Origin of the sequence: Shewanella sp. ZOR0012, assembly GCF_000798835.1 — a bacterium.
Lineage (GTDB): Bacteria > Pseudomonadota > Gammaproteobacteria > Enterobacterales > Shewanellaceae > Shewanella > Shewanella xiamenensis.
Genome location: NZ_JTLE01000094.1, coordinates 2,862,485 through 2,920,155, shown reverse-complemented (window position 1 = coordinate 2,920,155; position 57,671 = coordinate 2,862,485). Strand labels below are relative to the sequence as shown.

Below are 57,671 nucleotides of genomic sequence, written 5' to 3'. Positions count from 1 at the left end.
GAACTTTAGGTTTTAATGCTCCCATTACTTTGCCCATATCCGCCATGGAGGATGCGCCTATTTCAGCAATAGCAGCATCGATGAACGCGGCAATTTCCGCCTCAGAGAGGGGAGTAGGCAGGAAAGCTTCAATAACTTGAATCTCTTCTGCTTCTGCTGCGGCCAACTCGCTACGACCCGCTGCTTCATATTGAGCAATCGAATCGCGACGTTGTTTCACCATTTTGGTTAAGACAGCTATAACCTGCTCATCATTCAGAGTTTCGCGGGTATCCACTTCAATCTGTTTGATGGCTGCAAGTGCCATACGAATAGTGCTCAATCTCGCCTTCTCTTTGGCGATCATGGCCTGTTTCATATGGTCTTTTAGCTGATCAATTAGGCTCATAAGAGATTAGTATAAACGTACGCGACGTGCGTTTTCGCGAGAAAGCTTTTTAGCTAAACGTTTAACTGCAGCTGCTTTTGCGCGCTTACGAGCAGTAGTTGGCTTCTCGTAGAATTCACGAGCACGCACGTCGGCTAAAATACCAGCTTTTTCACAAGAGCGCTTGAAACGACGCAGAGCTACGTCGAATGGTTCGTTTTCACGTACTTTAATAATTGGCATACGCCATCACCCCTTAGGTGTAGGTTGTCTGGTTCAATGACTTGAACCAAGTGTATTTAAAATGGTGCGGAATTTTATACCGAGACCACTAGGCTTGTAAAGCCCTAATCATTTCAGCTTGGTTTGGGGGGTGAATAACGTGATTGTCGGCTGGAGTAATTGTCATCATACAGGTAGAATTAGCGCCCTTTAAACGTTTTGATTTGAGGCACCATGCGGGTTCTAGGTATTGAGACATCCTGTGACGAGACAGGTATTGCCGTTTATGACGATAAGCTGGGGTTACTTTCCCATGCGTTATATAGTCAGGTTAAGTTGCATGCGGATTATGGTGGCGTGGTGCCTGAACTGGCCTCCCGCGACCATGTGCGCAAAATTGTCCCGCTGATCCGCCAAGCGTTGAAAAACGCCAATACCGACATTGCCGACATCGACGGTATCGCTTATACCAAAGGCCCTGGATTAATTGGGGCTTTATTAGTGGGCGCCTGTGTTGGTCGCTCGCTAGCCTTTGCATGGAACAAGCCCGCCATCGGTGTTCATCATATGGAAGGGCATTTACTGGCACCTATGCTTGAGGAAGATGCTCCGGAGTTTCCTTTTGTTGCACTGTTGGTGTCAGGCGGTCATTCCATGTTGGTCAAAGTCGATGGTATCGGCCTTTATGAAGTCTTAGGTGAGTCGGTGGATGACGCCGCCGGTGAAGCCTTCGATAAAACGGCCAAGTTGATGGGGCTGGATTATCCTGGGGGGCCACGGCTTGCCAAACTTGCCGCCAAAGGCGAGCCTGCTGGTTATCAGTTCCCGCGTCCAATGACAGATAGGCCTGGGCTTGATTTTAGTTTCTCCGGCCTTAAAACCTTTACCGCCAATACCATTGCCGCTGAACCTGATGATGAGCAAACCCGCGCCAACATCGCCCGAGCTTTTGAAGAAGCGGTTGTAGATACCTTAGCGATTAAATGTCGCCGCGCCTTAAAACAGACCGGTTATAACCGTTTAGTGATTGCCGGTGGCGTGAGTGCCAACACCCGCTTACGCGAAACCTTGGCTGAGATGATGACCTCTATTGGTGGTCGCGTTTATTATCCTCGTGGTGAATTTTGTACTGATAATGGCGCCATGATCGCCTTTGCTGGATTACAGCGTTTGAAGGCAGGGCAGCAGGAAGACTTAGCAGTAAAAGGTCAACCGCGATGGCCGCTCGATACCTTGCCGCCTGTTACTTGATATTCTGCGAGTTAATCTAAATAAAAACAGTGCATTAAGCACTGTTTTTATTTATGTATGATAATGCTCAAATGGCTTAGGGCGGAGGAGGACGCTTTTTACGTGATACCTTAGATTCTTCCCCTTTGAGAAGTCGCTGAATGTTCTCTTTATGGCGAATGATTATCAGGGTCGAGAGCATCGCAACTGGAATGGTGAACCTATCGTCAAGCCACCAAGTATAAAGTGGGGCGAGCAATGCGGTAATAATGGCAGCAAGGGAAGAGTAGCGGCTAATCAAGACTAAGACGACCCAAGATGCCATCAAACAAATGGCCAAGTCATCACCAATTGGCGCCATGGCTCCAAAGGCTGTTGCAACGCCTTTGCCACCTTTAAAACCAAAAAAGATCGGATAGATATGGCCAAGACAGGCGGCGATTGCGATAAGGCCGAGGGAAATAGCGTCAATTCCCATTAAATAGGCAAGATACGTTGGCAGAGCACCCTTCAGCATGTCGAAAAATAACACCATGGCAGCCGAACTTGCGCCGCCAATGCGCAGCACATTGGTTGCTCCGGGGTTGCCCGAACCCTGCGTTCTTGGGTCGGGAAGGCCTCTTATCCTACACACTAGCACAGCACTTGAGACAGAACCGGCTAAATAGGCGGCCACAATCATCAAAAGTGTCAGTGTTAATTGACTCACATTGGTTTCCTTACACGTCTTAAGGTATTATCGCGCCACAATTTAACGGCCACTTGGCAAGCATTCAGTCATAAGCGATGGCGATTACGCAACTTATCAGGTTGCGATAGTTTCTGAACGAACAAATCCTTTTGGGCGTTATCCTACTTCGGATTGGCCCGAGTAGAAAGTAAATTAGTCGTTCAATTGAACGGTGGATTATACAGACTCTATGGCGTTTAGCTTATCAGACCTCATTGGCATGAGTGAGTAGGAATTAATATGGATAAAGTGCTTATTCGACAATTACGTATTGATACTGTGATTGGCGTCTATGAATGGGAAAAGAAAATTCACCAAAGCTTATTTTTAGATCTGGATATAGCTTGGGATAATAAGGCCGCAGCGGTAACAGACGATTATCAATACGCGCTCTGCTATGAGACGGTATCGAATCGCCTGACTCAGCTCATTACCGAAAAGCCCATTGAGTTGATTGAGACGGTTGCCGAGCGGGTTGCCCAGTGTTTGCTGACCGAGTTTAAGGTGAGTTGGGTAAAAGTGGTGGTGATGAAGCCAGGTGCTGTCCCTTCAGCCGCTTCTGTTGGGGTTGAGATTGAGCGCTCACGTTAATTGAATCTTTAGATTCGGGTTTTCGGTTTGGACGGTTCGGACATTCGTATGGCACGTATATACATTAGTTTAGGTAGTAATATAGAACCCACTCGCTACCTTAAGGCGGGCTTGCTGTCCTTACGGGAATACTTTGGCCCGCTGCAACTCTCCTCAATGTACGAGAGTGAAGCGGTTGGATTTAATGGTACCAACTTTTTAAACATGGTGGTCTGTGCACAAACGAGTCTGAATATTGCTGAGGTAGTTGCGCAGTTTAAGCAAATCGAGCAAAATCACGGCCGGTTGGTGGGGGCCAAAAAGTTTAGTCCAAGAACCTTAGATATTGACCTATTGCTTTACGATGATGTCGTTTGTCAGACCCCAGTGGTACTGCCCCGCGCCGAAATTGTCAGTAATGCTTTTGTGCTTTGGCCTTTAGCGGAAATCGCCCCCAATTTGATTCACCCATTGCAGCTAAAAACCTATGCCGCAATGTGGGATGAATATGATAAAACGTCACAAAAGCTGTGGCCGGTGGCCTTTGAATGGCCTTTTGGACTGACTTTTTAATTGATTGATAGGATTGTCATGGATACGTTTCAGGTAATTATTTTAGCGTTAATTCAAGGATTAACAGAGTTCCTCCCCATTTCAAGTTCGGCGCACCTTATCCTACCTGCACAGCTTTTAGGCTGGGAAGATCAAGGGTTATCCTTCGATGTTGCCGTGAATACAGGTTCATTGTTTGCCGTAGTGATTTATTTTAGGCATGAACTTTGGGCTATGTTTAAGGCGTGGATTGCCAGCATGGTTAAAGGTCAGCATTCTGACGATAGCAAACTGGCATGGTGGATTATTCTTGCTACTTTACCTGCTGTATTTTTTGGTTTTATGGCCAAAGACTTTATCGAAACCCATTTACGCAATGCCGGCGTTATTGCAGTGACAACAGTGGTCTTTGGTTTGCTGCTTTGGTGGGCGGATAAGATGTCACGCCGTGATTTGACGGTTTATCAAACGGGGTGGCGCAAGGCATTATTAATTGGTTTTGCTCAGGCGCTGGCGTTAATCCCGGGGACATCTCGCTCAGGTGCGACGATGACCGCCGCGCTGATGTTAGGTCTTAGCCGCGATGCTGCTGCGCGTTTCTCGTTTTTGATGTCTGTACCTGTCAGCTTAGGCGCGGCTATTTTAGTGGGTAAAGATTTGGCTGAAAGCCCGCTTCCCATTGACTATCAAGCGCTTACACTAGGCACTGTGATTTCTTTCGCTGCGGCTTATCTGTGTATACATTATTTCTTGAAAATCATTAGCCGCATGGGTATGACGCCTTTCGTTATTTATCGTCTTGCCCTTGGTGCTGTGTTGTGTGGATTTATCTTCTTATAATGCACTCGCTCTTTTGCCAAAAAATCGGGTCAAGTACCCGATTTTTGTGTTTTTAGGCATGAATTTTCGTATTTGGAGTTGTTTATGAGCCTTCAATATCAATGTCCTACCTGTAGTTTGCCACTGATGCAACATCAGGCGTCCCAAGGTTTTTATTGTGCGAATAAGCACCATTTTGATAAGAATGAAGCTGGATATTGGGTGTTCACCAAGCCTGCTCGTCAAAAGCCGACGGGGGATAGTCGTCAACAGGTCAGAGCTAAACGGTTCTTACTCGAGTCGGGGATTTTTACGCCTTTAATCGACAAAATGGGTGAGATGATTGCTGCGCATTTACAGGCTGATGATTGTTTGTTGGACTACGAGTGTGCTGAGGGCTTTTATTTACGTGCGTTATCTTCGTTGCTGTCAAGGCTGACAAATGGGATGAACGTCCACTACAGTGGCGTTTCGGATGCAGAAAATACTATTTTTGCTGCAGCTAAAGCGCAAACGCCAGCATCGCTCTATCTCAGTACATCCAAAGCGTTACCCTTTGCAGATAATTGCTTCGATTTTATTACTGTTGTCGATAAACCGTTGAAGGGAAAAGAATGTGTCCGCGTGCTTAAAGAGCAAGGGCTTATGTTGCAGGTGATCCCAGGTGCTCGGCATTTATGGCAACTCAAGACGCTCATTTATCCAGAACTCATTGAAAAATCAGTCCAAATAAATTTACCTACTGGGTTAATCGTAAAAGAGCAGCAGCGAGTGCAATTTAGTTTATCGATAACAGGTGAACAAGTTTTGGTATTGCTTGATATGACACCTTATGCGTGGCGTGCATCGGATAAAGTCAAACACCTTATTCGGACTCAAGTATTCAATAATCTAGAAATTGACTTTATTTTAGTCTTAGCGCAAAAGTCTTTAATCAGATCTTAACTCGCTAAAATAAATAATCGTATTGGATGTTTTTTAACCTATTCATAAGCTTAGGTATTCTATTACTTGATGCTTCTGTAGAGTGAATAATGCAAGTGCATGATAATAATCGAGCTTTTATGTTGCTTTCATGTTAATCTAGGACTGCATGCCTTGAAGTTTTTATTTATTCAGCCGTCGTTCATTACAGATATAACCTCTTAACTGCTTTTGTCTCGCAAATTGCTTGAGTTTGCGCTGTTGTACTTTCATTAAAATACCCGTTAAGAGATTTAATAAAAATAATGTTTTTAGTGAGAACAGGGGAGAGGATTATGAAAAGTGAAAAATCGATTTTACGATGGATATACCAGTTTAAGAATGATTAATACTGGAAAGTCGTTTTCTTTCGATAAGAGTTTATCTTGATGTCAAGCTGAGAGTTTGGTTTGTGAAGCTAATAAGCATTAGCTAAATTTCGGCTGAGTAACACAACTTGGCTTATTGCGGAATTAGCTTGTGAAAGCTAACAATCAACCATAAAAAAAGGCTTGGATCGATGTGCTATTCGCTTTCATCTCTCTCAAGCCTTTGATCTTAACCTGATGAATTACAGGTTAATTACCTATCATTACTTCTTGTAACGAGAAGCAACGTTGTCTAGACGGTCGTTAGCACGTTTAGCTTCTGCTTGTGCGTCCATAGCTGCTGCTTTAGCATCTTTAACGTCTGCAGACAGTTTGCTTTGCTCTGATTTCAGAGAGCCAACATCAGCTGACAATTGATCAACTTTGTTGCCCAGAGTTGCAACGCTTTCTTCCAGAGCAGTAGTGTTTGCACAACCACCTAGTAGGGCAGTCATTGCTAAACCAGCAATCATCAGTACTTTTTTGTTCATTGTAAAAAATCCCTTAAAATAGGTTGGATTTGAATGTTTCGTCACTTGGTAATCGAAACTGCCTAATTATGACATAGCTATTTTAATTTGCTACGAATATTAATGCGTTTAACCACTATAGACATATAAATTTTTTTTTAAAAGCGTTTTTTCCCGGTTATATCGTCATTGCTCATCGAAAAATGGTGTCCCATTTACTAGAAAGTGTTTATGTGTTTACAAAAAAATTACAATTTTATGGCGTCAGTTTGGCTTGTTGGTGTGGCCAGTTGAGTTTTACTTGCTCGACGTTATCAATCCGCCTCAAATTGAGCGCTTGTTTTATCTGTCCTCCCTGAAATCCTGCTGCGATGATGGCTTTTATATCCACATTATTAGCGGCTAAAAAACACGCATTAAGGTAGTCACTTTGCGGGTAGGCTTGATGCTCGAAGCCTGTGCGTCCTCGCATATCGGCGATACAAGCCAATAAGAGTTGATTTAGTCGTTCTGGTTTACGCCAAAAATCGGCTTTATCGAAGACTTTAACAATTGTCTCGGCTCTTAATTCAAATGCTTGGTGCACGTTTTGGTGCTGATCACTAACCAATAGAGCGAGGTCGCGATACTCGTTAGGGACTCGTAACCGTTCACACAGTTTTTTAATGACGGGTAATCCTTTTTGTCCATGGCCATGGTGTTTAGGCCAGTGTTCTTTGGGGCTTAATGCCTTACCCAGATCGTGCACTAAGGCTGCAAAGCGTACCGCTTTGTCTTGAGTCAGTAATGTTGCCTGTGTTAACACCATCAGAGTGTGCAGACCTGTATCTATCTCAGGGTGCCACTTTTCCGGTTGTGGGATGCCAAAAAGTGCATCAATTTCGGGGAATAGGATTTTCAATGCACCACATTGACGCAGCACTTGGAAAAAAATCTCTGTATTGGGGCCGCCGAGACTTTTATCGACTTCTTGCCAAACGCGCTCAGGCGTAAGCGCCGTTAACTCCTCGGTTTGGCTCATATGCTGCATCAAGGACATGGTTTCTTTGGCAATCTTGAAACCTAAACTATGAAAACGTGCGGCAAAGCGTGCCACTCGTAACACCCTTAAAGGATCTTCTGCAAAGGCTGTTGACACATGCCGCAGTTGCCGTGCCTGTATGTCCGCGACACCATTATAGGGATCATACAAATTGCCTTCTTCATCTTGGGCAATCGCGTTAATGGTGAGATCGCGTCTTAGCAAATCTTGCTCTAGGGTAACATCGGGACTGGCATAACAGCTAAAACCACCATAACCCAAACCCACTTTACGCTCCGTACGCGCTAACGCATATTCTTGCTGGGTTTTAGGGTGTAAAAAGACCGGGAAGTCTTTACCTACTTGGCGATAGCCCAATTGCTGCATTTGCTCAGGAGTAGCGCCGACAACCATATAATCTTTATCTTTTATTGGAAGGTTTAGCAGGCTGTCTCGTACAGCGCCGCCAACTAAGTAAATTTTCACAGGATTATTCTAGCGAGTGTGCCATAGGCATAGCTTATCATGATGATGCCATTGCAAGGCGAACTAGAGTGTAGATATTTATTAGAATGTCACATCCATGTTGCTGATGCTTTGACAATATCCTTTGGACGTTTTAACGTGGGGCGTTATTTTTAGCTTAGGATGATTGGTGGTATGTACAAGGCCTTTTATGGACTCAGTGATAACCCTTTTTCGATTGCACCCAATCCACATTATTTATTCTTGAGTGACAGACACAGAGAAGCCTTAGCCCATTTAACCTATGGGTTGGGTGAGACGGGTGGCTTTGTGTTACTAACGGGAGAGGTCGGCACAGGGAAGACAACAGTATCTCGTTGTTTGCTTGGGCAATTACCCGATCATACCGATACGGCGTTTATCTTAAATCCTTCGCTGACGGAGTTGGAATTACTCGCTACACTCTGTGATGAATTGAAGATTAGCTATGGTGAAAACCCAACCCTTAAACAGCTCACTGACCATCTGAGTCGTTTCTTACTGGCCAATCATGAGAAAGGCCGCAATACCGTTCTCATCATCGATGAGGCGCAGCATCTGCGTGCCGAAGTATTAGAGCAATTAAGGTTGCTCACCAATCTCGAGACCGATACGAAAAAGCTGCTGCAAGTCATTTTGATTGGCCAACCTGAACTGCAGCTGCTACTCAAACGACAAGAACTGCGGCAATTAGCCCAGCGGATCACTGCTCGTTATCATTTATTGCCGCTAAATGAAGATGAAATTGCCCTTTACGTATTGCATCGTTTGCAGGTTGCTGGTCGTTTTGAACCTTTATTTACGCGAAAAGCCATTAAGGTACTGCATAAATACAGTGGTGGTATTCCTCGTCTCATCAACTTATTGTGCGAGCGAGCCCTTATGGCTGGGTATGCTCAATCTAAGGTGCCCATTGATCACCATATGGTGAGACAAGCGGCTGCTGAAGTATTAGGGGAGGAAGAACCACAGCAGCATAAGTATCTGTGGCCAAGTGCTATCGCCGCCGCATTGGTATTAGCTTTTGGAGTATCCTATTGGTTGTTTACGGATAAACTCGCGGTTGCCAATGTGACGACCGAGCCTGTGACCCACGCCAAACAAACAGTTGTAGCTGACAATTCTGTTCAGCAAAGCCAAACGCCAGTAAATAATACTGTACCAGCACTCACTCAAGTGCAAAATACTGTTGTGGCGGCTGATCCAAGTCTGCGGGTATTACAGGAGGCTATCAAACAAAGTCGAAGTATTGATACCGCCTTTGCAGGTCTTTTTAATGTGTGGGGCAAAGTCCCATTTAAAGGCCTCACTGCCTGTCAGTCAGCACGGGAGCAGGGGCTGTCATGTTATCAACAGCAGGGAAATTGGATGTCGATTACGCGGCTAAATTATCCTGCCGTTGTATATTTAGTGGATGATAATCAACAAGATTTTTATGGTGCTGTCATTGCAGTTGATGGTGATCAGCTATTGATGCAATTGGGCGAGCAGCAGCTTTGGGTTGATAGAGCTTGGTTCAATCAACACTTTAGTGGCACCTTTGAAATTCTCTGGCAGGCCCCCAATTTACCTATGCTGGAAATTAGCCAAAAATCGAGCCCTGGGCAATTACAGTGGCTGGAGAATGCGCTTGCCCATGTGGCTAAACGACCTTCACGCCGAGTCAGCCAATTTGATCTTAAGTTGGAGAATGATCTTAAAGCCTTTCAAAGCCAACATGGGTTGAAGGCTGACGGTATTGCAGGCAATCAAACGTTAGTGAGACTGAATTTGTACTTAAGTGATCAAGGGCCGCGCCTAACCGATAATGGAGCCCAGAGTTAATGTCCATTTTACTCGACGCGGTAACCCGTAATAAACAACAGCAAGCTTCACCTTTACCCGATGCGGTACTAACGCCGAGGGCAAGTTATCCTGCGCCACGCAAGGCTTCTTTCCCTGCTGCAAAATTGTCGCTGCTTGCCGTTGCGATTACTCTTGGTATCGGTGTGGCATGGGGCGTTGCGCATTGGCAACAGGTCAATTCAATGATGCCCTTGAAGGCTAATGATGATAATAGAAGTGATCTTCAAACGGGCACAGTGATAACTCAGCATGCTTCAAATACAGGTTCTGATAGCTTTGTCTCAACGAGTCAGGCTAACCGGACCGCATCCTTAAATGACCCAGTAAGTGCAGCCACTACAGTTGCCACGCAGGAAGATACTGTTATTCAGGGGAACGCCGCAGGATTTCGATTAGCTGGGAAGGTCGCTTTGCCCAGGGAGCAGGTATTAAATGATGTGCCTTTAAGCGCCCAAGCTTATCCGAGCGTAGATTCGTCACAGGTTGTCGCTACAAATACTTCCTCAAATGCTGATCCTAGTTATGATGACTATCTTGCGACGTCAGCGGCCTTAGATGAAACAACTCGCGCCCAGCCATCATCTGCCGAAAATGGGGAGCTGGCGCAAGAGTTTGCCGATCCTGAACCAATAATGTTGGGGGCGAATGCTAATCGTCAAGGGTTAGCAACACTTGAGGCGCTGCGTCAACAAGTTAATGCTGCGGCGACGGATGTTGGCTTGGATACGGCGCAGAGTCGTCAAGATGATGAATTGGTCGCGACCTTCCAAGATGCACTGAAAGAGGTGGAATATGTCAAAGCGGCTAAAACGCCTGTGACAGAGCCTAAGCTTGATCCTATCCCTAAAACGGAAAATGGCGATATTCCTAAATACGGGCAACTGCCAGCGGGATTACAACTACAAGTACCGGAATTTAATATTGTTGCCCATGTTTATTCCACGGATGCGAGTCAACGTTGGTTAAACGTTGACGGTGCCGAGTTACAGGAAGGCGATATGATTGGTGGTAAGTTGAAGATCATTGCCATTCGTCCGCGGGATGTCGTTTTAGACATTCAAGGAACACAGTTTAGGGTTCCGGCGATGTAAGGCATTCTCTTAAGACAAAAGGCGCCTGTTGGCGCCTTTTGTTTATCGTTTTAAATTAAGCAAAGAAGTTATATGCGAGGAATAAAGTTAAGCCATAGCCAACACAGTAGCATAGGAATAGTGCAGGTACATATTTCAAGTAGCTTACAAAAGTGAGCTCTTTTACTTTGCTCATGGCGACGATACCCGCAGCCGAACCAATCACTAACAATGAACCACCTACGCCCACACTGTAGGTTAAGCCTAACCATTCTGGAGTGTTGAGTACAGGTTCTGCTTTTAATAGGGCAGCAGTGAGTGGCACGTTATCGATAAGAGCTGAACCCATGCCTGTGACAAAGTTTGAGATATTTGGATTAAATAGGGCATAGGCCTCGGTCAGCATATCTAAGGTGCCGATTTCTTTAAGCATGCCAACTAGCAATAAAATCCCTAAGAAGAATAACAAAGTGTCATATTCAACTTGGCGGATATATTCAAGGATCTTGATTTCTTCTTTATCGCTGCGCGTTGTATGACCAATCAGGAACATGATGGACAGACCGGTTAAGAAGGTCAGTACTGGAGGGATGCCAAACAAAATGTTGAGTAACATGGTCATTAAAATCGTGCAGAAGAACACGAGGGCAATCAGTAGATCAACCGTTTGATAACTATGTTTAATTGGGGTTGTTGAGACGATACCTTCAGCTTTTAGCGAAAAGAGCGTTGCCAGTAAAACGACACTCACGGCTGATGGGATGAATAGCATTAACAGTTCGGAGATATGTACGTGACCCGCGAGGAAGATCATCAGCGTGGTGACGTCACCAGTGATCAATGCTACACCACCTGAGTTCACTGCGAAAATAATCAACACCGCCATTCTGCGACGCATCTGTTTATCGAGTTTGAAGGTGGTTAATAAGCCCAAAGAAACCAATGTAGCGGTGACGTTATCACAAAAGGCGGACAGAATTAGCGAGAATAATGCGACTTGTATCATCAATAACCGAACAGAAACCTTTTGTGGAAAGAGCTTCTGCACCATGATTTGAATCATACCTTTGGCGTTAAGATAGGCCACAAAGGTCATGGTCGACATTAAAAATAGCCACAAGGTGGCAATTTCAAGCAAGTTTTCATTGAGTTGATGAGCAACTAACTTCTCATGGCTAGGATCTCCAGCAGCCATGAATAGTGCTACCCATGAAATACAGCCAAAGAATAAGGTGGTTTTTGCTTTATTAAGGTGGGTTACTTCTTCAAAAATAATACTGAGCAATGCAAGCAGTGCCAGTATGATCAGAAAGGTATATAGCATAACTGCAATTCCAACTGCTGTTTTAATGTCGTGGCAGGCCAAAGGCGAGCTATTGAGTGGCATTATCAAGGCTTAATTAAGTTTGCCGTGTTAACGCGTGCGGATCAGAACATAATGGCGCGAATAACGCAACTGTTAGCTGTAACTCAGTTTTGCGTTGCTTTGTGATGTGTATCTCAGTTGTTTGGGTGTGTTTTTAGTTTTAAATACTGTCTTGTGGTTTTTTGTTGGTTTTTTATGTTGTTTATTTTGGGTTGGTTATTGAGTGTAAAGTAAGATCTACGATTAAAGTCTAAGCCGTTATTTTATCGATCCTGCAATTAATTTTTCTTTAGAGAGAAAATTCTGATTGAAAATTCAATGGTTCAAATTAGATGCTGGATTTGAGTTTATTACCGACAATTGTACGGAATGTGCTGAGTGAGTCACAGATATGGCCACGTCGAAATATTGACCGAACAGAAAGTGAGCGGTATCTTGTGCCTCTTTTATCGTTAGGACACTGGATGTTGTATTTTGAGGATGATGCAAAATGAACTTTGTACTCCGGAGTCTCTTACTCTTAGGCTCTTTGGTTTGGCTGATCTACAGTGGTAAACAATTACTTGCTTTGGGTATATTCCACAATCCTAGCTTAGTGATTGATCACATCACGTTAACTCTACAAGCCTTAGTCGCAGCGATTATCTTTAAGTCGGCCTTAGGTTCAAAAAAGTCCGATAGCTATTGATTGGGCTAAGATTTGCACAATATTACTTTCAAAAGCTAAGTAAGAAAAAGGGACGCTAATGCGTCCCTTGATATTTTAAGCGCTCGCTTACATTGCCGCTTTCATGCGAGCTAATACGCGATCAGCCGCTTCAAGCGTGAGGCGCAATTCTTCTTCGCCATGGGCCATCGACAGGAAGCCAGCTTCATAAGCACTCGGTGCTAAGTAAACGCCTTCATCTAACATGCCATGGTAGAAAGTGCGGAAGTGCTCAATATTGCACTTAGTCACCTGGTCGAAGCGAGTGATCTGCTCTTGCTCAGTAAAGAAGAAGCCGAACATACCGCCAACATAGTTGATCGCCATTGGGATGCCGTGCTTATCAGCCGCCGCTTTAAAGCCTTCGGCGATGCGCTTGGTTTTAGCGCTCAGCGCTTCGTACAGACCTTCTTCACACAGAGCTTCCATTTGTGCTAGACCCGCTGACATCGCAATAGGGTTACCTGAAAGCGTGCCTGCTTGGTATACAGGGCCAGTTGGTGCGATAAACTGCATCACATCTTTACGGCCACCAAATGCACCTACAGGCATACCGCCACCGATGACTTTACCGAGTGTGGTTAAGTCTGGTTTAACGCCATAGTGACCTTGAGCGCCACTTCTTGATACACGGAAACCTGTCATCACTTCGTCGATAATCAGCAGCGCACCAAACTCATCACACAGGCTACGCAGACCTTCGAGGAAGCCTGGGATAGGTGGAATGCAGTTCATGTTGCCAGCAACGGGCTCGATGATGATGCAAGAAATCTCAGTTGGATATTGCTCGAACAGCGAACGAACAGAATCCAGATCGTTATACACAGCAGTTAAGGTGTGCTTTGCGAAATCTTCAGGAATACCAGGAGAGCTGGGTTGGCCTAAGGTTAATGCACCGGAACCTGCTTTCACTAATAGGCAATCGGCGTGGCCGTGGTAACAGCCTTCAAATTTTAAGATCTTGTCACGATTAGTAAAACCGCGCGCTAAGCGAATTGCACTCATGGTCGCTTCAGTACCTGAGCTCACCATACGGACTTGCTCGATAGAAGGTACCATGGCGATCACTTTCTCAGCCATTTGCACTTCAAGCTCAGTTGGCGCGCCAAAAGACAGACCATTATGTACCGCAGCCAATACGGCTTCACGGATCTTCGGATGGTTGTGGCCGAGGATCATCGGACCCCAAGAGCCTACATAGTCGATATAAGCTTTACCATCGGCATCGTAAATATAAGCGCCATCAGCTTTTTCAATAAACAGGGGTGAGCCACCTACACCGTTAAATGCACGAACCGGAGAGTTAACACCGCCGGGGATGGTTTTTTTAGCCTGTTCAAATAGCGCTTCGGAACGGGTCATGTTAAGTCCTTAAAGTATGTAGCCGATTAGCGATCGGCTTTACGTGAATACCAATTAACGGGACACTCATATTTTTCGAGTTGTGTGTCAACCCCGAGTGTCAATGCAAACAGTGCCATACGAATTAACAGTCCATTGTCCGCCTGTCTGAAGATAGCGAGATTAGGATGGCTGTTTAAATCATTATCTAACTCATTAGCTTGCGCACGCGAATCCCGTGGCAGCGGGTGCATGATCACTGTGTTAGATTTGCAATGTTGGGTGTAAATACTGCGATTCAAACGGAATTTACCGCGGTATTTGTTTGCTTCTTCCTGGGATGGGAAGCGCTCTTCTTGAATGCGGGTCAGATAAAGAATATCTGCTTTATCTAAATGGCCTTCAAGCTGGTCTGTTATTTTGATGCTATGGCCAGCATTTTCAATGTCTGAGATCACATAATCAGGCATAGCTAATTCAGCTGGTGAAATCAGTGTGAAGCTGATGTTCTTATACATGCACAGCAAGCGCGACAATGAATGCACGGTGCGGCCAAACTTTAAATCACCGACCATAGCGATATGCATGCCATCGATACCTCGGCCAGCATGACCTAACTCTTTTTGAATGGTAAACAAATCGAGCAATGCTTGGGTTGGGTGCTCGTTCGAACCATCACCGCCATTGATTACGGGGACGCGGCTACCTTCGGCAAACTCTTTGACAGAGTATGAGTCAGGGTGGCGCATCGCAATCACATCGGAATAGGTTGAGAGTACGCGGGCGGTATCGTACAGGGATTCACCCTTAGATAAGGACGAAGAGGCCATACCAGTGGTTTCACGCACATGGCCGCCGAGTAAGTTAAAGGCACAGCCAAAACTGACGCGGGTACGGGTACTTGGCTCGAAAAACAGGTTACCTAAAATGGCGCCTTCGAGCACTTTTGTGCGCTTCTCACGAAGTGCATAGGGCATCATGCGGTGGGCGACATTAAAAATAGTTTGGATTGAATCAAGATCTAACTGGTTTACGGAGAGGATGTGGGATCCTTCGAACTGGTTCATCAGCCTGTTTTCCAATTGCTAGGGGGCGTTCAAGTGCAGATATTGCGCTCGTAGCCCTAATGTTATGTAGGGTGGCTGAGGCGCGATTGTAACAGATGCACCAAGGCAGCGAAATAGCACCCTTGCCTCTGTAATGTATTTTTACCGTGAAACAACAGGATTTTGTGAATCCAATCCACTCTTGGTTGACTGTTTAGTCTGTGATTTGGCTTAGACTTGGCCTGAGCGAATTTCTTGCTGTAGGTTCGACCAACTAATCACCCCTACCACGTTATCTGGTGTGTCTTGATAGATAAAGACTTCACCGCTGCGCTTGGGTGACAGCATTGAATAGACCTCATCTAAGGTTTTGGTATCACTTAGTCCCTGCATGGGATGGCGTGAGAGGGTGATGTTGTCATCAAAGGATTGCATCTCAAGGCTGAGCATTTCGATGACCCCATCGGCATTACGTACTAACACAGGGCGACCTTCGGCGCGTTTTAACACCTCGAGCAGTAGCTCATCGTTGTTGTTGACGATAACGAAGCGCTTATCCATCAGGGCGCGCACGCCTTTTTTCTGTAGCGCCAAATTCACTGGGGCCACTTTATAGCCTAAGCCCATAATTTCTAACTGCTTGAAGAAGATAGAGTTAGTTTTAAAACCTTGATAGGCAATCAAAAATGCGGGAGCTGTGACAAACATCGCGGGCAGAATAATACTGGCATCGTTGGTCATTTCGAGCAGGGCGACTAATGCCGCCAGCGGCGCACTGAGGCATACCCCCATCATGGCTGTCATGCCAATCACTGTATAGAGGCCAACGTAAGGCGCAATCGAAGGGAATAACATCGCACTGACTAAGGCTAAGATGGCACCGATTAAGGCGCCGATGCCGTAGAGCGGGCCAATCAATCCGCCCGGGATCCCAAGCCCTATAGCCGCAATCGTCGCAATAATCTTTGCGGCAAGCAGGGCGATTAACAGCAATAAACTGGGATGCTCGCTAATGGCTTCACTGATCGCTAAATCTCCAGTGCCCAGCGCCTGCGGCAAGATTAAGCCAATCAGGGTGGTGATACCGCCCGCCAGCAAGAGCCGATAAATCAGTGGCCAGTTTTGCCCCGTAGCAGTGACTTTAAGGAGCGCGTAATTGAAGAAGGCGGCGGCGCAGCCTAGTGCAATACCGCCAAGGGCTAAAATCGGATAGTGATCCAATGGAATATGGATCACCTGAATGCGGTCAAACTCATGCACATTGCCAAACACCAGCTGGCTGGAAACCGCGCCGCAAATGGCGGATAGCATAATCGGGAAGAAGTAATGCACTTTGTACTCGCGCACGATCACTTCGAGTACAAAAATCACTGCCGCTAGTGGGGCGTTAAAGGTGGCGGCAATCCCTGCTGCAATGCCGCTGGCGCACATAATTCGCACACTATTGTCGGGAAGATTAAATTTTTCGGCTAGAACACTGGCACTTACGGCGCCAAGGTGAATGGCGGGGCCTTCACGGCCCACCGAAAAATTAGTCCCTAAGGCAAACAAGGCCTGAAAAAATTGCCCTGCGGCAGATTGCAAGGGGATTTTGCCATAGTGCAATTTAACCCTATGTAATACATAGGCAATCCCCATGCGCTTGTAACGTTTGGAGCCGAGTTTGGCGACAATCCAGATCAACAAGGCGCCAAAAAGTGGCAACAATGCTCGCCAGTCGGTGATGTTACCCGTAAAATCCTGCGTCTCGATTTGGGTGTAATGGTTTGCCCACAGGAGTAAGAGTCGAAACAACAGGATCACGCAGGAGGCGAAGATGGCGAATAACAAGGCCAGTAAGCACAGCTGCGCACTGATCTTGGCTTGGGATAAATGATCACGTAGCTCGTTAGTTAAGTACTTTTTAGCTGTGCTGATAGCGTCTTGAATCGCGGCTTTATTTATCGTTAATTGCACTGCATTGGCCTGAGTTGTATTGTATCGAACTCGTTCTTGAGTTGATTGTATTTTATATAAGGGGCTGTTACCTAATGCCAAATTATCATCGTTGGCTAGACCGGCTGCAAGTCATGGATTTAAAGTATCGTCCATCGACCAAGTATTTATTGCTATTAGTTTTTGTAGCATTTTTATTGGGCGCTTGGGTGAGCTTTATTGTATTAAACAGTGATGAAGCTGTCGTGAAGCACATTGGTGGGGGTAAATTACAACGTGTTACCGCTGAACTTGAGTTGCAAACCCAGGAACTCGCTACCCGCAATTTAGAGCTATCTGTCGAACGCGAAGCCAATGCGCAAATGCAAGATATGTTTGCACAGCAGATGAAAAAACAAAAAGAGCTAGAGCACGAATTAGCCTTTTATCGCAGCATTATGTCACCAGATGACAACGCTGAAGGTGTGGCTATCCATGGCCTTGAAATGACGCCAGGGGCCTTGGTTGATGAATATAATTTCAAACTGATTTTGACTCAGCTGCAAAAACGTAAGCAGGCTATTCAAGGCCGCACCGAAATCACGCTTATTGGTGTGCAAGATGGTAAATCTGTTGAGTTAAGTGTGAACAAACTCACGGGTTCTAAGCTTGAATTTGATTTTCGCTATTTTCAGGTCATAGATACCAAAGTTACTGTGCCAGCTGGCTTTAATGTGGTGCAAGTCAAAGTGAAAGTGGTGGTGCCTTCGAGCCGCTGGACTAAAAATTCGCAGACAGAACATGTCTATAGTGTCCCTGAATTATTACAGGGTGAAAAAGAACCGCGGGTAATACTTGAACAAAATAGTCAGGTAACGGATAATTTGCCCCAGAAAACTGATGTAAGAGGTAGTAATGACTGATCAAGCTGACGCAACAATGCCAATTAAATTTACCGATGCGGCAGCCGCTAAGGTAAAAGGCTTGTTGGAAGAAGAGCAAAATCCTGCACTTAAGCTACGCGTGTATGTTACTGGCGGTGGTTGTTCTGGATTTCAGTACGGCTTTACCTTTGATGAAAAGGTCAATGAAGGCGACTTCACTGTTGAGAAACAAGGCGTCCAATTGGTCGTCGATCCCATGAGCTTACAATACCTCGTTGGCGGTGAAGTGGATTACACTTCAGGTCTCGAAGGTTCGCGTTTCTTTGTGAAGAACCCTAATGCCACAACCACCTGTGGCTGTGGTGCAAGTTTCTCTGTATAAGCTTGTGTTACAAATGTAGTTAGCTGATATAGAAAATAAAAAAGCCGTCGAGAAGACGGCTTTTTTATTGGTAATGATCTATTGAGCTGCGTTGGTATAGGCCGTTAGTTCATAATATTGAGGTTTAACTTGGGCTTAAACCAAGCTTTAACGTCCTTATCGAATGCGATCCAAACCTGCAATAAAGATAAGACAATCAACACAGTAAAAATCACATAGTCAGGTAGTTTTCCCTGCCACTGGCCAAGGTGCACTGTGGTTGGTCCTGCGACGAGGTTGTCAGGATCGTACAACAGTACTGGTAGCATACTCACTAATGCTAACTGCACTAAGGTATAACCTCTTAGCATAATTAGCCCAGCCTTTTGGCGACCTATAATCCCGAGCACCATCAATAGGGTTAACAGGCAGAAAAGTACCCCTTGTTTGGCGATTAAACCGCTTACCGATGCTGCGACATAAAGTAGCAGCAAAGCAATTAAGCGTTTAGGTAAACGGGCTTTTGCCAAGGGTGGCGTAGCCTGCGTTGCCAAAGAGGATTCTTGCTCGCTCAGCGACATTGTGGTTTGCCCTTGTGGATTAGTGGCTTTGTTTAGTGACTAAACGTTGATCTAACTCATAGGGTGGGATCACCACACCTAAGTCGTCCTGTACAGGGAATACGGCAACGAACAGATCGTCATCTTCCATGCCTGGTACCCATCGTTCATGCCATTCATCATAGGGAATCGCTAAGGTTTGGCAGTCGCTCCAATCATCGACTGCCCAAGATTCAGCCGCTTCTTCGGTTGGCCACATTGGGATACAGTCTTCATCTTCAGTGGTTAGCATCACGCAACCATCTTGATCTTGAAGTGTCCATAACACTTTATGTTGCTTGATTTGTTCAACAAGGTAGTCGTAACGCGCTTCTGGAGTCATGCCAGCGGCTTCTGCAAAGGTTTTAACAGTCTTGCTCATGAAAATATCTCTTATGCGTGAATAGGGCGAAGCCTGTCGTGCCACAAAAGTAAAAACGTGGGCACAGCAAAACTCACCAGTTGCCAAGATGGTAACATTAGAGCGGAGTTTGAAAAAGCACAACAGCGCAGCTAAAGCGCTGTTGGCATAGAGGGATTACTTGGCAGCGTTGAAATAACGGTAGATAACGCCCGCTAAAATGGCGCCAATGATCGGAGCTGCCCAAAATAGCCATAATTGTGAGACGGCCCAATCACCAACAAATAGCGCTGGGCCTGTGCTGCGGGCAGGATTTACTGAGGTGTTAGATACAGGAATACTGATAAGGTGGATTAGGGTTAAGCATAAACCAATAGCGATCGGGGCAAAGCCTTTAGGCGCTCGTTCATCGGTTGAGCCTAAAATGACGAGTAGAAAAAATAAGGTCATTACAATTTCGCAGATCATTACCGATATCATGCTATAGCCGCCTGGAGAATGTTCACCAAAGCCATTAGAAGCAAAACCTGCCGCGAGACTAAAACCTTCTTGCCCTGAGGCGATTAAATACAATACGCCTGCACCGACAATACCACCCGCTACTTGGGCAATGATATAAGGCAACAGTTCCGATGCTGGAAAACGTCCGCCAGCCCAGAGTCCAAATGATACCGCCGGGTTGAGGTGGCAACCTGAGATATGACCAATCGCGAAGGCCATAGTGAGAACGGTTAAGCCAAAGGCGAGTGACACTCCGAGTAAGCCTATCCCCACCTCAGGAAAAGCTGCTGCCAGTACTGCGCTGCCACAGCCACCGAGCACCAGCCACAAAGTGCCCAAAAATTCTGCCGCCATTTTTTGTGACATATTCATTGATTGATTTCCTATTCAGTCGATTTATGTCGGTATGGCTTTTTGACGCCATTGCATAAACCATTGTTTATCTTGCTGGTTAAGTGTAGCTAGATAAATAACCATTCCCTTAATTGAAGTGTTATGTCTGCAGATTGTTCGGATCTCTGTAGACCATCACAACCTGGCTTTGCGTGTTTACGGCTTAGTTAACAACCACTTTAGCAAGTTTGTATGACACAACTGTGATCAAGCATAGATGGGTTTTAAGTATTTAGATTAATATCAAAGACAAAGATAACTTTAATGTGAGGAGATATTGGTTGTTGGCAGTGTTTTTGAATTGGCTTTATTAAAAGTGATTTAGTCGATAGAAGAGAATCATCAGGACACAAATACTCGAGAGCATTTGTGTCCATTAATGTTACTTAGCGCTAAAACGTCCACCCAAAACGGCTTCGCGGGAGGCGCCAGTGACGGCGGGTAGATTGGCTGGTAGGCCTAAGTGATGGCGCATCGCAAGCCATGCAAAGGCGATGCCTTCGGCCCATTTAGGATCGACTCCGAGTGCTGAGGTGGTATCGATATGATAATTCGGCAGTAACTCCGCTAAACGCTGCATTAGCTCGCCATTGAAAGCGCCACCACCACAGACAAATAATTCCCCTGCTTGGGCGAGTTTAAGGATGTCGCGGGCAATACTGTGACAGGTTAAATCGAGCAGTGTCGATTGAATATCTTCTTCATCTAATTGATTAAACGCCGATAATTGCTGCTCTAACCAGGCCTGATTAAATAGTTCTCGCCCAGTACTCTTTGGATAAGCAAGGGAGAAATAAGGGTGCGACAACAATTGCGCGAGTAGCTGTTGATCGGTTTTACCCGATGCTGCCCAAGTACCATTTTTGTCATAGGGTTCATTCTTTACTTGCTGAATCCAGGCATCAATTAAGGTGTTGCCCGGCCCAGTATCAAAACCTAAGACTTCATCGCTATTACCCGGCAGATAGGTGATATTGGCAATACCACCAATATTGAGGATGATGCGTTTTTTTCCGACTTGGGCAAAGGTTTGCTGGTGAAAAGCGGGCACTAATGGCGCGCCTTGGCCGCCTAAGGCGATGTCTTTGCGGCGAAAATCGGCAATCACATCTATGCCCGTTTCGGTTGCTATGGTGTTGGGATCGCCAATCTGCAGGGTAAAACCTACCTCAAGATTTGGCATATGGCGCACAGTTTGGCCATGGCTACCAATGGCTATGATGTCTTCTTTGGCTATCAGGGCTTTGGCGAGCAAGTTATTGACTGCAAGAGCAAATAATTTGCCAACACTGCGGTCTAGGCGGCCAAGTCGGTTGATTTCATCATTGCCTGGCAGACACAGGCGTTGTAATCCTTTGAGCAAATGGCTCGGGATCGCCTCGGTATGCGTTGCAATCAGCTGCGGCTGTTCGCCCGCAAAGTCTACTAGCACAGCATCGACACCATCCATACTGGTGCCTGACATCAGTCCAATATAATAAGCCTTGTTCATTTGATGGGATCCATCCGTCGTTATTGCATCGCCAATTGGGTTTGCTTGTTCTGTGAAATGCTTGCCATCAACTGTTTGCTGATAGTATCGAATTGAGATTTTTCTTTACGGGCGATTGATTCGGCCTTGGGCAAATCCACTGTTCTTGGATTGCGGTGCACCCCATTGACGATAAATTCATAGTGTAGGTGAGCACCCGTGACGCGTCCTGTTTTGCCTAATGTGCCAATAATTTGCCCCTGCTTAACGCTAGCCCCTTTGCTGACATTACGCTTGGTCAAATGTAAATACTTGGTCGTGTAGGTATCGTTGTGCTTAATGAACACATAGTTACCATTAAATTGATTGTAGCCGGATTCGATAACTCGTCCATTGCCTGCCGCTTTAATGGGGGTGCCAATTGCGGCAACATAGTCAACACCACGATGAGCTTTAACTTGTCCTGTCACTGGATGCAGGCGTCTAGGATTAAAGTTTGAACTGACATATTTAAAGTCAACCGGTGAGCGTAAGAATGCCTTACGCATACTTGTACCATTTTCGGAATAGTAGTTACCGTCGGTGTAGCGCACTGCAGTGTAGCGCTCATCTTGGTTAATAAACTCCGCAGCTAAGATATTGCCATTACGTAAAAACTCGCCTTCGGCATACTCTTGCTCATAGATAATGGCGAAGCTATCGCCCTCGCGTAAATCTAAGGCAAAGTCGATATCCCAGCCAAACACGGTCGAGAGTTGCATAATTTGGTTAGCATTTAAGCCCGCATCTACGGCAGCGTTCCAGAAGTTACTCTTAATTTTCGCGCTGGTGAATTGAGTGCGAATTTCAATGTCTTTTTCGGTGATTTTTTCAAAATACCTGTCGTGATCTTTAGTGATCACTAAGGTTGATATCGCATCAACACGGTAGCGCACTTCGGTTAAATCACCATTGACGTCCTTAGAGATCACAATTTCTTCGCCGGGAATGATTTTTAATAGATTCTGCTTGGCGAGCGGTAACTGAGTGATTTCATATACATCTTTGCTGGTGAGTCCTGCTCGCTCAAAAACGGCGGCTAAAGTATCGCCATTCTTAACATTAAAATGCTCAACATCCCTATGGTGGGCGCTCTCTAGGGTTTCGGGGGCTGAATGATTACCCGCAGCTAACGCGTCTACTGAAGACAAGGCTGTGGCTTGATTTGCCTCATCCTGTGTTTGTCCTTCAATGCCTTCTGGACGCTCTGGTGAGCGAAAGGCTAAGGGCACATCGTAACGGGTGTTGACTTGATGATCTGCAATACCTTGAGTTTGTCTTGAAGCTTGGGCTTCTTCAGATGGAAAGAGCAAGGTTATCATTGTGATAACAGAAAGAATGCTGAGGAGAATTTGATGCTTTTTAGGCAACAATTTAAATAACGTTATAACCTTTCCCATTGACGCCGATACCGATAACCTAAGGCTTGAATAATCCCGTTAGTGTACACACTTTCAATTGTGGTGGCTAACAAGTAACATAAGTCTCCTCATTTTATGACTATGGCCTTAGGAGTCCCCGCCGAGATGGCTGATTTAGACCAAGTATTAGCAGAAATTAGACGTGGTACCGACGAGATCCTACTCGAATCGGATCTGCTGGAAAAACTCAAAGAAGGACGTCCACTTCGTATCAAGTTAGGCGCAGATCCTACTGCACCGGATATCCATCTTGGACACACAGTAATTTTAAATAAGTTAAGATTATTCCAAGAGTTAGGTCATGAGGTCATTTTCTTAATTGGTGACTTTACCGGTATGGTGGGTGATCCAAGTGGTAAAAACAGCACTCGTCCACCACTGACTCGTGAGCAAGTGTTAGCCAATGCCGAGACCTATAAAGAGCAGGTCTATAAAATCCTTGATCCTACAAAAACGCGTATCGAGTTCAACTCGAGCTGGTTAGAGCCATTAGGCGCGGCTGGGATGATTCGTTTAGCCTCACAGCAAACTGTTGCTCGTATGATGGAACGTGATGACTTTAAGAAGCGTTATGCATCGGGTCAATCAATCGCTATCCACGAATTTATGTATCCGCTACTGCAAGGATATGACTCTGTAGCGCTCAAGGCCGACGTTGAATTAGGGGGGACTGACCAGAAGTTCAACCTATTAATGGGTCGTGAGTTACAGAAAGCCGAAGGCCAAAAACCACAAGCTGTGATTATGATGCCACTGCTTGAAGGTTTAGATGGCGTGAAGAAAATGTCTAAATCGGCGCACAACTACATTGGTGTGAGTGAGCCCGCCAATGAAATGTTCGGCAAGATCATGTCGATTTCAGACGAATTAATGTGGCGCTACTTTGAGTTGCTGTCATTCCGTCCCTTGGCCGAGATTGAACAGTTCAAACAAGATATCGCCAACGGTGCTAACCCTCGTGATACCAAGATTGCGCTCGCGAAGGAAATCATCGCGCGCTTCCACGACGAAGCCGCTGCTGAAAGTGCCCATCAAGCCTTTATTGACCGTTTCCAAAAGGGCGCTATCCCAGATGATATCCCAGAGGTTGAACTAGCGGCGGGTGAAGGCTTAGCGATTGCTAACTTACTTAAAGATGCCGACTTAGTCGGTTCGACTTCCGATGCGATGCGTATGATCAAGCAAGGCGCGGTGAAGATGGATGGTGAGAAGGTTGACGATAGCCGTATGACCTTAAGCGCTGGCACGGTTGCCGTATTCCAAGTCGGTAAGCGTAAGTTTGCGAAAGTGACTCTGGTTTAACTAATCTGAGTTTAGCTTGAATCGAATATCACGACTCGAGTACAGTGAATAAGTGCTTATTACGGTTAATAAGTACTTACCAAGTAGTAAAAAGAGCGCCTAAGGGCGCTCTTTTTATATCTGCATTTTATCTGGTGCTGGCTACATGTGAGATGCAGGCTTAAGGTGCCGTACTGGCCTCATGTTCACCAATATTACATCTGTCGGTGCCAAAATGCTGGCCATCACGACACTTCCAAGCTAGTTGAGCTGAATCGACCTGCCAGCGTTGGGCATCTTTTTTGAGTGATAAAATCAACAGCATTTGTGGATGTTGTTTAGATATTTCACTCACTTGATAGGTCAATATTCCATACTTTGTCGGCTGGGTCCGAACTAGGGTGAACTTTTGCCCCGCGTATTGGTTACTTATGGTTTTAGGATCTTCACTCCAAGCTTGATGTTGTGCTTGGGCAACACGCAGTTGTTGATTGAAATGGCTTACAGGTTGCACCGCATAGGAAACAATAATCGGCTGCTGCGCTTGTGCGTTGGGCACGAGTATCAAAGCATTTAGGGCGAGCAGGGCAATCAGTCCAAAAAACTTCATACAAACCTCATTGAAACTAAACGAACGAATTAGGCATTCAGCGCCATGGTTCAGTCGCATGACTCATTGTAGATTTCGACTCATTTTTAGGGCTCAAGTTTCAATCAAAGCGAAATTTTGTGATTATTGCATCGCTAATTGGTCTGACATTGTCTGATAGTCAATCAGATCCACATGCTCTGCGACTCTATGGTTGCGCATATCAAGTTTAAGGCTAGTCACGCCAGGGATAGCGACATCAATGATTTTGCCGGGCTTACCAAATTGCTCCCCAGGCCCCTTAAAGTGATAGTTACCAATCATCACCACTAATGAGCCCGCGTTATACATATGCTCGATATTAAAATCATATTCGAGCACTCCCTCATGGGCGCGCTCGAAAAAGTCGATAATAAAACGACCACCCGTGTATTTACGATTGGCAGTTTTATCGAAGAAAATACTATCGCGGTTATAGAATTTGCCGAGTGTTTTATAGTCGTGTTCAGTGAGCGCGTTCATATATTTGATGGCTAACTGTTGTTCCGCAGGCATTTCCCCTGAGTTTGCATGTACAGACACAGGAAACAGCGCTGGAATAAACATAAGGCAGACTAAAAGACACAATATTCGCAAACTATTCCCTCTTGGTTTTGAGATCAAAGGCGGGTAACGACAAATGCCATTTGATGGCGCATAGGCGGATCATTAATGCACTGGTCATGGCTAAAAACAGTGCCGTTTTTTCGCCCATACCCAAGGCTAAGCTTACGGTATAACCAATACCGCCGATAATTGAGGCCGTGGCATAGATTTCTGTGCGCAACACCATAGGGATTTGTCGGCACAGTAAGTCTCGAATAATGCCTCCTCCAACGCCTGTGATCAAGCCCATCACGACGGCAATCATGCCACTTAGCCCCATATTGAGGGCTTTTTCTGCACCAATCACAGTGAACAGGGCTAAACCTAAGGCATCAGCTACGGGGAGCGTATACTCCGGCATCTTGCGTGGTCGGCGTACTAACAGCAAACAAGCTAGGACAGTGGCGAGTATGACTATGATGTAGTTCGGGTCGCGGATCCAAAACACGGGTGTGGCGCCAATCAGCGCATCACGGATACTGCCACCACCTACAGCTGTGACCGATGCAAGCACTATCACCCCAAAGGGGTCCATGCGATGACGTCCTGCAGCTAAGGCGCCAGACAGAGCAAATACTGCCGTGCCACATAAATCGAAGAAGTAAATCCAATGGTTCATTTACTCATCTCTTTGATATGGATATTCAGCGCATCCACAGAAATACGAATTTCAATGACAGATAAAATCAGTGAATAAAGTAGGAGTAACAAGCTGGCACCAAAGATGATGGAGCCAGTCTTGTTAAAACCGATATAAATAAAAATCATACAGAGCACACACAGGGCAAAACTCGATACACCAGCTTCCTGCATGCGGCGAATAATCCTGATCCGCTGACTTAAGTTTTTAATCTGATCCTGATGCACGGGTTTGTCGCCGTTACTTAACTGACGGATCAATGCTGCCAGTGCAAAGAATCGGTTGGTATAAGCAAGTAATAGCAAAGAAATTGCCGGAAATAACAACGCAGGAGTTGTTAATGAGACATGCATGTTTTCGAACAAGATAGTCAGCCTTTAACCTAATGTTAAGATGAGAGGCATCATATCACAGGGTTTGTAGCCAGCGTAAACCCGCCCAAAGGAAGGGAAGAAGCGTGATAAAACTAAACCAAATTGCGCAGGCGCGTGAGGTGAGTTTTACTGCGGGGGTAATACTCTCATGGTGCGGCTGTGGGCCATAGACTATCTTTGCTACATCAATGCGTTGCCCCGAAAACTTCTGCGGTCCGCCTAATTCAATCCGTAAAATATTCGCCACTAAGGACACACTCATCACATAACCCCGTAGGGCGGGATGATTTTTAGAGGTGCGAAACAGCAATGCCAAGGCTTTAGGGCCACCCTGAATCGCAATAGACAGGCTCCATAACCAAGCGGGTATTGCCAGTAGTACCGTTGAGATAATATTCACAGTACTGCAAAAATGCTGATATTTAGGTTGTATAGGTGGCCAGCTGAGCTCGAGTTGTTTAATCATTCTGACCGCCAGCACCATAGGCGCACCCGCGATCGCAAAGAAGAAGATAGTCGAAGCCGTACCGTAAATTGGCGCTGTAGCCAATTTTTCAATCGTCGCTTTGGTTAAGCCCACTTCCGATAGGTTATCCGTATCACGGACAACCCACGGCTGTAATAGCTTTTTTGCGCTGGCATTATCCTCGCGTTTTAATGCCTTAGCGATTTCGTCGGCGACTTGGCTAAAGCCTGCATCACTCAAACACAGATAGAGTACTAAAAACTCAAAAAACCAAGGGAAAGCCGCGAGCTCGAGCAAAAAGGTAATAATCGCCCAAAAGGGGAACACTAAGAGCAGCATGGCCAAAAAGCCAGCCGTTGCTTGCTGGCTTGGTGAGCGCTCAGGGCGGTTTACTTTAGCGGCGAGCTGTTTGGCTAAGTGACTAAACCAAATCAGTGGCTGCATTTCCCTTGGCAATGGCGCTAAACGCGCCAGTAATAAAGCAAAGAAAAGTACCAAGAAGCCCTCAAACAAAGCGCCATCAATTTCGACAAGTTGTTGATAAAAAGAACTGTGCATCAGGTACTTTCCGCAATCATGCTTTAGTCAATTACTTTACTGAGTTTGGATCTAATTGCTCAAGCAGCAACATTACCATCAATGCTGAATGGTAGCCTGCCTTCACAATGTAAGAATCAAAGTCGACGGGGGAGTCGTTGTTGGCGTTGTCAGAGAGTGAGCGAATCACCACAAATGGCACGCCAAATTGGTGGCACACTTGAGCAATTGCCGCGCCTTCCATCTCACAGGCCGCCATGGTTGGGAAGTGCTCCAACATGGTCTTGGTACGTACTGGATCGCAAATAAAGCTATCGCCAGTACAGATTAAGCCTTCAATCGCTTTCACTTCGCCTAATTGTGCGATGGCCTTATTGGCTGCTTCGACTAAGTATGGCGCTGGAATAAAGGCTGCGGGTTGCTGCGCCATTTGGCCTATTTCGTAACCAAATGCGGTGACATCCACATCGTGGTGGCGCACTTCGGATGAAATCACGATATCGCCAATCGACAGTGAATCGACAAAACCACCCGCAGAACCTGTGTTGATTACTGCATCGGGGGCGTATTTCTCAATCAGCAGCGTGGTGGCAATACTAGCGGCGACTTTACCAATACCAGAGCGCGTCACTACAACGTCTTTGCCCGCTAAGGTGCCAGCGATAAATTCAATACCCGCAATCGTTTGCGAAGAGGCGTTTGTCATAGCCGCAATAAGATGGGCAACTTCTGGCTCCATTGCGCCAATAATACCAATTTTCATGGGAGACCCTTTTGATTCAACTGAATGTGTGATGCCACTAAAAGAGTGGGATAACAGAATGGCGGCTAATATACCACAGTTATGCTTTGACGTTATTGTGGGATTGCGATTGCTTGATTGGGATAATGTTAAACGGCGAATGGGTAAAAAAATGCGCACCCTAAGGTGCGCCAAAATTCACAAGCAAATGGTGGACTCGTGGGTACGAGTCCTAGACTCACAGCTACAGCGGTACAACAAAAAACCATTAATCTAAGTAGTTAAGAATGCCTTGCGCGGCATCACGTCCTTCGGCAATTGCGGTCACAACTAGATCCGAGCCACGGACCATATCGCCGCCAGCAAATACCTTTGGATTGGTGGTTTGGAATGGATTATCGGCCTGTTTACTGGCTTTTACTCGGCCCCATTGGTCGAGTTCAATGCCGTAATCGGCAAACCAAGGCGCAGGGCTAGGTTGGAAACCGAAGGCGATAATTACCGCATCGGCGTCGAGTAACTGCTCGCTGCCTTCAATCGCTTCGGCACGTTGACGGCCGCTGGCATCGGCTTTACCCATTTGGGTTTCAACGCATTCCACGCCCACTACTTTGCCATCCTGGGTTTTAATCGCCACGGGTTGACGGTTAAACAGGAAGTTCACGCCCTCTTCACGGGCGTTTTGCACCTCGCGGCGTGAACCCGGCATGTTGGCTTCGTCACGGCGATAGGCACAAATCACACTGCTGGCCCCTTGGCGCACGGCGGTGCGAACACAGTCCATAGCCGTATCACCGCCACCTAAGACCACCACGCGCTTACCGGCAAGGTTGAGGTATGGGGTGTCTGGATTACTGCTGCCCATCAGATGATGGGTATTGCCAATCAAGTAGGGCAGGGCTTGGTACACGCCTTGGGCATCTTCGCCCTCAAGGCCCGCTTTCATGGCGGTGTAGGTGCCCATGCCGAGGAAGACGGCATCGTATTCCTCAAGCAGTTGGTTAAAGGCGACGTCTTTACCGACAGTTACGCCCAGCTTGAACTCGATTCCCATGCCTTCTAACACAGTGCGGCGAGTTGCCATCACGGCTTTATCCAGTTTAAAGGCGGGAATACCGTAGGTCAGCAGGCCACCAATCTGGGGATACTTATCAAACACCACAGCCTTAACCCCATTACGGGCAAGAATATCGGCACAGCCTAAACCAGCAGGGCCTGCGCCCACAATCGCGACCTTTTCCTTGCGCGGCGTGACTTTACTCATATCCGGACGCCAGCCTTGGGCGATAGCGGTATCGGTAATGTATTTCTCCACATTACCGATAGTCACGGCGCCAAAGTCGGCGTTTAGGGTACAAGCGCCTTCACAGAGTCTGTCCTGTGGGCAGACGCGGCCGCAGATCTCGGGCAGGGTATTGGTCTCATGGACTAAATCCGCTGCTTCCATAATTCGGCCCTGTTGTGCCAGTTTCAGCCAATTGGGAATATAGTTGTGCAGCGGACATTTCCACTCACAATAAGGGTTACCGCAATCGAGGCAACGGTCCGCCTGTTCACTCACCTGTGCTTGCGCAAAGGGTTGATAAATCTCAATAAACTGAGTCGAACGCTTTGCCGCAGGGTGTTTAGTTGGGTCTTTACGACCCACTTCAATAAATTGAAAATCGTTACTCATCTGCTATTACCCCGCTTTTACTGCCAGTTCCGGGCTCGATTGCTCTAATTTGAGCAGATCTGCAACGGCGATATTTTTCGGTTTCACTAATACAAAGCAATCTAACCAGTTGGCAAAGTCGCTTAAGATCATCTTCGCGTGTTCACTGCCAGTCTCGGCCACATGCTCCTCAATCAAGCCTTTTAAATGTTGCTGATGAATAGCCGATTCGAGCTTTTGGGTGTCTACCAGTTCGCTATTGACGCGGCGATTAAAGCGGCCAAATTGGTCGAAAACATAGGCAAAGCCGCCCGTCATCCCCGCGCCGAAGTTGACCCCGGTTTTGCCGAGCACGACCACAATCCCGCTGGTCATGTATTCGCAGCCGTTATCGCCTAAGCCTTCAACTACGGCGATGGCGCCCGAGTTACGTACCGCAAAGCGTTCCCCCGCTTGACCTGCGGCGAAGAAGCGTCCGCCAGTCGCGCCATATAGACAAGTGTTACCGACAATCGCGCTGCGCTCGCTCTGGAATGGGCTACCCAGCGGTGGATAAATCACAATCTTGCCGCCCGACATGCCTTTACCGACATAGTCGTTGGCATCACCGCAGAGCTTGAGTTCGAGGCCTGGGCTGTTCCATACTCCAAAGCTTTGGCCGGCACTGCCGTTAAAGCTGAGTTTTATCGGTGCCTTAGTGCCTTTAACACCAAGGGTGGTCGCGATATAACCCGATAGGCGTGCGCCCACTGAGCGGTCGGTGTTGTTGATACTGTAAGCGGCATCGAAACACTCGCCCTTATCGACCGCACTCTGGCATTCGTTGAGCAGATGCTGGTTGAGCAAGCCTAAATCTGCTGGTGGATTGGTTTCCTGCCAAGTGCGCGAGGTGTTGGCTTTGACCTTAGGCTGATACAGAATTGGCGCTAAATCGAGTCCACGTTGCTTATCGGTCTGGCCTTCTAAGGTATGTAGCCACTCACTACGGCCCACTAAGTCTTCGAACTTGCTGACCCCTAGGGTTGCCATCCACTCGCGCACTTCCTCGGCGACAAACTCAAAGTAAGTCATTACTCGCTCTGGTAAGCCGTGGTAGTGGTTATCGCGCAGTTTCTTGTCCTGAGTTGCGACACCGGTAGCGCAGTTGTTCAGGTGGCAAATACGCAGGTACTTACAACCTAAGGCAATCATAGGCACAGTTCCGAAGCCAAAGCTCTCGGCGCCGAGTAAGGCTGCCTTGATGACGTCGGTTCCGGTTTTTAGGCCGCCATCGACCTGCAAGCGGATCTTATGGCGCAGGCCATTTTCCACCAGAGATTGATGCACTTCGGCAAGGCCGAGTTCCCATGGGCTGCCGGCGTATTTCACCGAGGTGATAGGGCTTGCGCCCGTGCCACCATCGTAGCCAGAAATAGTGATCATATCGGCGTAGGCTTTTGCTACACCAGTCGCAATGGTGCCAACACCGGGTTCAGATACTAATTTCACTGAAATCAGTGCCTTGGTATTGATTTGTTTTAAATCGAAAATCAGCTGGGCTAAGTCTTCGATAGAGTAAATATCATGGTGCGGTGGTGGTGAAATTAAGGTTACACCTGGGCGCGCGTGGCGCAGCCCTGCAATTTCCACACTCACCTTATGGCCTGGCAGTTGTCCGCCTTCACCGGGTTTTGCGCCCTGTGCGACTTTAATCTGCAACACATCGGCGTTGACTAGGTAATGGGCGGTTACGCCAAAACGTGCCGAGGCAATTTGTTTAATCGCCGAGTTACGTTCGGTGTTAAAGCGGCGAGCATCCTCACCACCTTCACCCGAGTTAGAGCGGCCACCTAAACGGTTCATTGCAATGGCTAATGCTTCATGAGCCTCGGGGCTTAAGGCACCGATACTCATGGCCGCACTGTCAAAACGTGGGAACAAGTGGCTAGCAGCTTCGACCTTATCCAGTTCAATTGCAGCTTGGTCAGCCTTAATGCCAATCAAATCCCTTAGGGTGGCAACTGGACGGTTATCGACTAATTCGGCAAACTTCTTATAGGTCGCAAAATTTTTGTCGATTAAGGATGCCTGCAATGTGTTGACCACATCAGGGTTGAAGCAGTGGTACTCACCGCCATCCACGTATTTGAGTAAACCGCCTTGTGGCAGTGGCACATGGGCGCGGTAAGCGGCTTTATGCAGCAGCGCTTGATCGTTGGCGATATCCTCAAAGCTTGCGCCTTCGATACGACTCACCACTCCTTTAAAGCAGAGTTCAATCACATCACTGGCGATACCAATGGCTTCAAACTGCTGGCTACAACGGTAGGAACCGACGGTGCTGATCCCCATCTTCGACATGATCTTACGTAGACCCTTCTCGATGCCGTAACGGAAGTTCAGCATCAGCGCCGTGGTGTCTGTCAATTGATGGCGTTTCGCCAGATCTGAGATTGATTCATACACTAAATAGGGATAAATCGCCGTGGCGCCAAAGCCGAGTAGCACTGCAAAGTGGTGCGGATCTCGCGCTGATGCGGTCTCGACAATGATGTTGGTATCGCAGCGCAGGCTCTTACTCACCAGCATTTGTTGCACCGCGCCCACCGCCATGGCTGCTGGAATCACCTGCGCCGATTTATCAATCGCACGGTCGGATAAAATCAGCAGTGTAGTGCCACTGCGGGCTAAACGCTCGGCTTCCGAGGTGATGCGGCGAATCGCCTGTTCTAAGCCTTCCTTCGGATCGTAGTTTAAATCGACGATATTGGCGCGATAGTAAGTGCTATCTAATCCGAGTAGTTGATTGAAATCACTGAATAATAATATCGGTGAGTTGAACATCACTCGATAGGCATGGCCAGTAGTTTCGTTGAAGAGGTTTTGTTCGCGGCCAATGCAGGTCGCCAGAGACATCACGTGCTTTTCACGCAATGGATCGATAGGCGGGTTAGTGACTTGAGCGAATTTTTGCCTGAAATAGTCATAGAGCGAGCGTGACTTTTTCGACAATACGGCCATTGGCGTATCATCGCCCATGGAGCCAGTCGCTTCTTCGCCTTGTTTTGCCAGTACCCAAATCACTTGTTCAAGCTCTTCGCGGGTGTAACCAAACTGCTTTTGGTATTGCAGTAGTTGCTCAGGACTTAATTCACTGGCGCCATGTTGCTCTGTCGTTAGCTGCTCGGCAGGAATTAAAGTACGACTGTTTTTCGCCATCCATTCTTTGTAGGGGTGGCGACGCTTAAGATCGTTATCGATTTCGAATGACTGATATAGACGGCCATTTAATGTATCTAACACTAACAGCTCGCCAGGGCCGACACGGCCTTTTTCAATCACTTCATCGGCGGCGTAGTCCCAAATGCCGACTTCTGAGGCGAGGGTTAAGATACGATCTTTGGTGATCACATAACGAGATGGGCGCAGACCGTTACGATCGACCGCGCAAGCGGCGTGGCGACCGTTGGTCATTACGATCCCCGCAGGACCATCCCATGGCTCCATATGCATGGAGTTAAAGTCATAGAAGGCTTTTAGCTCGTCATCCATCTCAGGGTTACTTTGCCATGCTGGCGGGATCAGCAAACGCATGGCGCGGTATAAGTCCATCCCGCCAGAGAGCAGCATCTCGAGCATATTGTCGAGGGAGGAGGAGTCAGAACCCGTTTCATTCACAAAGGGTGCCGCCTGCTGTAAGTCAGGCAGCAGCGGCGAATTAAACTTATAGGCTCGAGCGCGAGCCCATTGGCGGTTACCGGTAATCGTATTGATCTCGCCGTTATGGGCAAGATACCTAAAGGGCTGAGCGAGTGGCCATTTAGGTGAAGTATTGGTTGAAAAGCGTTGATGGAATAGACAAATGGAGCTTTTCAAACGGATGTCGGCAAGGTCGGGATAGAATGCGGGCAGGTCGGCAGGCATCATTAAGCCTTTGTAGACGATGACTTGACCTGAAAGACTCGCGACATAAAAGTCTTTATCGTCAGTAATTTGTTGCTCTAAACGGCGGCGAGCCATGTAGAGACGTCGCTCAAGGTCTTTCTCACGCCAACCAATGGGGGCGTTAATCAGCACTTGATAGATTTGCGGTAGGCTCGATTTACCAATCTCACCCAATACCTCAGGATTGATAGGGACTTTACGCCAACCAGCAATACTTAATGTTTCACGCTCCAGTTCGCGTTCGAGGATGAATTTAGCTTGGTCGGCTAATTCCTCATCTTGGCTTAAAAACAACATGCCTACAGCGAATTTGCGGCTCAAGTGCCAGTCATTTTCTGCGGCTACGGCCTCAAAGAATTGCAATGGTAGCTGCATCAATAAACCACAGCCGTCCCCAGTTCGACCATCAGAGGCGATACCGCCACGGTGTTTCATGCGATCAAGGCCATGGATAGCTGTGCGCACGATACGATGACTGGCTTCGCCATCCATTTGTGCAATCAAGCCAAACCCACAATTGTCCCGCTCAAAACTGGGATGATATAAGCTCATACAAAAACCTCCCTTGACCTCAACGAAATTACTACTCGGGAGAAATGTAAAGACTTTCTATAGATATGCACCCGAACCACCCAAATTATCCTGAGATTAACTAAAGGTCAAACCAAAATTTTGCATAAAATATGGGTATTAATTCATGTTTCATACACAAAACACAATTGCTTGACGTTAACGTTAACTGATCAAAATGCTGTATAACATTATGAATAAAAAGAATTTTAAAAAATGAAAAACTTGTAAGTTACTAAAATGTAACATTGGCGCTGATTGTTTTTGATTTAGAAATAGTGATTTTTATTGCAAATACAGTGTTTGTATAAAAATATGAAATAAGTGAATTGTTATTCTGTTTGGTTGTGAGTGCTATCACAGAATGTAAAGGCACTGTGAGGGGCGGCTCAGGTTTTTAGCTTGGATATGGTGAATATTATGAGAGTTTGATTTACCGCCAAGAAAAGTGTGCTCGCTTTGTTTATCATGAGTTTTTTCGTCTATCTACACATCATTATTTCTTCTTTCTTGTGATTTTATCTTGGTTATTTTTAATGAAACGACATGAAATATGGCAGGCGAGCTAATGGGGCTCGATGCATACGTAAACACATTTGGTGCTGTTTGTAAGGCTAAATACGGTGAGCGATTACGCAAGCTCACCATAGATGCCAAATTCACTTGTCCTAACCGTGATGGCACGCTTGGACGTGGTGGTTGTACCTTTTGCAACGTGGCGTCCTTTAGTTATCAGCAAACGGAAATGCTCAGCATCAGTGAGCAGCTAGAACAAGGGAAAGCCCGTTATAAAGAGGCGAAACCCAAGCTGAATGCGGATAAGTTTATCGCTTATTTTCAGGCTTATACGAGCACTTATGATGAGTATCAAGTGCTGATGGCTAAATACGATGAGGCGGTCAAAGACAGTGAGATTGTGGGCCTGTGTGTTGGCACTCGTCCCGACTGTGTGCCAGATAATGTATTAGATTTATTAGCGAGTTATCAGCAAAAGGGCATCGATGTCTGGTTGGAGCTTGGATTGCAAACCGCCAATGATAGCACTTTGCATAAGATTAACCGTGGGCACGATTTTGCCTGTTATTGCGATACCGTTTTGCGGGCGAGAAGTCGAGGATTAAAGGTGTGTACTCACCTTATATTAGGTTTACCCGGTGAGACTCGTCTCGATTACATGGCGACCCTTCAGGCCGTGCTGACGCAGGGCGTAGATGGTTTAAAGCTTCATCCATTACATGTGGTTGAGGGCAGTACTATGGCAAAAGCTTGGCGCACAGGGCGCTTACCTTTGCTCAGTATTGAGGAGTATGCGGCTTGTGTCGGCGAACTAGTTCGGCATACACCGAAAGAGGTGATCTTTCATCGGGTGACCGCCTATGCGAAAAAACCGATACTGCTGGCACCCGATTGGTGTGGTTATCGTTGGAATGGCTTAGTGGCGATTGTTGAGGATCTTGCGAGTAAGGGTGGACAAGGGGCGGCATTAGCGCGACCATAATGTCCATATTTGCTGAATGGATTCATTTGGTAATTTTTTATCGCTAATAGTATTTGATATAGTTGATTTTTTGTTAATAAAAACATCTTTTGACCACAAATGCTGCTATAAGTTGCGCTGACAATTTTAGTGGGTATCATGTCATAAATTTGTTTTAAGCATTGGACTACTTAAGGGAGGCCTAGATGGCCACAGTTGAATTAGAGACAATTCTAGATCTCAATACGTTAGAACAGTATTGCAGCGCGATTGGTGCCGGTACTTTGCTAAAGAGCGTGGTGTTATTTGAGCAATTAATGCCTGAATATGTTGGGAATCTAGTAAAGGCTAACGAAGCTGCTGACAAGGACACTTTATGTTCAGAGGCCCACAAATTTAAAGGTGCAGCGGGTTCAGTTGGCTTAAAACGTATTCAGCAAATTGCCCAATTACTGCAGCATGGCGAAGAAGCGCGTTGGGAAGTTGAACATGCAACTTGGGTCGCGCAAATTGTTGAATTTGCGAGTGCCGATCTGCAGCAATTAAAGCAATTCTTACAGGCTAAAGCCTAGTTTGGTTTGCGAGGTGCGGCGTAAAGGTTGCACCTCGATAACTTCTTCCTTCTCGTTTTATCCCCTCTTTTGCTTTTCCCTCCTTTATTCTGAGTCGCCTCAAGCGTTTTACCTTGATTGAAAATCGATTTTGCTCACACTATTGAGTAATTTAGCCGCGTTTTAGTTGATAACTTATGGTAGAGTTGATTAAATTTATTAATTCATAACCGTAGTGGCAATCGATAAAATGAAAAATTTACCTAGCCTTAAGAATCTATATTACTTGGTGAATCTTCATCAAGAGCAGAATTTTAATCGCGCCGCTAAGGTGTGTTTTGTCAGCCAATCGACTCTGTCAAGCGGCATTCAGAATCTTGAAGAGCAGCTTGGTCATCAGTTGATTGAACGTGACCATAAGTCTTTTATGTTCACCGCTATCGGTGAAGAAGTCGTACAGCGTTCCCGTAAAATCCTTACGGATGTCGACGATTTAGTTGAATTGGTCAAAAACCAAGGCGAACCGATGACAGGCGATATCCGCTTGGGTTGTATTCCTACCATTGCGCCGTTTCTACTCAGCCGAGTCGTTAAACAATGTCAGCAGGCGTACCCTGAGATGAGTTTGTTACTCAAAGAGGACACGACGGAACGTTTACTCGATGCCTTAGGTAAAGGGGAGTTGGATTTACTTATTCTAGCTTTACCGGTTGATACCAGTGGTTACCACAGCATGAAGGTCGGAATCGATCCCTTTAAGATGGTGATCCATAAAGATTTAGTGGGGGGAATTCATCAGCCGATCGATTATCAGACATTACCTGATGAGAGTATTTTTCTGTTGCAGAGTGAGCATTGTATTACTGGCCATGCTATTACTGCTTGTCAGTTGGGTGACAGTGCTAAAGTCAATCCTTTTGCTGCCACGAGTCTGCATACCTTAGTACAAATGGTAAATAGCAAACTGGGCACAACGTTCTTACCGCAAATGGCGATTGATGCAGGGATTTTGAATGATACCGATCTGGTGGTAATGACTCCGCCAGGTGAAGCGCCATATCGCGATATCGGTTTAGTATGGCGACAAACAACCAGCCGAATTTTAACTTTCCGTACGCTAGGTTTATTGATCCAAAAATTGTTAGCTAACGAAACCGCATAATCACTGAGTATTTTTGCTTTTGGTGAGTTTTATAAAGGGGAAACACCAAACACTTCAATCGAGTGTTGTTTCCCTTTTAATTTAATTGGGCCCAGATTAGTCAAACGATACTCACTGTTAGGATTATCGAGTCGTCCCGCTAAGGCGCCAGAGATCAACATACGCTGTCCTAAGGGATTACATTGATCCTGCAGTCTCGCTAACGTATTTAGCACATCACTAAAGAAGCTAATTTCTTGTTTTTGAACACCAACAACTGCAGCAACGACTTGCCCACAGTGAGCCGCCGCTTTAAATTTAGGCACAAAACCATAGTGTTCTTCAAAGTAACGTCTCTGCCAATTTAATTGCTGGCTAAATTCAAAATAGATATTCATGCAGCGGTCGTGCACAACACCTTCCTCTAAGGGCCAATGGATTAATACGGCATCACCCATATAGCGGTAGATTTCAGCTTCGTTATTACTCACAGTATCTGAAAGTAAGCTAAAACTATCTTGGATTAGGCGACTAAAGCGATAATCGCCAAGAGATTCAGCATGAGTTGTTGAGGCGACCATATCTAAGTAAAGAAATAAACGCTGTTCGTATCTTGGCTTATGGTATTTACCTAAACCAATATTGAGTAAAATACGTGGCCCAACTAAAAGCCCCATCTGCTCAACAAAGGCTAAGCTCACTCGTACAACGACTAAATAAACAATTAAGGCTTGGAATGAGGGACTATAGAGAATATGCGCCGTAAGCATTTGTCTAAGGGTCGACATGTGATTTTCAATGGCCCACATATTTAGAAATTGGGTCATATAAGCTAAGGTTGTTGCACCTAATAACAGGAACAATCCTTTAAAAATGACTGAGAAGATATAAGGCAGGCGATTGATAGCGCTAAAATCAGCTATCAGATTGGACATCCAGTGTAAGCTACCAAAAATAATCCCCATATAGACGGCGAGTGTCGCGAGATCAGCCGAACCTACAGCCCATTGCGGCAGTTCTGGTGATTGGGCATATCGAAAAAACACGAATGCAGCCATGGCTATCGCCCAAGCTAATATCGCAAAAAGAAGTTTTTTCGCTTGTCTACGAGTTCTCACAACGGGTTTTGTATCCGAATACGGCCATATATTTCAGGATGCCGTAGTTTATAGAAAATCATCACTAGAGTGCCAGTGATATTTGTGATCTGGATCAATACAACGCTATATAGCTACGAAAATTTAACCAAACACTTTATTTAATATCATTGCTGTAAAGGCGGTCTTGAGATAAAAACCGCGAGGATTGGTCATTTTGAGGCTGCCATCCTCGGCAATACTTTGAGTCAATGCCTTACTATTAGCGGCTTTAGGGCGTAATTGGAGAACTTCACCGTGCCTAGCGGTGAGATTTTCGACTTTACCAAGAGCAATCAGCTCCATGATTTCTTCCCAATCCTGTTGCAGTAATGCTTGCTCTTGTGGATCGGGCTGCCACAGTATTGGTGTGCCAACTCTGCGTTCACCCACAGGGATATGTCGCTCCCCCTCTACTGGTACCCACAGTACTCGTTGTAACTTGTGACACACTAAGCTGTCTTGCCAAGTTAATCCTTCAATATTGGTCAGCGGTGCAACGCACACATAGGTGGTTTCAAGTGGTTTGCCCTGATGATCAATGGGGATAGTTTTTAGCTCTACTCCGAGGTGAAGAAAATCTTGTTCGGGTTTCGAACCTGCTATCGCACCTAATTCCATTTCAATGAGTTGTCCCACCCAACCTTTATCGCGTTTCAGATTGTCGGGGACACGAATGCCGCGATGGGTAGCAATTTGCGCCAAAGATACGCCGGCCATCATATTAGCGCGTTCGAGCAATTCGCTCAGATTTTGAGGGGGAATAATAGGTTTCATAGGCGAATTTTACTGGAAAATAACTGCTTAGCAACCAAGGTCAAAAAATGAACATTAAAATAAGAATAAACGCATTGCTAACTTTTTGTATTTAACAATATGATTTTTATTGTTTTTATCTGATTTTAGGCAAGTGTCAGTTAAAGTGTTCAAAGTTACTCTCGGCTTTCCCTTGCGTTTCTCACATATTTATCCACAGATATTATGGATAACTCACAATGCGTGTGCCTTTAACTGAATAAAATCTTTGAGTCAATGGTAGTAAGTGGCATTTTTAAATAGGGATGTGGGTAATTTTGGGTGTGCTCTGTGTATAACATTTAAGGATTACTCTAATTAAATAATAGAATTTATTTTAGGTTAAAAAGTGAGCGTTTGTGTATTTGGATAGATATCTTGTAAATTATTAAGGTTTATCCTGATGATTTATAGGTTATTTTTTTAATGTGGTATGCGTTGTGATGTATATTCTATTTGTTGTTTTTTGAACGATATACCTAGTTTACCCTAGTTTCAAACAGAGATATCCACAGAAAATGTGGATATCCCCTTAAATTAATTCGATGAGTTGTTGATAAAGTAGTAAGTTGAAACTATTTATCCAAAGATAAGCTGAAAATAGAGGTTTGCTGAGAGACGGGCTTTGTGAAACAATCGCTTTATTAAAATTTATCCTTATTTGGAGTCCATGTGATTGATAGCGACGGCTTTCGCGCAAATGTGGGCATAATAATTTGTAACAGATATGGCCAAGTCATGTGGGCCAGACGGTTTGGACAACACTCATGGCAGTTTCCTCAGGGCGGTGTAGATGATGGTGAATCGGCCGAAGAGGCAATGTACCGTGAATTGTATGAGGAAGTTGGCTTAAAACCCGAGCATGTCACTATATTAACCTCGACGCGCTCTTGGCTAAGATACCGTTTACCTAAACGCTTAGTGAGACAGGACAGTAAGCCTGTGTGTATTGGCCAAAAGCAAAAGTGGTTTCTGTTACAACTAAAAAGCCAAGATAGTGCGATTAATTTAAGTTCTTCAGGCCACCCTGAGTTTGACGATTGGCGCTGGGTAAGTTATTGGTATCCGGTGCGGCAGGTTGTCTCATTTAAGCGTGATGTTTATCGTAAGGTCATGAAAGAATTTGCGGTAACGGCATTGTCATTCCAAACCCAGGAAATACCGAGGAAGCGGGTAAGACAAAAGACAACGGGCTGATTTTCAAAAGAGGATTGAAAACAGTGTTAAATACGCTCAGGGATATTACCCAAGCTGTGGCTTCTGCCCACAGCTTAGAAACCGCATTAGAAGTCCTAGTTTCATCGACCAAGGCTGCGATGGAAACCCAATGTTGCTCGGTCTATATCCTAGAGCAGCAAGAACTCGTTTTATCCGCAACCGATGGTCTCGAAAAGAGCGCTGTCGGTCGAGTGCGCATGCCTTTAACTCAGGGCTTGGTGGGCTTAGCTGCCGAGCGTGAGGAGGCGGTGAATTTAGCCGATGCACGTTTACATCCACGCTTTAAGCTCTTTCCCGAGGTTGCAGAAGAAGAATACCGTGCCTTTTTAGCTGTCCCTATTATTTATCAAAAAGCGGTTGTGGGTGTGATTGTGGTGCAGCAAGCTAGTGCACGGCAATTTAGCGAAGGCGAAGAAGCCTTTTTAATGACCTTGGCTGCGCAGCTTGCGATGGCGATCCGAGGATTAAAACAAAAGGCGCAGGTCAGTTCACTCCATCAACAGATTTTATTCCAAGGGACATCTGCATCCAGTGGGATCGCTATTGCACACGCGTTAGTGCTCGGTGGGGAGATTTCCCTCGAACAGCCCGATGTGCGCTGCGAGGACATTGCCCTTGAATCCAGCCGTTTAGTCGCGGCAATGGGGCGTTGTAAAGAGGCGATTGGTGCGCTATCTCAGCGTTTCGACCGAGAACAGGATGAGGAGGTCGCCTCAATATTCAATGCCTTACAGTTACTACTCGATGATGCCAGCCTCGGTGGTGAATATACCCGTGAAGTACAGCAGGGCTGGGAGGCTGAATCGGCGGTGAGCCGGGTTTCGTTGCGTTATATTCAGCAGTTTTTGGCGATGGAAGATCCTTATCTCAAGGAGCGGGCGAGTGATATCCGCGATTTGGGGCAAAAGGTGCTAAGGCAATTGATTGAGCCTGAGCGATTAGAGCATGAACCTGATAAACCTGTAATTTTAGTGACGAAAGAAGCCGATGCTACAATGTTGGCTGAATTTCCTCGGCAAAAATTAGCTGGGATTGTGACCGAGCTCGGTGGCGTTAACTCCCATGCGGCGATTTTAGCGCGGGCGCTTGGTGTACCTGCGATTACAGGCGTTGAACAGTTGCTTTCCGCTGATATTGATCAAAAGCTGTTAGTCGTCAATGCCAGCCGTGGGCAGCTTATGGTGTCGCCATCGCCTGCTATTGTTAGCGAATATCGCAGCCTTATCTCAGCGCAAAAAGCGTTGCAGCGCCAATACGCACAGGAGTTAGCGCTGCCTTCTGTGATGCTTGATGGCACGCGAATTAGACTCTATCTCAATGCGGGATTACTCAGTGGTGTCGCCTCGGAAATTGCCGAAGGGGCAGATGGTATTGGGTTATATCGCACTGAAATCCCCTTTATGTTGCAGCAGCGTTTTCCGAGTGAATCCGAGCAGGTAAAGGTTTATCAACAGGTACTCTCAGCGGCTTCGGGTCGCCCTGTAGTAATGAGAACCTTAGACGTTGGCGGCGATAAGCCTTTGCCGTATTTCCCTATTAAAGAAGACAATCCTTTCCTCGGTTGGCGTGGTATTCGACTATCACTGGATCACCCTGAGCTGTTTCTTGTGCAGTTAAGGGCCATGTTACAGGCTGGCGCAGAAGGCAAGCAGTTAAGCATTTTGTTACCCATGGTCAGTAATTTAGATGAAATCGATCAAGCGTTAGCCTACTTAGAGCAGGCCTATGTTGAACTCAAAAATGATGTCAACAGCAATATCGAAATGCCGCGTATTGGCATAATGCTCGAAGTGCCTGCAATGCTATATCAGTTAGATGAAGTGGCAAAGAGAGTGGATTTTGTGTCAGTTGGGAGTAACGATTTAACCCAATATTTACTCGCAGTCGATCGCAATAACCCGAGGGTCAGTTCATTATTTGACAGTTATCATCCGGGGATTTTGCGGGCCTTACATCAGGCAAGAATAGATTGTGAATATCATCATCTTGATATCAGTATCTGTGGTGAGTTGGCTGGCGAGCCCATGGGCGCGATCTTGCTTGTGGCGATGGGATACAACCAATTGAGTATGAACCAAGGCAGTTTAGCGCGAATTAACTATCTGCTGCGCCGAGTCTCTGGTGATGATTTAGCACAGTTACTCGCGCAGGCGTTAAGCCTATCTAACGGTTTCCAAGTGCGTGAGCTGGTTAAAGAATATTTTACTCAGCAAGGATTAGCCACAATTCTTAATTAACTAATCGTGCCTTTTGCTTTAAGCTAAGGCTTCACTTAATCACGCTGTAGGTATTCGTGTGGATAGTTTGTTGTTGGTGTTCTTTATTTGCTTGGCGTTAGGTGCGTTTGTCGGTTTTATGGCAGGATTATTAGGTATCGGCGGCGGCTTGATTGTCGTGCCTGCATTGCTTTATATTTTGCCATCGGTCGGTATTAGCTCTACGCAGCTACCTCATATTGCGATTGCCACTTCGCTAGCCGCCATTATTCTTACCTCTATTTCATCGGCACGTGCCCACCATAAGCGCGGTAATGTGCCTTGGGAATTGTTCAAATCAATGTTACCGGGCCTGATTATAGGCGCGCTGGCTTCAGGTTTTATTGCTGAGCGTATTCCTGCTGATGCTTTACAGAAAGGTTTTGCCATCTTTGTGATTTTAATGACAATTCAAATGGCTTATCCCGTAAAAGCCGAATCAAATCGCCAATTACCTAATTCAGTAGTGCTTTTTGTTGTATCGGCTTTGATTGCGGTTTTGGCCGGTTTGACAGGAATAGGTGGCGGTATACTGATAGTGCCATTTTTGACTTTTTATGGTTTACAGATGCGTCAAGCCGTGGGGTTTTCTGCTGCGATGGGCTTTTTAATCTCTCTTTCTGGCAGTTTCGGCTATATTATTGCGGGCATGAATGCCCCTGAATTGCCCTATGGTACCTTAGGCTATATCTATTTACCGGCGTTATTTGGCTTAATCATAACCTCAATTTTAATGGCTCCGGTTGGTGTGAAGGCTGCAAGCACTTGGCCCACCCCAGTCCTTAAAAAAATATTTGCACTTTTACTCCTTTGTGTCGGTCTCAAATTAATTCTGAGCTGATTTTTAGTTTTTAGCCCTCAATTTGAGGCTGTTGATGGATAAGTTATGGCATTGAATTTTCCCAATATCGATCCTGTGATCGTGAAGTTTGGTCCCTTTGATATTTTTGGACAAACCTTTGAACCTGCACTGCGTTGGTATGGATTTACTTACTTAGTGGGTTTTGTGGCGGCGATGTGGTTACTCAATCGTCAGGCTGACCGTTCCAATGGTTTATGGACGAGAGAGCAGGTTTCCGATTTACTGTTTTATGGCTTCCTAGGGGTGATATTAGGCGGTCGTATTGGCTATGTGCTCTTCTATCATTTTGATTATTTTCTCGCTAGTCCAATGTATTTATTTAAAATTTCAGAAGGCGGCATGTCCTTTCACGGTGGTTTGATTGGGGTGATTACCGCCATGATTTATATCACTTGGAAGCAAAAGCGTACCTTCTTTGCCGTGGCAGATATGGTGGCACCCGTGGTGCCTATTGGGCTTGGGGCCGGCCGTATCGGTAACTTTATAAATGGTGAGTTGTGGGGCCGCGTGACTGATGTGCCTTGGGCTATGGTGTTCCCAAGCGGTGGACCAGAACCACGCCATCCCTCGCAGCTCTATCAATTTGCTCTTGAAGGTGTTGCATTATTCTTACTCCTTTATTGGTTCAGTAAACGTACTAAGAAAGTCGGCGCAGTATCGGGTATGTTCTTACTAGGCTACGGTATTTTCCGCGTGATTGTCGAAACGGTAAGGCAACCTGATGCACAGTTAGGCCTCTATTGGGGCTTTATGACAATGGGGCAGATCCTCTCATTGCCGATGATCCTCTTCGGTTTATATTTAATTCTTCGTCCAGAGGGTAAGCAGTAATGCAGCAGTATTTAGACTTGATGAAACACATTTTAGCCGAAGGTGTGGATAAATCAGACCGTACAGGTACAGGCACTCGCTCGGTGTTTGGCTATCAAATGCGTTTCGATTTGAGTAAGGGCTTCCCCTTAGTGACCACCAAGAAGTGCCATATGCGCTCGATTATCCATGAGCTATTGTGGTTCCTGAAAGGGGAGACCAATATTGCTTATCTGCGTGACAATAAGGTCAGTATTTGGGACGAATGGGCCGATGAAAACGGCGATTTAGGCCCTGTTTACGGTGCACAGTGGCGCAGTTGGCCGACCCAAGGTGGTGAGGCTATCGATCAAATTTCGCAGGTCATTGCGCAAATTAAATCGCAACCCGACTCGCGCCGTTTGATTGTCTCTGCATGGAACGTGGGCGAACTGGATAAAATGGCACTGGCACCATGCCATGCGTTTTTCCAGTTTTATGTCGCCGACGGCAAATTATCCTGCCAGTTGTACCAACGCAGTTGTGATGTATTTTTAGGTTTACCATTCAATATCGCCAGCTATGCGTTGCTGACGATGATGGTTGCGCAACAATGTGATTTAGCCTTAGGTGACTTTGTTTGGACGGGGGGCGATACACATTTATACTCCAACCATATGGAGCAAACTGCGTTGCAGTTGACCCGTGAGCCAAGACCTTTACCCACCATGACAATTTTGCGTAAACCTGCCTCTATTTTCGATTATCAATTCGAAGACTTCGAACTGACCCACTACGATCCACATCCACATATCAAAGCGCCTGTTGCCGTTTAATGGCGAATTAATCGACCAACACCTCGGAATAGCCGAGGTGTTTTGTCGAAACTAACGATTATACTTGTTCATTTTCTTCGTCTACACTCAATCTATTATGATTTTTGGGAGTGCAAGATGGAAAAAGCGATTAGAAATTTTTTAAGCCAAGAGTCTGCAGGCGGCATCCTTTTATTGATTGCCGTTGCCTTTGCCATGTTGATGGCCAATTCTCCCCTCGCGGGACTCTATCAAGGTTTTCTCGGTACTGAAGTTCAGGTGCGTGTCGGTGCACTCGATCTGCATAAGCCATTGTTGCTGTGGATTAACGACGGTCTAATGGCGCTGTTTTTCTTGCTGATTGGTTTAGAAGTTAAGCGCGAGCTACTCGAAGGCGCATTATCGAGTGTGGCACAGGCTTCTCTGCCAACTTTTGCTGCCATTGGTGGCATGTTAGTACCTGCGGGAATTTATCTTTTATTTAACTATGGTGATCCTATCACTCAAGCGGGTTGGGCAATTCCTGCAGCGACGGATATTGCTTTTGCTTTGGGGATCATGGCGTTGCTAGGTAGCCGCGTACCCGTTGCTTTAAAGGTCTTTCTGCTGGCATTAGCCATTATCGATGATTTAGGCGTTATTGTGATTATCGCCCTCTTCTACAGTACCGATTTATCAACCATTAGTTTAATCATTGCCAGTATTGCGATTGTTGGTTTAGTTGCTTTAAACCGTAAAGGAGTGACTTCATTAGCACCCTATGGTGTATTAGGGCTTATCCTGTGGGTTGCAGTGCTCAAGTCAGGTGTTCATGCCACATTAGCGGGTGTCATTATTGCCTTCTGTATTCCTCTTCGAGCAAAAGATGGTAGTTCGCCTTCTGAGCATTTAGAGCATAGTTTACACCCATGGAGCACCTTCCTAATTCTGCCTGTATTTGCCTTTGCTAATGCTGGGGTCGCTTTAGGAAACATGAGCTTAGATACGCTTATTTCCCCTGTGCCAGTAGGGATTGCGTTGGGATTAATGTTAGGTAAACCGATAGGGGTGATGCTGTTTAGCTTTGTTGCTGTCAAGCTTAAGTTGGCACAGTTGCCTGATGGTATCGGTTGGAAACAGATCGCACCCGTGGCGGCGATGTGTGGGATTGGTTTTACCATGTCGATGTTTATTGCTTCGTTGGCATTTGAGCAGGCAGATCCTATGTTCGGCGATTTAGCACGTCTAGGCACCTTAATGGGCTCAATTTGTGCTGCCTTAATTGGGTATTTCTGGTTATCAAAAGTGTTACCTAAAAAAGGAGTATAACTATGATAAATATGAAATTGGTAGGAATTGCAGCACTGTTTACATTATCTTCAAGCGCCATGGCGACGCAAATCGATGCCTGTAACAAGGATGTCGCATCACAAACGTGTCAAAGCTACCTTGAGGGAATCGTTGATGGGGCATTGATGTTTAAACCTGAAGCATTAGGCGCAAGGCTTGAAACCAATGGCTATGAGTCTCGGGCATTAAAGTACCGCGGTGGTAAACGTTTCCAAGAGGCAAACCGTACTTATTGTGCTAGTCGTATTCCTGACCGTGACAGTCTCGTTTCAGGGGTAACGGAAGCGGTTAGCACTGGCACAGCCGCAGATTTAGAGCAGCTTCAAGGAATTGTGGTTAACTTGTTGGATTGCCAGCGTTTAAAATAGAAGTATTGACTCATTATTGTTAAGCTGAGTCATTGCTACCCGATTTGCCACAGCATCAATGGCTGTGGCATCCCTAATAGGAAGCTCTTTGGCGATGCTGCATCTCAATTACAATCATCTCTACTACTTTTGGATGATCAAGAAGAAGGGCTCTGTGGCTAAGGCGGCAGAAGCCCTTTATTTGACTCCACAAACCATTACCGGTCAAATTCGTGCCTTAGAAGATAGGCTAAACGGCAGTTTATTTAAACGTGTTGGACGTAACCTTGAGGCCACAGAGCTTGGAGAGCTCGTCTTTCGCTATGCCGACAGGATGTTTTCCTTAAGCTATGAGATGCTTGATTTACTTAACTATCAAAAAGATGATGCCATTCTATTTGAGGTCGGAATTGCCGATGCGTTATCGAAAGCATTATCAAGCCGAGTGTTGCTCTCGGTTGTGCCTAATGATGGTTCAATGCACCTTGCCTGTTATGAAGCGACTCACGAAAGCTTAATGTCCCGTTTACGCGAGCATAAACTGGATATGATCCTCTCCGATTGTGCGGGTGAGTCGCTTAAATATCCCGAGATTTTATCGAAAAAACTGGGTGAATGTGGTGTGAGCTTTTTTTCTGCCGAAACCTACAGCGCCGATTTTCCCGCCTGTTTAGAGCAAGGACAGCTGTTGATCCCCGGTCGTAGAACATCGCTTGGGCAACAATTGTATCGTTGGTTTGATGAGCAAAATCTCAACGTGAGTATTTTAGGCGAGTTTGATGATGCGGCCATGATGAAGGCTTTTGGCTACCTTAAACGTGGGATCTTTGTAACGCCTTCGGTTTATCCGCAAGAAGTGGTTTCCCACGGCATGCATTTACTCGGTGAAACGCTCGATGTGAAAGAAGAATACCATGTGATGTTTGCCGAGCGGATGATCCAGCATCCAGCGGTTAAGCGCCTGTTAGAAACTGATTTTAGTGATTTATTTGCTGGATTAGATACCCAAGTACAGCAGTGTTAAACCGAGTTTCCACGCTACTTGCATCGACACTCAACTGACTGAACTGGTAGACTATGGCGAATTTTGTTTTGGGAGAAATTAACTTGGAGTTAATGAATATTGCTCGGGTCCGCTGGGCATGTCGCCGCGGAATGCTCGAATTGGACGTGTTGTTCCAGCCTTTCGTTGAAAACGTTTATCAGGACTTGTCAGATGAAGATAAAGCCTTGTTTATTCGTTTGCTCGAGTGTGAAGATCCTGAATTATTTGCATGGTTTATGGGCCATGAAGTATGTCCAGATCCAGAGCTTGCCCGTATGGTAGTACAAGTCCGTGGACGAGCGGCGCCATAGTTTTAGTGTAAAAGCCTCCTTCGACCAACGATTGTCGTTGGTCGTTTTTGTTTGTGTTTGCGGTAGTTCTTTACTTATTTGGCCACAGTCTGAACACCCATTATGGTTTGGGCTTCAGTTGGTATTTTCCCTATTGATGGTGAGCTTTTTGAGTTATCAGCTATGGCGGCTGAGGACATGGTCTTGCCGTTTTGAACTTAATGGCAAAGGGGATGGGCGGTTATCTACTGGCGAGGATTTTCGCGTATTATCGCGAACTTGGATAACGCCTTTTATCTGCCTTGTTTACTATGAGTCTGGCGATAAGTTGCATCTTTTACCCCTGTGGGCTGACATGTTTAGCGATGATGACTATCGTCATCTGTGCCGTCTATTATTCAAAGCGAAAAATAAACTATCGAGTCCAAACGCTAATCCCTAATCGCTGTGCTCGGGTTTGAAAACTTGCTCTCATCAAAGCAAAGCGGGCTAAATCTGGGATAAGATTTAGCCCGCGTCACCTGCTTAAGTTAAACGACAAGCTTATTTTTCAGGTTGCAAAATGGTCGGTAGCGGTGAATCTAACTTTTCAGGATGATCAATATTGTAGTGCAGGCCACGGCTTTCTTTTCGATCCATCGCGCAGCGGATAATCAGTTCCGCCACTTGCACTAAGTTACGCAGTTCAAGCAAGTTATTACTGACTCTGAAGTTGCTGTAATACTCTTGGATTTCTTGCTGTAACATCAAGCAGCGGCGTAGCGCGCGCTCCAAACGCTTATCCGAGCGAACGATGCCCACATAGTCCCACATAAACAGACGCAGTTCGTGCCAATTGTGGGCAATAACCACTTCTTCATCCGAGTTGGAAACTTTACTCTCGTCCCACGCCGGAATGTGCCCAGGTAATGGGATCTTGTGTAGTTGGCTCTCAATATCTTCAGAGGCTGCACGAGCAAACACGAGACACTCAAGCAGTGAGTTACTGGCAAGGCGATTGGCGCCATGTAAGCCAGTATAAGCAACTTCACCAATGGCATAGAGACCATTGAGATCGGTTTGACCATGCAGGTCAGTCATGACGCCACCGCAGGTATAGTGGGCAGCGGGAACCACTGGAATGGCGTCCTTAGTAATATCGATACCGAGTTCTAAGCAGCGACTGTAAATGGTCGGGAAATGCTTCATCACAAAGTCAGCATCTTTATGGCTGATATCCAGATACACACAATCTGCACCGAGACGTTTCATCTCATAGTCGATGGCGCGGGCAACGATGTCTCGAGGTGCTAACTCAGCTCGTTCATCAAAGTCTGGCATAAAGCGGCTGCCATCAGGGCGGCGTAAATAAGCACCTTCACCGCGCAATGCTTCGGTCAGCAGGAAATTGCGCGCGTCGGCATGGTAAAGACAGGTTGGATGAAATTGATTGAATTCCATATTGGCAACGCGGCACCCTGCACGCCAAGCCATCGCAATACCATCACCGCTAGCGACATCGGGATTGGAAGTATACTGGTAAACCTTGGAACTACCACCCGTGGCTAAGGCGACAAATTTAGCCTTGATCGTTTCCACTTGCTCAGCATTACGGTTCCACACATAGGCACCTAAAACGCGATTACCGGGGCGGTTTAATTTGCGAGTGGTGATAAGGTCGATGGCGTTATAGCGCTCTAAAACTTGAATATTAGGGTGGGCGAGGGCACGTTCTTGTAGCGTAGTCTGTACCTCTTTGCCTGTCGCATCCGCAGCATGCAGAATGCGTCTATGGCTATGGCCGCCTTCGCGCGTAAGGTGATAAGGGGCATCTTTAGCATTGTTCCCCGTGGCTTCTTCTTTATCGAAGGCGACCCCACATTCGATTAGCCACTGCATTGCACTCTTGGCATTTTCGGCGGTAAAAGTCACTACGTCTTTATCGCACAAACCTGCACCAGCGACTAATGTATCGGCCACGTGGGATTCAATCGTGTCACTTTCATCGAAGACAGAGGCGATACCGCCCTGGGCGTAGTATGTTGACCCTTCACAGAGTGGGCCTTTTGAGAGCAGAATTACGTTTGCTTTTTCAGCAAGATGCAAAGCTAGTGTCAGACCTGCGGCACCGCTACCTATGACTAATATGTCAGATTGGTGTTCAACTACTTGTTTCATCGGGTATCATGCTATGACTGAGAGTACCATCTATGGTAAACCAACTCACCGATTATGGGTACTTTCCTTTTAACCTTACTTTTTTTGTATAATTTTTAGAACTTTTTCAAAGCACGCGAGTCTACATAAGTGAATATGATTCGAGCGACTGAGAAATCAGCATTTTAGATTTGGGAGAAGTCGGCTCGGATGAGTGGACAAATAAGTGATCAACAATTAGTTGAGCGCGTACAACGGGGTGATAAAAACGCTTTTAACCTGTTAGTGCTTAAATATCAGAGTAAAGTGATTAGCTTGATTTCACGCTATGTGCGTAACCAAGCAGATGTTACTGATGTTGCACAGGAAGCGTTTATCAAAGCTTATCGAGCTTTGCCAAACTTTCGCGGAGAAAGCGCGTTTTATACCTGGTTGTACCGCATAGCCGTTAATACGGCAAAGAATTACCTCGTGTCTCAGGGGCGTAGAGCGCCCGCAAATGATGTGGATGCTGAGGATGCCGAATATTACGAAGGCAGTGATGCGCTAAAGGAGTTTGCCTCCCCAGAGCGACTAATGTTATCGGACGAAATCAAAAAAGTGGTTTTCGAAACATTAGAAACATTGCCTGAAGAATTACGTATGGCGATTTCATTGCGTGAACTTGATGGGATGAGTTACGAAGATATTGCCATCATCATGGATTGCCCTGTAGGAACAGTAAGATCTCGTATCTTTCGTGCCCGTGAAGCAATCGATAAAAAGCTCCAGCCTTTGCTGGAAGAGTAAATTCCTATTTTAAGAAAACCCTTAAATTTAGACAGGTGAACAATGGATAAATTAGGTCAAGAATGGGTATCAGCCGCTGTCGATGGAGAGACAGATGTGCAGACGATGGCAGAGCTTGCTGCCGATACGCATTCACATAATAAATGGCGCAACTATCACTTGATAGGTGATGCCATGCGGGGGGAATTACCCCAGACTATGGCATTCGACCTTAGTGCTAGTATTGCAGCAGCAATTGATCTTGAGCCTGCCATTGTCTCGCCTCAAGTCACAGCACCTGAAGTCAATACTCCTGTCGCTCCGGGGCAAATTGCTGTTAATGGGCGGGGTAGCCGAGTCGTGCCGCTATTTAAGCAGTTTGGTCAGTATGCGATTGCTGCAACCGTGGCAATGTTTGCCATTGTCGGTGTGCAAAACTTCAATCAAACTGCCGATGATGCAACGTCGCCATCGCCTGTGCTAATCACTCGTCCTTTAGTCGGTAGTGCTTCCCCAGTAAGCTTACAGACGGGGCCTGTGCAACAAAATCAGAGCTACACCAATGATCAAATGAATGAGCAACGTCGTAGAATTAATACGTATATTCAGGATCATATGTTACAACAACGATTGAATACGGGGGCCGTTGTAGAAGACAATAGCGAGGTTATTCCCGTTCCTGTCAATCAGTAGTAAGGAGTTAGCTTGCGTCTAATCCTGTTGGCTTTATTGGCCTTGGTATTTCCTGCAGTGGCGCAGGAAGATATGCCTGCAAAAGTCTGGCTTGAGAAAATGAGCCAAGCTTTAAAAGAGAAAGAGTTCAAAGCATCGATTATACAACTTCAGGCCGATCACATTCGGCCTTTGGTTTATCTTCACGGTAAGGTGAATAATCAAGAAGTTGCGTTTCTTGAGTACCTCAATGGCCCACCAAAAAATGCGGTCAGAGTGGGTAATCGAGTCACCTTTATTGAACACGATCAACCCGCTTACAGTATCCTCTCAAACCATATTCAGGGTGTATGGCCAGCAGCTTTCTCATCCCAAATGAGTGATTTGGAAGTCGGCTATCAATTTGTGATGGGAGGCCGCACTCGTATTGCAGGGCGCCCTGGGCAAATGATTCGTTTATTGCCTAATGACGAATACCGATATGGTTTTCAAATTTGGCTGGATATGGACACTTATCTGCCACTCAGATATGACATGTTGACTCAAGATAAACAATTACTTGAACAGCTGATGGTGATTGAGCTTATAGAGTTAAAGGAGCCACCATCGATTCTGCAGGAAGCCTATAAGCAAGAATGGCCAGCGGTTATTGATCAGGCTGAGCGCCAAGATGGACAAAATTGGCAGTTTTCTTGGTTACCAGCTGGATTTAGTGTGATGGTGCGTGACCACCACCGTTTAATTGGCAGTCACGAGGCGGTTGAATATATTGCGTTAACAGACGGTTTAGCCAATATTTCCATCTATGTCGCACGGGCTGGCTCTACGCCATTACCCGAAGAGTTAATGACTCGTAATGGCTTGTCTTTGGTGTCTGAAAAAGTGGGTAATGCTGAAGTGGTGGCTGTGGGTAAAGTGCCGACAGAAACCTTGGCCCGTATCGCGAAAAGTCTGATGTTAGAATAAGGCCTCTTATTATGATGGAAGAAGTGGCGCGGGTTGTCGCCTGCGATAATCAAGGTTGGCTCACCGTTGAGGTAGAGCTTAAAAGTACCTGTAAAAGCTGCAGCAGTAGCGAGTCTTGCGGTACGTCGGCGGTTGCCCAGGCCTTTTCGGCAAAGACACAACAATTCTCCATTCAGACTGAACGTACCTGCGAGGTTGGTGAACTGCTGAAATTGGGACTACCTGAGAGTGTGCTCCTCAAAGCGGCGGCGTTGGTTTATTTGATGCCCCTGCTTGGCTTATTTGGGGGCGCCTTATCAGGGCAGTTTTTTGCAGATCTATTTCAAATCAATTCTGATCTCAGTGCGATAGGGTTCGCAACTTTAGGTGCTATCACTGCGTGGTTGATTGGAAAACGTAAGGCAAAACAGCTTGAAGTAGATTCGCAACCTGTCATTTTGGCTTATTTAGGTGCAGGGATCAGTTTAGATAAATTACCCGTTTAATTTCATCTTGTTATCTATCTCATCCAAACAGTAAACTCTCTCGGTGGGCTGCATTTTTCGACATAAAGAGAACTATGAGTGAATCTGATTGGTATTGAATCCGCAATCAGGTACAATTTCCCACCTTTGAACCGTATCCATTTTTCAGTATTAGTCATAGCAGCATAATGAAACACATTAGAAACTTCTCAATTATTGCCCATATCGACCATGGTAAATCGACGCTGTCAGATCGTCTTATTCAGGTTTGTGGCGGTTTAAGCGACCGTGAAATGGATGCCCAAGTTCTTGATTCTATGGATCTAGAGCGTGAACGCGGTATTACCATTAAGGCGCAGAGCGTTACGTTGGAATATAAAGCCAAAAATGGCGAAACGTACCAACTCAACTTTATTGACACCCCAGGTCACGTTGACTTTTCCTATGAAGTATCTCGTTCATTAGCCGCCTGTGAGGGGGCTCTGCTCGTGGTTGATGCTGGCCAAGGCGTTGAAGCTCAGACGTTGGCAAACTGTTACACCGCGCTGGATATGAATCTAGACGTCGTGCCCATTCTGAACAAAATCGACTTACCTCAGGCTGATCCTGAGCGCGTTGCCGCCGAAATCGAAGACATCGTTGGTATCGATGCGATGAACGCTGTGCGTTGTTCTGCAAAAACCGGTGTGGGTATTGATGATGTATTAGAAGTCATCGTCGAGCAAATTCCGCCGCCAGAAGGCAACCCAGATGCGCCGCTGCAAGCCCTTATTATTGACTCTTGGTTTGACAGTTACTTAGGCGTTGTTTCTTTAGTGCGTATTAAACACGGCGTGCTGAAGAAAGGCGATAAGTTCAAGGTGATGTCTACTGGACAAAACCACACTGCGGATCGTGTCGGTATTTTCACGCCAAAACAAACCGATAAAGCCGAGCTGAAAACCGGTGAAGTTGGTTTTGTTATCGCAGGGATTAAAGAAATTCACGGTGCCCCAGTCGGTGATACTTTAACACTGGCTAAAAATGGTGCCGATAAGCCATTACCCGGCTTTAAGAAAGTTAAACCTCAGGTGTATGCGGGGGTATTCCCGATTTCTACCGATGAATATGAAAACTTCCGTGATGCATTGAACAAACTCAGCCTGAACGATGCCTCATTGTTCTTTGAACCTGAAAGTTCATCTGCGTTAGGCTTTGGTTTCCGTATTGGCTATTTAGGCCTGCTCCACATGGAAATCATTCAAGAACGGTTAGAGCGCGAATACGATCTTGACCTGATCACGACCGCACCTACCGTAGTCTATGAAGTGCTAATGACTAGTGGCGAAACCATCTATGTTGATAACCCTGCAGATTTACCTGCAATTAACAACATCGAAGAAATGCGTGAGCCGATTGTTGAAGCCAACATTTTAGTACCCAAAGAATACTTAGGTAACGTGATTACCCTGTGTATTGAAAAACGCGGTACTCAAGTGAACATGGTTTACCATGGTAACCAAGTGGCCGTGACTTACCATCTGCCAATGGCGGAAGTGGTAATGGACTTTTTTGACCGCTTAAAATCAACTAGCCGTGGTTATGCGTCATTAGAGTACAACTTTATTCGCTTCGATCCTGCGGACATGGTGCGTTTAGATATTCTGATCAACGGCGACCGTGTGGATGCGCTGGCGATGATTATTCACCGTTCGAATATTCGTCACCGTGGTTTAGCGCTGGTTGAGAAGATGAAAGAGCTTATTCCGCGGCAGATGTTTGATATCGCGATTCAAGCCGCGGTCGGTAGCCAGATTATTGCCCGTTCTACCGTAAAAGCGTTACGTAAAGACGTAACGGCTAAGTGTTATGGTGGTGACGTTTCTCGTAAGAAGAAACTCTTAAATAAACAAAAAGAGGGTAAGAAACGGATGAAACAAGTCGGTAACGTTGAGGTGCCACAGGAGGCATTCTTAGCGGTACTTAAGCTAAACGAGTAACGCTCGATAAATACAATTTAGCTACTATTGCGCCGCAGTTTGCGGCGCTTTATTTAGCTTATCGTATGTTTTGTGGTGTTTTTTAAGAAATACGGTAAGTTAACTAAAGTTCGCGTGTCGAAACACAATATTCGCTAAGTTTGGATCTTTACATTTCAAGGCAGGAGTTCAATAAGCAATGGCAGCCTATTTTTCCATTATTTTAGTGCTAGTCACCCTGATTTCAGGGCTGATCTGGTTAGTCGATGTGCTGGTATTTGCGCCCAAACGCCGCGAAAGATTAGCCTTGGCCAAGGCTTCTCAGGCCAATTTAACTGAGGAAGCCGAATATAATATTATTCGCGAGTCTACCGTGGTTGAGACTGCGCACTCCATCTTTCCGGTGATTGCCTTTGTGCTCATCCTGCGCTCGTTTATTTATGAACCATTCCAAATCCCGTCGGGTTCTATGATGCCAACCCTGTTAGTGGGCGATTTTATTTTGGTGGAAAAGTTTAGTTATGGTCTAAAAGACCCCGTTTGGCGCACTAAACTGATTGAAACGGGCGAGCCAAAACGGGGTGATGTGATTGTCTTTAAATACCCTGAGAATCCTCAGATTGACTATATCAAGCGTGTGGTGGGCTTACCGGGTGATAGGATTATCTACCGCAACAAGCAGTTAATGATCCAGAAAGCCTGTGGCGCAGATCAAACCCAGTGCCCAGAGCCAGAACTCGTGGCGCGCACTGAAGTGAGTCGTGGTGATTTCAGCCAAGATGGTGTGCCTTTACTTCGCTATAAAGAACAGCTCGGTGAAGTGGCTCACGATATTTTAATCAACCCAAGTCGTCCGGATATGCTGGGTTACTTCAAGCGTGATGGTGATTTACCCGCGGGTGAATTCCTTGTTCCCGAAGGCCATTACTTTGCAATGGGTGACAACCGCGATAACAGTACTGACAGCCGTTTCTGGGGTTTTGTGCCTGAAGAAAATCTTGTCGGTAAAGCGGTGGCTATCTGGATCAGTTTTGAGTTTGACCGTTCAAAAGCCGACTTCCTGCCAACCTGGGTACCAAGCGGTGTGCGCTTTGAACGTGTAGGTGGAATTCACTAGTATGGAACCGATTAAAAATTTGCCACGTTTGTGTCGTACATTGGGCTATGAGTTCAAGAATCTTGACCTTCTCACCCAAGCGTTGACCCATAGAAGTGCGGCAAATAAGCACAATGAACGTTTAGAGTTTTTAGGCGATTCAATTTTATCGATTGTGATCTCAGACGCCTTATATCATCAGTTTCCTAAGGCGACTGAGGGCGATTTGAGCCGGATGCGCGCCACCTTAGTTCGCGGTGATACGCTCACCTTGATAGCTCAAGCATTTAAGCTCGGGGATTATTTATTTTTAGGCCCTGGCGAGTTAAAGAGTGGTGGTTTTAGGCGTGAGTCGATTCTGGCCGATGCGGTCGAGGCGATTATCGGGGCAATTTACTTAGATTCCGACCTCGAAGTGTGCCGTAAGTTGTTGCTTAATTGGTACGCCGAGCGTTTGGCTGAGATCCAACCCGGCGTGAATCAAAAAGACGCTAAAACCTTACTGCAAGAATATTTACAAGGGTTAAAGAAGCCGCTACCCGATTACCAAGTAATCAACATAGAAGGCGATGCCCACGATCAAACATTCACCGTTGAATGTCGTATAGATGACTTGAGCCAAAGCGTGATAGGTGTCGCGAGTTCGCGCCGCAAAGCCGAGCAAATTGCCGCCGCTCAAGTATTGGAGTTACTGAAGAAATGACCAAAAAAACAGACTTGCCAGCAGTCGATGCCGCCAATGCGAGCAATGAGCCGAGCTTAGATGAATTACTGGCAAGGATGAATGCTGCGAGCGCTGCGGCGCCGTCAGTGCACTATGATGTAACCTACTGTGGCATGGTGGCCATTATTGGGCGCCCAAACGTAGGTAAATCGACATTGCTTAACCGTTTGCTCGGGCAAAAAATCAGTATTACCTCGAAAAAGCCGCAAACGACGCGTCATCGCATCATGGGCATTCATACCGATGGTCCGCGTCAAATCGTGTTTATCGATACACCGGGC

At 46.1% G+C, this 57,671-nt stretch carries 57 protein-coding genes (1 of these 57 cut by a window edge); 32 read left to right on the top strand and 25 right to left on the bottom strand.

Going from position 1 to position 57,671, the window contains the following annotated elements:
- Positions 1-388, bottom strand: partial view of a GatB/YqeY domain-containing protein gene (locus L976_RS14530; protein WP_037415447.1) — the 5' portion only. The gene continues 56 nt to the left of window position 1, outside the view; only the first 388 of its 444 coding nucleotides appear in the window; its start codon is at positions 386-388; its stop codon lies beyond the left edge, outside the window.
- A 6-nt stretch (positions 389-394) separates the two neighbouring features.
- Entirely contained in the window at positions 395-610 is a 216-nt protein-coding gene (rpsU, locus tag L976_RS14525) for a 30S ribosomal protein S21 (protein ID WP_006080725.1), read from the bottom strand.
- 213 nt (positions 611-823) lie between these two features.
- Between rpsU and tsaD the strand changes: the two genes are divergently transcribed.
- The gene (gene tsaD, locus L976_RS14520) at positions 824-1,840 is read left to right on the top strand and encodes a tRNA (adenosine(37)-N6)-threonylcarbamoyltransferase complex transferase subunit TsaD (RefSeq protein ID WP_047537785.1); all 1,017 of its coding nucleotides are present in this window, start codon (positions 824-826) and stop codon (positions 1,838-1,840) included.
- A 76-nt stretch (positions 1,841-1,916) separates the two neighbouring features.
- Here tsaD and plsY read toward each other — a convergent pair whose 3' ends face one another.
- Positions 1,917-2,528 carry a glycerol-3-phosphate 1-O-acyltransferase PlsY gene (gene plsY / locus L976_RS14515; RefSeq protein WP_037415454.1) on the bottom strand — a complete coding sequence of 204 codons (612 nt, stop codon included), beginning with the start codon at positions 2,526-2,528 and terminating at the stop codon, positions 1,917-1,919.
- 261 nt (positions 2,529-2,789) lie between these two features.
- Between plsY and folB the strand changes: the two genes are divergently transcribed.
- The 4 genes from folB (at position 2,790) to L976_RS14495 (ending at position 5,435) form a co-directional block, all read left to right on the top strand.
- Complete coding sequence (gene folB, locus L976_RS14510) at positions 2,790-3,140, top strand: dihydroneopterin aldolase (protein ID WP_047537782.1); 351 nt, start codon at positions 2,790-2,792, stop codon at positions 3,138-3,140.
- Between the two features lie 48 nt (positions 3,141-3,188).
- On the top strand, positions 3,189-3,692 hold the full coding sequence (gene folK / locus L976_RS14505) for a 2-amino-4-hydroxy-6-hydroxymethyldihydropteridine diphosphokinase (protein ID WP_037415460.1): 504 nt from the start codon (positions 3,189-3,191) through the stop codon (positions 3,690-3,692).
- A gap of 18 nt (positions 3,693-3,710) precedes the next feature.
- Positions 3,711-4,511: an undecaprenyl-diphosphate phosphatase gene (locus L976_RS14500; RefSeq protein ID WP_037415463.1), complete on the top strand. Its 801-nt coding sequence runs from the start codon at positions 3,711-3,713 to the stop codon at positions 4,509-4,511.
- Between the two features lie 84 nt (positions 4,512-4,595).
- On the top strand, positions 4,596-5,435 hold the full coding sequence (locus L976_RS14495; RefSeq protein WP_037415466.1) for a putative RNA methyltransferase: 840 nt from the start codon (positions 4,596-4,598) through the stop codon (positions 5,433-5,435).
- Positions 5,436-6,045: 610 nt separating this feature from the next.
- Here the strand turns inward: L976_RS14495 and L976_RS14490 are convergent.
- Positions 6,046-6,312, bottom strand: coding sequence for an Lpp/OprI family alanine-zipper lipoprotein (locus L976_RS14490; RefSeq protein ID WP_007650000.1), 267 nt, complete (start codon positions 6,310-6,312; stop codon positions 6,046-6,048).
- Between the two features lie 235 nt (positions 6,313-6,547).
- Complete coding sequence (locus tag L976_RS14485; protein WP_047537779.1) at positions 6,548-7,798, bottom strand: multifunctional CCA addition/repair protein; 1,251 nt, start codon at positions 7,796-7,798, stop codon at positions 6,548-6,550.
- Between the two features lie 174 nt (positions 7,799-7,972).
- Between L976_RS14485 and L976_RS14480 the strand changes: the two genes are divergently transcribed.
- Both L976_RS14480 and L976_RS14475 read left to right on the top strand, forming a co-directional pair.
- Positions 7,973-9,640 (top strand): AAA family ATPase, encoded by a 1,668-nt coding sequence (locus L976_RS14480; RefSeq protein WP_047537776.1) that lies wholly within the window; start codon positions 7,973-7,975, stop codon positions 9,638-9,640.
- On the top strand, positions 9,640-10,752 hold the full coding sequence (locus L976_RS14475; protein WP_047537774.1) for a general secretion pathway protein GspB: 1,113 nt from the start codon (positions 9,640-9,642) through the stop codon (positions 10,750-10,752). The genes L976_RS14480 and L976_RS14475 overlap by 1 nt, the downstream gene beginning before the upstream one ends.
- Before the next feature lie 55 nt (positions 10,753-10,807).
- Here the strand turns inward: L976_RS14475 and nhaD are convergent, their stop codons facing one another.
- Positions 10,808-12,055: a sodium:proton antiporter NhaD gene (gene nhaD, locus L976_RS14470; protein WP_037427613.1), complete on the bottom strand. Its 1,248-nt coding sequence runs from the start codon at positions 12,053-12,055 to the stop codon at positions 10,808-10,810.
- A 532-nt stretch (positions 12,056-12,587) separates the two neighbouring features.
- Here nhaD and L976_RS14465 point away from each other — a divergent pair.
- Positions 12,588-12,785, top strand: a complete 198-nt coding sequence (locus tag L976_RS14465) for a hypothetical protein (protein ID WP_037415478.1) — start codon at positions 12,588-12,590, stop codon at positions 12,783-12,785.
- Positions 12,786-12,872: 87 nt separating this feature from the next.
- Here L976_RS14465 and hemL read toward each other — a convergent pair whose 3' ends face one another.
- From hemL to L976_RS14450, 3 genes are all read right to left on the bottom strand, one after another.
- On the bottom strand, positions 12,873-14,165 hold the full coding sequence (hemL, locus tag L976_RS14460) for a glutamate-1-semialdehyde 2,1-aminomutase (protein ID WP_037415480.1): 1,293 nt from the start codon (positions 14,163-14,165) through the stop codon (positions 12,873-12,875).
- A gap of 26 nt (positions 14,166-14,191) precedes the next feature.
- Positions 14,192-15,211, bottom strand: a complete 1,020-nt coding sequence (locus L976_RS14455; protein ID WP_037415482.1) for an aspartate carbamoyltransferase — start codon at positions 15,209-15,211, stop codon at positions 14,192-14,194.
- Between the two features lie 210 nt (positions 15,212-15,421).
- A complete protein-coding gene (locus L976_RS14450) occupies positions 15,422-17,146 on the bottom strand; it encodes a chloride channel protein (RefSeq protein WP_047540539.1) in 1,725 nt (574 codons plus the stop codon).
- 74 nt (positions 17,147-17,220) lie between these two features.
- Between L976_RS14450 and L976_RS14445 the strand changes: the two genes are divergently transcribed.
- Both L976_RS14445 and erpA read left to right on the top strand, forming a co-directional pair.
- The gene (locus tag L976_RS14445; protein ID WP_047537771.1) at positions 17,221-18,027 is read left to right on the top strand and encodes a DUF6776 family protein; all 807 of its coding nucleotides are present in this window, start codon (positions 17,221-17,223) and stop codon (positions 18,025-18,027) included.
- A complete protein-coding gene (gene erpA / locus L976_RS14440) occupies positions 18,020-18,370 on the top strand; it encodes an iron-sulfur cluster insertion protein ErpA (protein WP_011071517.1) in 351 nt (116 codons plus the stop codon). The genes L976_RS14445 and erpA overlap by 8 nt, the downstream gene beginning before the upstream one ends.
- A gap of 104 nt (positions 18,371-18,474) precedes the next feature.
- Here erpA and L976_RS14435 read toward each other — a convergent pair whose 3' ends face one another.
- The 5 genes from L976_RS14435 to L976_RS14415 all read right to left on the bottom strand — a co-directional run bounded on the left by L976_RS14435 (position 18,475) and on the right by L976_RS14415 (position 23,113).
- A complete protein-coding gene (locus tag L976_RS14435) occupies positions 18,475-18,930 on the bottom strand; it encodes a hypothetical protein (protein WP_037415501.1) in 456 nt (151 codons plus the stop codon).
- Between the two features lie 19 nt (positions 18,931-18,949).
- Positions 18,950-19,330, bottom strand: a complete 381-nt coding sequence (locus tag L976_RS14430) for a DUF2750 domain-containing protein (protein WP_037415505.1) — start codon at positions 19,328-19,330, stop codon at positions 18,950-18,952.
- Positions 19,331-19,486: 156 nt separating this feature from the next.
- On the bottom strand, positions 19,487-20,182 hold the full coding sequence (aqpZ, locus tag L976_RS14425) for an aquaporin Z (RefSeq protein ID WP_037427605.1): 696 nt from the start codon (positions 20,180-20,182) through the stop codon (positions 19,487-19,489).
- A 403-nt stretch (positions 20,183-20,585) separates the two neighbouring features.
- Positions 20,586-21,695: an anhydro-N-acetylmuramic acid kinase gene (locus tag L976_RS14420; protein WP_047537769.1), complete on the bottom strand. Its 1,110-nt coding sequence runs from the start codon at positions 21,693-21,695 to the stop codon at positions 20,586-20,588.
- A 20-nt stretch (positions 21,696-21,715) separates the two neighbouring features.
- Positions 21,716-23,113, bottom strand: coding sequence for a peptidoglycan DD-metalloendopeptidase family protein (locus tag L976_RS14415; RefSeq protein ID WP_037427603.1), 1,398 nt, complete (start codon positions 23,111-23,113; stop codon positions 21,716-21,718).
- 126 nt (positions 23,114-23,239) lie between these two features.
- Between L976_RS14415 and tyrS the strand changes: the two genes are divergently transcribed.
- The gene (tyrS, locus tag L976_RS14410; protein ID WP_047537767.1) at positions 23,240-24,436 is read left to right on the top strand and encodes a tyrosine--tRNA ligase; all 1,197 of its coding nucleotides are present in this window, start codon (positions 23,240-23,242) and stop codon (positions 24,434-24,436) included.
- Positions 24,437-24,596: 160 nt separating this feature from the next.
- On the opposite strand, the gene L976_RS14405 is transcribed toward tyrS, so the two are convergent.
- From L976_RS14405 to gltB, 8 genes are all read right to left on the bottom strand, one after another.
- Complete coding sequence (locus L976_RS14405; protein ID WP_037427601.1) at positions 24,597-25,025, bottom strand: hypothetical protein; 429 nt, start codon at positions 25,023-25,025, stop codon at positions 24,597-24,599.
- 123 nt (positions 25,026-25,148) lie between these two features.
- Positions 25,149-25,640, bottom strand: coding sequence for a nuclear transport factor 2 family protein (locus tag L976_RS14400; RefSeq protein WP_037415527.1), 492 nt, complete (start codon positions 25,638-25,640; stop codon positions 25,149-25,151).
- Position 25,641: 1 nt separating this feature from the next.
- Positions 25,642-26,268: a trimeric intracellular cation channel family protein gene (locus L976_RS14395; RefSeq protein WP_037427599.1), complete on the bottom strand. Its 627-nt coding sequence runs from the start codon at positions 26,266-26,268 to the stop codon at positions 25,642-25,644.
- The gene (locus L976_RS14390) at positions 26,265-26,642 is read right to left on the bottom strand and encodes a DUF2721 domain-containing protein (RefSeq protein WP_037415657.1); all 378 of its coding nucleotides are present in this window, start codon (positions 26,640-26,642) and stop codon (positions 26,265-26,267) included. The genes L976_RS14395 and L976_RS14390 overlap by 4 nt, the downstream gene beginning before the upstream one ends.
- 55 nt (positions 26,643-26,697) lie before the next feature.
- Positions 26,698-27,687: a cobalamin biosynthesis protein CobD/CbiB gene (locus L976_RS14385; RefSeq protein WP_037427598.1), complete on the bottom strand. Its 990-nt coding sequence runs from the start codon at positions 27,685-27,687 to the stop codon at positions 26,698-26,700.
- A gap of 31 nt (positions 27,688-27,718) precedes the next feature.
- Complete coding sequence (locus L976_RS14380) at positions 27,719-28,429, bottom strand: 5'-methylthioadenosine/adenosylhomocysteine nucleosidase (protein ID WP_037427597.1); 711 nt, start codon at positions 28,427-28,429, stop codon at positions 27,719-27,721.
- Positions 28,430-28,676: 247 nt separating this feature from the next.
- On the bottom strand, positions 28,677-30,083 hold the full coding sequence (locus L976_RS14370) for an FAD-dependent oxidoreductase (protein ID WP_047537757.1): 1,407 nt from the start codon (positions 30,081-30,083) through the stop codon (positions 28,677-28,679).
- A 6-nt stretch (positions 30,084-30,089) separates the two neighbouring features.
- Entirely contained in the window at positions 30,090-34,538 is a 4,449-nt protein-coding gene (gene gltB, locus L976_RS14365; RefSeq protein ID WP_047537755.1) for a glutamate synthase large subunit, read from the bottom strand.
- Positions 34,539-35,124: 586 nt separating this feature from the next.
- Here gltB and L976_RS14360 point away from each other — a divergent pair.
- The 3 genes from L976_RS14360 (at position 35,125) to oxyR (ending at position 37,746) form a co-directional block, all read left to right on the top strand.
- Positions 35,125-36,054, top strand: a complete 930-nt coding sequence (locus L976_RS14360) for a TIGR01212 family radical SAM protein (protein WP_047540536.1) — start codon at positions 35,125-35,127, stop codon at positions 36,052-36,054.
- A 185-nt stretch (positions 36,055-36,239) separates the two neighbouring features.
- Positions 36,240-36,605 (top strand): Hpt domain-containing protein, encoded by a 366-nt coding sequence (locus tag L976_RS14355; protein ID WP_037415552.1) that lies wholly within the window; start codon positions 36,240-36,242, stop codon positions 36,603-36,605.
- A gap of 229 nt (positions 36,606-36,834) precedes the next feature.
- Positions 36,835-37,746, top strand: coding sequence for a hydrogen peroxide-inducible genes transcriptional activator OxyR (gene oxyR, locus L976_RS14350; protein ID WP_051714062.1), 912 nt, complete (start codon positions 36,835-36,837; stop codon positions 37,744-37,746).
- Between the two features lie 29 nt (positions 37,747-37,775).
- Here the strand turns inward: oxyR and L976_RS14345 are convergent, their stop codons facing one another.
- Both L976_RS14345 and mutH read right to left on the bottom strand, forming a co-directional pair.
- Positions 37,776-38,783 carry an adenylate/guanylate cyclase domain-containing protein gene (locus tag L976_RS14345; protein WP_211164521.1) on the bottom strand — a complete coding sequence of 336 codons (1,008 nt, stop codon included), beginning with the start codon at positions 38,781-38,783 and terminating at the stop codon, positions 37,776-37,778.
- A 183-nt stretch (positions 38,784-38,966) separates the two neighbouring features.
- The gene (gene mutH, locus L976_RS14340) at positions 38,967-39,638 is read right to left on the bottom strand and encodes a DNA mismatch repair endonuclease MutH (RefSeq protein ID WP_047537752.1); all 672 of its coding nucleotides are present in this window, start codon (positions 39,636-39,638) and stop codon (positions 38,967-38,969) included.
- Positions 39,639-40,328: 690 nt separating this feature from the next.
- Between mutH and rppH the strand changes: the two genes are divergently transcribed.
- From rppH to L976_RS22815, 10 genes are all read left to right on the top strand, one after another.
- Positions 40,329-40,853 carry an RNA pyrophosphohydrolase gene (gene rppH, locus L976_RS14335; RefSeq protein ID WP_037415562.1) on the top strand — a complete coding sequence of 175 codons (525 nt, stop codon included), beginning with the start codon at positions 40,329-40,331 and terminating at the stop codon, positions 40,851-40,853.
- A gap of 23 nt (positions 40,854-40,876) precedes the next feature.
- A complete protein-coding gene (ptsP, locus tag L976_RS14330; protein ID WP_047537749.1) occupies positions 40,877-43,111 on the top strand; it encodes a phosphoenolpyruvate--protein phosphotransferase in 2,235 nt (744 codons plus the stop codon).
- A 58-nt stretch (positions 43,112-43,169) separates the two neighbouring features.
- Positions 43,170-43,970 carry a sulfite exporter TauE/SafE family protein gene (locus L976_RS14325; RefSeq protein ID WP_037415568.1) on the top strand — a complete coding sequence of 267 codons (801 nt, stop codon included), beginning with the start codon at positions 43,170-43,172 and terminating at the stop codon, positions 43,968-43,970.
- A 45-nt stretch (positions 43,971-44,015) separates the two neighbouring features.
- Positions 44,016-44,822 carry a prolipoprotein diacylglyceryl transferase gene (gene lgt / locus L976_RS14320; protein WP_047537746.1) on the top strand — a complete coding sequence of 269 codons (807 nt, stop codon included), beginning with the start codon at positions 44,016-44,018 and terminating at the stop codon, positions 44,820-44,822.
- A complete protein-coding gene (thyA, locus tag L976_RS14315; RefSeq protein WP_037415574.1) occupies positions 44,822-45,616 on the top strand; it encodes a thymidylate synthase in 795 nt (264 codons plus the stop codon). The genes lgt and thyA overlap by 1 nt, the downstream gene beginning before the upstream one ends.
- Positions 45,617-45,733: 117 nt before the next feature.
- A complete protein-coding gene (nhaA, locus tag L976_RS14310) occupies positions 45,734-46,903 on the top strand; it encodes a Na+/H+ antiporter NhaA (protein ID WP_047537744.1) in 1,170 nt (389 codons plus the stop codon).
- 2 nt (positions 46,904-46,905) lie between these two features.
- Positions 46,906-47,292, top strand: a complete 387-nt coding sequence (locus L976_RS14305) for a hypothetical protein (RefSeq protein WP_047537742.1) — start codon at positions 46,906-46,908, stop codon at positions 47,290-47,292.
- Positions 47,293-47,386: 94 nt separating this feature from the next.
- Complete coding sequence (nhaR, locus tag L976_RS14300; RefSeq protein ID WP_047537740.1) at positions 47,387-48,295, top strand: transcriptional activator NhaR; 909 nt, start codon at positions 47,387-47,389, stop codon at positions 48,293-48,295.
- A gap of 83 nt (positions 48,296-48,378) precedes the next feature.
- Positions 48,379-48,627 carry an FAD assembly factor SdhE gene (locus L976_RS14295; protein WP_139122633.1) on the top strand — a complete coding sequence of 83 codons (249 nt, stop codon included), beginning with the start codon at positions 48,379-48,381 and terminating at the stop codon, positions 48,625-48,627.
- Positions 48,608-49,048: a protein YgfX gene (locus tag L976_RS22815; protein ID WP_081990921.1), complete on the top strand. Its 441-nt coding sequence runs from the start codon at positions 48,608-48,610 to the stop codon at positions 49,046-49,048. The genes L976_RS14295 and L976_RS22815 overlap by 20 nt, the downstream gene beginning before the upstream one ends.
- A 101-nt stretch (positions 49,049-49,149) precedes the next feature.
- On the opposite strand, the gene nadB is transcribed toward L976_RS22815, so the two are convergent.
- Entirely contained in the window at positions 49,150-50,763 is a 1,614-nt protein-coding gene (gene nadB / locus L976_RS14290) for an L-aspartate oxidase (RefSeq protein WP_047537736.1), read from the bottom strand.
- Positions 50,764-50,952: 189 nt separating this feature from the next.
- Here nadB and rpoE point away from each other — a divergent pair, with 189 nt between their 5' ends.
- From rpoE to L976_RS22810, 8 genes are all read left to right on the top strand, one after another.
- Positions 50,953-51,531, top strand: coding sequence for an RNA polymerase sigma factor RpoE (gene rpoE, locus L976_RS14285; protein ID WP_011071551.1), 579 nt, complete (start codon positions 50,953-50,955; stop codon positions 51,529-51,531).
- Positions 51,532-51,573: 42 nt separating this feature from the next.
- The gene (locus tag L976_RS14280) at positions 51,574-52,203 is read left to right on the top strand and encodes a sigma-E factor negative regulatory protein (protein ID WP_047537733.1); all 630 of its coding nucleotides are present in this window, start codon (positions 51,574-51,576) and stop codon (positions 52,201-52,203) included.
- A 12-nt stretch (positions 52,204-52,215) separates the two neighbouring features.
- Complete coding sequence (locus L976_RS14275; protein ID WP_047537731.1) at positions 52,216-53,148, top strand: MucB/RseB C-terminal domain-containing protein; 933 nt, start codon at positions 52,216-52,218, stop codon at positions 53,146-53,148.
- Between the two features lie 11 nt (positions 53,149-53,159).
- The gene (locus L976_RS14270; protein ID WP_047537729.1) at positions 53,160-53,633 is read left to right on the top strand and encodes a SoxR reducing system RseC family protein; all 474 of its coding nucleotides are present in this window, start codon (positions 53,160-53,162) and stop codon (positions 53,631-53,633) included.
- Between the two features lie 167 nt (positions 53,634-53,800).
- Positions 53,801-55,591 carry a translation elongation factor 4 gene (lepA, locus tag L976_RS14265; protein ID WP_047537726.1) on the top strand — a complete coding sequence of 597 codons (1,791 nt, stop codon included), beginning with the start codon at positions 53,801-53,803 and terminating at the stop codon, positions 55,589-55,591.
- Positions 55,592-55,769: 178 nt separating this feature from the next.
- On the top strand, positions 55,770-56,687 hold the full coding sequence (gene lepB, locus L976_RS14260) for a signal peptidase I (RefSeq protein ID WP_047537723.1): 918 nt from the start codon (positions 55,770-55,772) through the stop codon (positions 56,685-56,687).
- A 1-nt stretch (position 56,688) separates the two neighbouring features.
- Complete coding sequence (gene rnc / locus L976_RS14255) at positions 56,689-57,369, top strand: ribonuclease III (protein WP_047537721.1); 681 nt, start codon at positions 56,689-56,691, stop codon at positions 57,367-57,369.
- On the top strand, positions 57,366-57,671 hold a 306-nt coding region (locus tag L976_RS22810; protein ID WP_156143257.1), incomplete at its 3' end, for a GTPase. The genes rnc and L976_RS22810, both read left to right, overlap by 4 nt.

What these genes read in the sequence shown, in the direction of transcription:
- erpA (WP_011071517.1), top strand. Translation starts at nt 18,020, where the DNA reads ATGACTGATCAAGCTGACGCAACAATGCCAATTAAATTTACCGATGCG.
- L976_RS14435 (WP_037415501.1), bottom strand. Translation starts at nt 18,930, where the DNA reads ATGTCGCTGAGCGAGCAAGAATCCTCTTTGGCAACGCAGGCTACGCCA.
- rpsU (WP_006080725.1), bottom strand. Translation starts at nt 610, where the DNA reads ATGCCAATTATTAAAGTACGTGAAAACGAACCATTCGACGTAGCTCTG.
- L976_RS14420 (WP_047537769.1), bottom strand. Translation starts at nt 21,695, where the DNA reads ATGAACAAGGCTTATTATATTGGACTGATGTCAGGCACCAGTATGGAT.
- gltB (WP_047537755.1), bottom strand. Translation starts at nt 34,538, where the DNA reads ATGAGCTTATATCATCCCAGTTTTGAGCGGGACAATTGTGGGTTTGGC.
- L976_RS14345 (WP_211164521.1), bottom strand. Translation starts at nt 38,783, where the DNA reads ATGGCTGCATTCGTGTTTTTTCGATATGCCCAATCACCAGAACTGCCG.
- rnc (WP_047537721.1), top strand. Translation starts at nt 56,689, where the DNA reads ATGGAACCGATTAAAAATTTGCCACGTTTGTGTCGTACATTGGGCTAT.
- L976_RS14305 (WP_047537742.1), top strand. Translation starts at nt 46,906, where the DNA reads ATGATAAATATGAAATTGGTAGGAATTGCAGCACTGTTTACATTATCT.
- L976_RS14480 (WP_047537776.1), top strand. Translation starts at nt 7,973, where the DNA reads ATGTACAAGGCCTTTTATGGACTCAGTGATAACCCTTTTTCGATTGCA.
- L976_RS14385 (WP_037427598.1), bottom strand. Translation starts at nt 27,687, where the DNA reads ATGCACAGTTCTTTTTATCAACAACTTGTCGAAATTGATGGCGCTTTG.
- oxyR (WP_051714062.1), top strand. Translation starts at nt 36,835, where the DNA reads ATGAAAAATTTACCTAGCCTTAAGAATCTATATTACTTGGTGAATCTT.
- L976_RS14475 (WP_047537774.1), top strand. Translation starts at nt 9,640, where the DNA reads ATGTCCATTTTACTCGACGCGGTAACCCGTAATAAACAACAGCAAGCT.
- L976_RS14395 (WP_037427599.1), bottom strand. Translation starts at nt 26,268, where the DNA reads ATGAACCATTGGATTTACTTCTTCGATTTATGTGGCACGGCAGTATTT.
- nadB (WP_047537736.1), bottom strand. Translation starts at nt 50,763, where the DNA reads ATGAAACAAGTAGTTGAACACCAATCTGACATATTAGTCATAGGTAGC.
- L976_RS14355 (WP_037415552.1), top strand. Translation starts at nt 36,240, where the DNA reads ATGGCCACAGTTGAATTAGAGACAATTCTAGATCTCAATACGTTAGAA.
- L976_RS14500 (WP_037415463.1), top strand. Translation starts at nt 3,711, where the DNA reads ATGGATACGTTTCAGGTAATTATTTTAGCGTTAATTCAAGGATTAACA.
- nhaR (WP_047537740.1), top strand. Translation starts at nt 47,387, where the DNA reads ATGCTGCATCTCAATTACAATCATCTCTACTACTTTTGGATGATCAAG.
- folB (WP_047537782.1), top strand. Translation starts at nt 2,790, where the DNA reads ATGGATAAAGTGCTTATTCGACAATTACGTATTGATACTGTGATTGGC.
- L976_RS14360 (WP_047540536.1), top strand. Translation starts at nt 35,125, where the DNA reads ATGGGGCTCGATGCATACGTAAACACATTTGGTGCTGTTTGTAAGGCT.
- lgt (WP_047537746.1), top strand. Translation starts at nt 44,016, where the DNA reads ATGGCATTGAATTTTCCCAATATCGATCCTGTGATCGTGAAGTTTGGT.
- hemL (WP_037415480.1), bottom strand. Translation starts at nt 14,165, where the DNA reads ATGACCCGTTCCGAAGCGCTATTTGAACAGGCTAAAAAAACCATCCCC.
- thyA (WP_037415574.1), top strand. Translation starts at nt 44,822, where the DNA reads ATGCAGCAGTATTTAGACTTGATGAAACACATTTTAGCCGAAGGTGTG.
- L976_RS14405 (WP_037427601.1), bottom strand. Translation starts at nt 25,025, where the DNA reads ATGAAGTTTTTTGGACTGATTGCCCTGCTCGCCCTAAATGCTTTGATA.
- L976_RS14370 (WP_047537757.1), bottom strand. Translation starts at nt 30,083, where the DNA reads ATGAGTAACGATTTTCAATTTATTGAAGTGGGTCGTAAAGACCCAACT.
- L976_RS14380 (WP_037427597.1), bottom strand. Translation starts at nt 28,429, where the DNA reads ATGAAAATTGGTATTATTGGCGCAATGGAGCCAGAAGTTGCCCATCTT.
- L976_RS14495 (WP_037415466.1), top strand. Translation starts at nt 4,596, where the DNA reads ATGAGCCTTCAATATCAATGTCCTACCTGTAGTTTGCCACTGATGCAA.
- lepA (WP_047537726.1), top strand. Translation starts at nt 53,801, where the DNA reads ATGAAACACATTAGAAACTTCTCAATTATTGCCCATATCGACCATGGT.
- rpoE (WP_011071551.1), top strand. Translation starts at nt 50,953, where the DNA reads ATGAGTGGACAAATAAGTGATCAACAATTAGTTGAGCGCGTACAACGG.
- folK (WP_037415460.1), top strand. Translation starts at nt 3,189, where the DNA reads ATGGCACGTATATACATTAGTTTAGGTAGTAATATAGAACCCACTCGC.
- aqpZ (WP_037427605.1), bottom strand. Translation starts at nt 20,182, where the DNA reads ATGAATATGTCACAAAAAATGGCGGCAGAATTTTTGGGCACTTTGTGG.
- lepB (WP_047537723.1), top strand. Translation starts at nt 55,770, where the DNA reads ATGGCAGCCTATTTTTCCATTATTTTAGTGCTAGTCACCCTGATTTCA.
- L976_RS14280 (WP_047537733.1), top strand. Translation starts at nt 51,574, where the DNA reads ATGGATAAATTAGGTCAAGAATGGGTATCAGCCGCTGTCGATGGAGAG.
- L976_RS14490 (WP_007650000.1), bottom strand. Translation starts at nt 6,312, where the DNA reads ATGAACAAAAAAGTACTGATGATTGCTGGTTTAGCAATGACTGCCCTA.
- nhaA (WP_047537744.1), top strand. Translation starts at nt 45,734, where the DNA reads ATGGAAAAAGCGATTAGAAATTTTTTAAGCCAAGAGTCTGCAGGCGGC.
- tsaD (WP_047537785.1), top strand. Translation starts at nt 824, where the DNA reads ATGCGGGTTCTAGGTATTGAGACATCCTGTGACGAGACAGGTATTGCC.
- tyrS (WP_047537767.1), top strand. Translation starts at nt 23,240, where the DNA reads ATGGCTGATTTAGACCAAGTATTAGCAGAAATTAGACGTGGTACCGAC.
- L976_RS14455 (WP_037415482.1), bottom strand. Translation starts at nt 15,211, where the DNA reads ATGAACCAGTTCGAAGGATCCCACATCCTCTCCGTAAACCAGTTAGAT.
- mutH (WP_047537752.1), bottom strand. Translation starts at nt 39,638, where the DNA reads ATGAAACCTATTATTCCCCCTCAAAATCTGAGCGAATTGCTCGAACGC.
- L976_RS14270 (WP_047537729.1), top strand. Translation starts at nt 53,160, where the DNA reads ATGATGGAAGAAGTGGCGCGGGTTGTCGCCTGCGATAATCAAGGTTGG.
- L976_RS14390 (WP_037415657.1), bottom strand. Translation starts at nt 26,642, where the DNA reads ATGCATGTCTCATTAACAACTCCTGCGTTGTTATTTCCGGCAATTTCT.
- L976_RS14430 (WP_037415505.1), bottom strand. Translation starts at nt 19,330, where the DNA reads ATGAGCAAGACTGTTAAAACCTTTGCAGAAGCCGCTGGCATGACTCCA.
- L976_RS14415 (WP_037427603.1), bottom strand. Translation starts at nt 23,113, where the DNA reads ATGGGAAAGGTTATAACGTTATTTAAATTGTTGCCTAAAAAGCATCAA.
- nhaD (WP_037427613.1), bottom strand. Translation starts at nt 12,055, where the DNA reads ATGCTATATACCTTTCTGATCATACTGGCACTGCTTGCATTGCTCAGT.
- L976_RS14465 (WP_037415478.1), top strand. Translation starts at nt 12,588, where the DNA reads ATGAACTTTGTACTCCGGAGTCTCTTACTCTTAGGCTCTTTGGTTTGG.
- L976_RS14445 (WP_047537771.1), top strand. Translation starts at nt 17,221, where the DNA reads ATGCCAAATTATCATCGTTGGCTAGACCGGCTGCAAGTCATGGATTTA.